The following is a 55,227-nucleotide window of genomic DNA, read 5'->3' as shown; positions in this document are numbered from 1 at the left end:
CCATCATCACGTCGGTGGCGCGCTTGATGCCGTCGACCAGGCTCTCGCGGCAGCCATACAGGTTGTCGAACTTCGACTTGGTGACGCTGTCGTTGACGTTGATGGCGGGGACCTTGAGGGTGCCCTTCTTCATCATCTCATACAGGCGGTGCACGCCCGTGGTCGTCTCCTCGGACAGGCCGCGGACCTCGGCCAGCATCTCCGGATACTTGTCGTGCAGGATCTGGGTGACGTCGCCGCCATCGTCCAGGATCATGTTCGGGGTCCAGCCGCCCGGGCCGCGCAGCGTCTGCTCGATGCACCACCAGAACTCCTCCTCGGTCTCGCCCTTCCAGGCGAAGACCGGGACGCCGGCCGCGGCGATCGCGGCGGCGGCCTGGTCCTGGGTCGAGAAGATGTTGCAGGACGACCAGCGCACCGTGGCGCCCAGCGCCGTCAGCGTCTCGATCAGCACCGCGGTCTGGATGGTCATGTGCAGGCAGCCGACGATGCGGGCGCCCTTCAGCGGCTGCGAGGCGCCGAACTCCGCCCGCAGCGCCATCAGGCCGGGCATCTCGGTCTCGGCGATCGCGATCTCCTTGCGGCCCCAATTGGCGAGGCTGAGATCCTTGACCTTGTAGTCGGTGAAGGTGGCGGCGTCGGGCATCGAAGGCTCCTCGAGACAAAGCGGAATTGCCGCTGGGTGTAGCAGCCGGACCCGTCCGCCACAAGCATAAAGACATCTTTATATGTTTGATTTTGGGCGTGCGGCGGAGGTCGCGGGAGCCCTTGCCCCGATCTGCTGTTGTGCAGAGGAGGGCGGGCGCAGGCAGGAATGTTCTTTGCCGGTTCTTGCGTGTTCATGCCTGTTCGTGCATGATCCGGCGCAACCAAGTGACGCCCATGACCGACATCCTGCTGCCAGACGAACGCCGCAAGCGACTGCTCGACCTGCTCGCCGTCGACGGCAAGATCCTGGCCACCGCGGCCAGCGCCGTGCTCGGCGTGTCCGAGGACACGATCCGGCGCGACCTCAACGACCTTGCCCGTGCCGGGGCGGTGCGCCGCGTCCATGGCGGGGCGCTGCCGCTGACCCCCGCCACCGGCAGCTTCGCCGCCCGGGCGACCGAGCGGCCGGAGGCCAAGGCCGCGCTCGGCCGGGTGGCGGCCGGGCTGATCCGGCCGGGCGAGGTGGTGCTGCTCGACGGCGGCACCACCATGCTGGCGGTGGCGGAGGCGCTGCCGCCCGACCTGCGCTGCACCATCGTCACCCCGAACCTGCCGGCGGCGCTGGCCCTGACCCGGCACCCGTCGGTCGAGGTGGTGCTGCTCGGCGGCCGGGTCGACAAGGCCGACCAGGCCACCGTCGGCACCTCGGTGCTGGCCGCGCTGGACGGGTTGCGTGCCGATCTCTGCCTGCTCGGGGTGTGCAGCCTCGACGTCGAGGCCGGGCTCGGCGGCATGGACCATGAGGAGGCGCTGGTGAAGCGCCGCATGGTCGCCTGCGCCGGCCGGGTCGCCGCCGCCGTCACCGCCGACAAGCTGGGCACCGCCGCCCCGTTCCCGATCCTGCCGGTCGGGCGGCTGAACGCGCTGATCACCGAACGGTCGGCCGACGCCGCCCTCCTCGCCGCCTGTCGCCAGGCCGGCCTCACCCTGATCCTCGCCTGACCGGAGCCACCATGACCAGTTTCGCCGAGGGCACGACCGCGACCGCCGATCTCCGCGCCCCGCGCCTCGCCACCCGCGCCATGTTCCTGATCTGCGGCACCGTCACCGCCAGCTGGGCGCCGCAGGTGCCGCTGGCCAAGGCCCGGCTCGGCATCGACGACGGCGTGCTCGGCCTCGCCTTGCTCGGCATGGGCGCCGGGGCGATGGTGGCGATGCCGCTGGCCGGCTTCCTCGCCGCCCGCTTCAGCAGCCGGCTGATCACGGCGCTCGGCGGGCTGGTGATCTGCCTGTCGCTGCCGCTGATCATCCTGGCGCCGGACGCGTTGGCGCTTGGCCTCGCCCTGTTCCTGTTCGGCGCCGCCACCGGGTCGATGGACGTGGCCATGAACGTCCAGGCCGCGGCGGTCGAGGCCCGCGGCGGCCGCCCGTTGATGTCCTCGTTCCACGGCATGTTCAGCGTCGGCGGTCTGATCGGCGCCGGCGGCGCCAGCCTGATGCTCGGCCTCGGCCTGTCGCCCCTGGCCGTGGCCCTGGCGGTCAGCGGCCTGATGCTGGCGCTGCTGGCCGCCCAGGCCGGGTCGATGCTGCCGCCGGAACGCGGCGCCGCCCAGGCCGGGATGCGCTTCACCCTGCCGCGCGGCATCGTGCTGGTGCTCGGCCTTCTGACCTTCGTGCTGTTCCAGGCCGAGGGCGCCATCCTGGACTGGAGCGCCGTGTTCCTGCACGAGGCCCGCGGCCAGGACCCGGCCGTGGCCGGGCTCGGCTACGCCATGTTCGCGGTGGCGATGGCGGTGATGCGGCTGGCGGGCGACGGCATCACCAGCCGCTTCGGCGGCGAGGCCGTGGTCCGGCTCGGCTCCGCCCTGGCGGCGGCCGGCTTCCTGCTGGCGATCCTGACGCCCTGGCCGGTGGCCGGGCTGATCGGCTTCGCCCTGGTCGGAGTCGGCGCCGCCAATGTCGTGCCGGTGCTGTTCAGCGCCGCCGGCCGGGTGCCGGGCATGGCACCCGGGATGGCGATCTCGACCATCGCCACCCTCGGCTATTGCGGCATCCTGGTCGGCCCGGCGGCGATCGGCTTCATCGCCGATCATATCGGCCTGCCGGCCGCGCTCGGGATCGTGGCGGCGCTGCTGGTCGCGACCGCGGCCTCGGCCCGGGCAGTGCGGGTCTAGCCGGGGCTACGACCCGCGTCGCCCGGCCGCAGTGACTCCGTGCAGTCGCAGCTGCGGGCGGCCGTGCTGCCGCGTCGCGTCGGTCCTGCCCGTCGCGGGCGGGGAAGAGGACACCAGGGCGGATCCGTCGTCGTCGGGCACGGCGGTGGTGACCCGGTTCAGCCGGGCGACGGTGGCCACGATGTCCCGGCGAAGCTCGGCCGGCAGATACGGATCGCCGGCGTCGATCACCGCCTCGACCCGGGCCAGCACCTCTTCCAGCTCCAGGATCTGGCCGTTCCCGACGGCCGAGGTCCGCATCAGCAAAGCGCAGGTTCGCCCCAGCCAGTCGGCGAGATCGTCGGCATCGCCCAGGCAAACCGGCGACCGCTCTCCATTCCGGAGCCAGATTGCCGGCGTGATATGAACGATCCCTTGCATGCCTCTCTTCCCACGACGAGTCGGCATCGACGAGTTTTGTATAAAATATTATCTATTGCAATACAGAGAATGCGTGTTGTTTGCGGCTGGGACTCGGCCCCCGGTCAGCCCACCGGATAGGGCTCTTCGGCGAAGCGCTCGGCGTGATAGCCCTTCGACCCGACCAGCCGGACCAGCGGGCTCCACAGCCCGCCGCCCGCCTGCAGCCGGTCGATCACGGCCCGGAAGTCGTGGCGGGGCTGCCAGCCCAGCCCAGCTCGGCGCGGGCCCGGTCGTTGACATAGACCCGGTCGATGCCCGGCAGCATCCGCCAGCCGCGGCGGGCATATTCGGCCTCGTGGCCGGGGACGCGCCGCCGCACCACGGCCGGTGCGTCGCGCCGCAGCTCCGCCAGGTCCTCCGGCCGGAACGGTGTGGTGGCGCTGACGATGTAGCGGCCGAAGCCGATCGCCGGCGTCTTCTCCAGCGCCAGCAGATGGGCCTCGACCACGTCTTCGATGTCGACCCGCCGGAACAGGTATTCGTTGGCCTTCAGGTTGTCGTCGGCATAGGCCGCGCGCCTGGCGCCGTCGTCATCGGCCTCGGGGAAGAAGCGCGAGGTGCGCAGGACCAGGCAGGGCAGGCCCTGGCTGCGGTGGGCCAGCTGGCACAGATCCTCGGCCGCGGCCTTGGTGACGCCGTAGATGCTCTTCGGCACCGGCACGATCGCCTCGGTCACCCAGGCGGCCGGGGCGCCGGCGGGCGGCACCAGGGCGTCGCCGAACACGCTGGTGGTGCTGGTGAAGACGAAGGCGCCGATGCCGGCGGCCGTCGCCTCCTCCAGCAGGTTCAGCGTGCCGGTGATGTTGGTGTCGACGAAGTCCTGCCGGCCATGGGTGGCGACATGCGGCTTGTGCAGCGTGGCGGCGTGCAGCACTGCCCAGGCCCCGGCCATGGCCTGGCGCACGACGGCGCGATCGGCGACCGAGCCGACCCGGTCGGTGAACAGCCCGGGCAGCACGTCGAGGCCGATAGCCTCGTGCCCCCGGTCCCGCAGGCTGCGGATCAGCGCCTCGCCGAGATGGCCCGAACTGCCGGTGACCAGGACCTTCATCGGCCGCCCTCTACCCGCCCTCGTTGAAGTCGTCGAGCAGTGCGGCGATCCGGCCGGAATCGGTCTGGTCCAGCATCATCCGGGCGCGGCGGGCGGCGGCGACGCTGTCCAGAGTCAGGATCCGGCGCTTGACCTCCAGCAGCCGCAGCGGCGCCATCGACAGGTCGCGGATGCCGAGGCCGATCAGCAGGGCGGTGAAGCGCGGGTCGCCGGCGATCTCGCCGCAGGCGCTGACCGGAATGCGGGCCCGCAGCGCCGCCTCGACCGTGAACTGCACCAGCCGCAGCACCGCGGTGTGCAGCGGGTCGTAGAGATGGGACACGGCCTCGTCGCCGCGGTCGGCGGCCAGCGTGTACATCACCAGGTCGTTGGTGCCGATGGCGAAGAAGTCGACCTCGCGCGCCAGGGCGTCGGCGATCAGCGCCGCCCCCGGCACCTCGATCATCACCCCGAAGGGCGGCATCGCCGCCGGCACCGGCACCCGGCGCCGCTTCAGCCGCCGCATCGTCCGGTCCAGCGCCGCCTTGACCGCTCGGATCTCACCGATGGTGGTGATCATCGGCAGCAGAATCCGGATCGGCCCGTGCGCGCCGGCCCGCAGGATCGCCGCCAGCTGCGCCTCCAGCAGCTTCGGCTCCTTCAGCGACAGCCGGATGGCGCGCAGGCCCAGCGACGGGTTGGCGCTCTCGGCGAAGCGGCCGCCGAGGGCCGAGGCGATCTTGTCGCCGCCGAGGTCGAGGGTGCGGATCGTCACCGGCTTGCCGGCCATGCCTTCGACCATGCCGCGCAGGACCGAATACTGCTCCTCCTCGCCGGGCAGATCGTCCCGGTTCATGAACATGAACTCGGTGCGCAGCAGGCCGACGCCGGCGGCGTTCATCTCGGTCGACATCTGCACGTCGCGCGGCAGCTCGACATTGGTCGACAGGGTGATGTCGACGCCGTCCCGGCTGCGCGACGGCAGGCCGATCAGGGCCTCCAGCTGCTTGCGGTCGGCCCGGGCCAGGTCGCGCCGGATGCGGTAGGCGGACAGGGTCTCCTGCGTCGGGTCGATGATCACCTGGCCGGTGGTGCCGTCGACGATCACGGTCTGGCCGGCGCGGACCCCGGCCAGCAGGCCCGGCACGCCCAGCACCGCCGGCAGGCCGAGCGACCGCGCCATCACCGCGGTGTGGCCCTGGGCGCCGCCGAGGGCGGCGGCGAAGCCCATCACCCGGCGCGGATCCATCAGCGCGGTGTCGGCCGGGGTGATCTCCTCGGCCAGGATGATGCTGCCCTCGGGCAGGCCGGCCAAGGCCTGGAACTGGCGCTTGGTCAGATTGCGGATCAGCCGGGACCCGACCTCGCGGATGTCGTCGATGCGGCCGGCCAGGTAGCTGTCGTCCATCGCCGCGAACTGGGCGGCGATCGACCCGATCTCCGACTGCACCGCATATTCGGCGTTGACCCGCTCCTCGGCGATCCGGGTCTCGACCCCGCGCAGCAGACGCGAGCCGGACAGGATAGCGGCATGGGCGTCCAGCAGGTAGCCGATATCCTCGGCCGCCTGCTCCGGCAGCGCCTGGGCCTTGGCCTTCAGCTTCTTGATCTGGCGCCGCGACTTGGCCAGCGCCTCGGCGAAGCGCTCGCGCTCGCCGGCCAGGTCGGACTCCTCCAGCCGGTATTCCGGCACCTGCTCGACGCCGCTCTCGATCAGATGGGCCGGGCCGATTGCGACGCCGCCGGAGACGGCGAGGCCGCTCAGCACGATCTCCCGGCTGGGCGCCGGTGCGGGAAAGTCGGCGATCCGGGTCGCCATGGGATCAGTCCTCGTCGAAGCCGCGCTCGACCAGGGAGACGAGCGCGGCCAGGGCCTCGGCCCCCTGCCGCCCGGCCGCGGCGATGGCGATGTCGGTGCCGGGGCCGGCCGCCAGCATCATCAGCCCCATGATCGACTGGCCGCCGACCTCGGTGCCGTTGCGCTCGACCCAGACCTCGGCGTCGAACTCGGCGACCAGCTTGACGAACTTCGCCGCCGCCCGGGCGTGCAGCCCGCGCTGGTTGCGGATGGTGACGGTGCGCGTCAGCCGGTCCATGGCAGCGTCCGGCGATACCGGGCCGCTCATTTCCGCTTTTCCGGCTTCAGCAGGGCCGAGGCCACGCTGATGTATTTCTGGCCGGCCTCGCGCGCCGCGGTCACGGCGTCGGTCAGGGTGTCGGTCTTGCGCACGGAGGCCAGCTTGATCAGCATCGGCAGGTTGATACCGGCGATCACCTCGACATTGGCGCGATCGAGGATCGAGATCGCCAGGTTCGACGGCGTGCCGCCGAACATGTCGGTCAGCAGCACCACGCCGCGACCGCCATCGACCGCGGACACCTTGTCCATGATCTCGGCCCGGCGCTGCTCCATGTCGTCCTCGGGCCCGATGCAGACCGTGGCGACCTGGGGCTGGGCGCCCACCACATGCTCCATCGCCGCGACGAACTCGTCGGCGAGGCGACCATGGGTCACGAGGACCATGCCGATCATCGGGTGGGTGGTCATGTCGTTCCGGTTGCCTTCCTGTCAGCCCTTACGTCGGCATGTCGCGATGGACCAGGCCGCGGCGGGTGCCCTGGCCGTCCAGCCAGGCCGCCAGCGTCTCCGCCACGAACACCGATCGATGTTTGCCGCCGGTGCAGCCGACGGCGATGGTGAGATAGCTCTTGCCCTCGCGGTTGTAGCGCGGCAGCAGCGGTTCGAGCAGGCCGAACAGCGAGGTCATGAACGGGTCGAACTGGGCGTCGCGCCGGATCATCGCCTGCACCGCCGGGTCCTGCCCGGTCTGCGGCCGCAGGTCCGGCACCCAGTGCGGGTTGTCGAGGAAGCGGACATCGAACACCAGGTCGGCCTCGCGCGGCAGGCCGCGCTTGAACGAGAACGACATCACCGTGACATACAGGCCGGGCGCGGTGTCGAGGCCGAAATGCCCCTCGATCAGGCGCCGCAGGTCCTGCGGGTTGGTCAGCGAGGTGTCGACCACGACGTCGGCCAGGGGGCGCAGCGGATACAGCTCCAGCCGCTCGCGCCGGATGCCGTCCGCCACCGGCCGGTCGATCGCCAGCGGGTGGCGGCGCCGGGTCTCGATGAAGCGGCGCTGCAGCACCTCGTCGTCGGCGTCGACGAACAGCAGCCGGACATCGACGTCGCCGCGGGCGCGCAGGGCCGCGATCTCGGCCTCCAGCGCCTCGACCGAGAAGCCGCGGGTGCGGGTGTCGATGGTCACCGCCATCGGCCGGCCCTCGGAGTGATCGACCAGCGGGCCGAGCAGCGCGATCGGCAGGTTGTCGATCGCCTCGTGGCCGAGATCCTCGAGGGTCTTCAGCGTAGTGGAATGGCCGGCGCCGGACAGGCCGGACACCAGCACCAGACGATGACGCGCACCGGGCGGCGGTTGAGGAATGTCGGTCATCGGGCGAGACGGTGTTCGGGCAGGGCCAGCGCGGCCAGGGCCAGGCGCAGCTTGACCGGCGCCGAGGCCTCGAAGGGCGCCACCGAGACCAGCGGCAGGCGGATGCCGAGATAGGCGCAGATCGCCGGCTCCGGCAGCCGCTCGATCGCCTCGGTCGGCTTCAGGTCGGCGACCAGCAGCACCGGGGCGGCCGGCTCGAACGGCACCGGGATCGGCCCGAAGCCGCGGGCCTCGATCAGCCCGGCCAGGACGGCAGGCGGGCGCGCCACGACGACGCCGCCCTCGAGCGAGAGCTGCACCTGGTCGTCGGCGACCAAGCGCCCCCCGGCATCGATCAGCCGGAGGGCCAGGTCGGATTTGCCGCTGCCCGACGGCCCGCGCAGCAGCACGCCGCGGCCGTCGACTGCGACGCAGGTCGCATGGATCGTCGCCATCGCGGGTGGGAAGGTGGACGGCACCCCTGGTCCCTGTCAATCGCAACGGCAAATCATCAGACAAGAAGACGCGTTATTTCGCCGGCACCGCCTTGGCCTCCAGCGTGTAGGGCGTGTCGCCCTGGTAGGAGTAGACCCGCAGCAGATAGGTGCCGGGGTCCAGCCGCAGCTGCAGCTCCTCCGGATCGGTGCCGGATTCCGCGCCGCTGATCAGGCTCTCCTGGTCCGAGGCGCGCAGCAGGTCGATGTCGGCGTCGCCCTGGTCCATGGTCAGGCCGATGGTGACGTCGGCGCGGTTGACCAGGGTGAAGCGCCAATAGTCGTCGCGGTCGGTGAAGCCGACCCAGTCCTTGATCGTGACGGCCTGCGGCCCGACGCGCTCGATCGTGCCGGCCTCCTCCGGGGTGTTGCCGGCGTGGTCCGGCGGCGGCGGGGCAGCGGGCGCGCCGGCCACGGTCACCCGGTACTCGGTGGCCTCGCTGCCGGCCGGATAGACGTTCAGATAGTAGGTGCCGGCGTCGAGCGTCGCGGTCAGCGCCTCGGCATCGGTGTCGGTGTTGGTCCCGCTCAGCAGGTTGCTGCCGTCGGCGCCCTCCAGGTTGATGTCGGCATCGGCCGACATCCCGGCCAGGCCGATGGTGACGGCCTGCCGCTCGCTGATCTTGAAGGCGTAGTAGTCGCTGGCATCGGCCGGGCCGACCCAGTCGCTGGCCTCGGCGCTGGTGCCGGTGACGTCGCCCAGGTCGCGGGCGTCGGATTGGCTGGACCCGGCCGAATCCGCCGGCGGCTCCTCGCCCGGCGTGCCGGAGACGGAGAGGCGGTACGGCGTGTCGTCGCCATAGCTGGTGATGACGAGATAGTAGGTGCCGGCCTTGAGCACCGCGGCGATGTGCTCGTCGTCGGAGCCGCCGGCGGCCGAGGAGCCGAGGGTGCCGCCGTCGCCGTCGCGCAGCTCGATATCGGCGTCGCCGGTCATGCCGGTGAGGTCGACGCTCAGATTGGTCCAGCCGTCGGTCGTGATGGCATAGACGTCGGTCTGGTCGCTGTTCGAGACCCGGCCCTCGGCGGCCAGCGGCGAGCCGCCGACGGTGCCGAGCGGCGTCGCGGTGCCGACGGTGTCGTCGGCGGAATCGTCGGCCGGGGCCACGACGCCGGGCGTGCCCTCCGCGGCGGCGCCCGGCATGGCGATGCGCATCGGCGCCAGGGTCTGCGCCCACATGTAGCCGACCGGCGTGTTCGGGGTCTGCACCCGCACCCAGCCGCCGACGGCCAGCCGGCCGGTGACGATGACCTGCGACCCGAAGGGCAGGGTCTCCTTCAGCTCGGCGGTGCCGTTCGGGGCGTCGCGGACCGAGGCGCTGGCCCAGGTGACGAAGGACAGCGCGTCCATCTCCTCCAGCACCGCCGGCGGCGCCGGAGGGGCCGGAACGGCGGCCGGCGTCTGGGCGAAGGCCGGCGCCGCGGCCAGGATGAAGACGCTGCCGAGCAGCAGCCCGCGCAGGCACGATGTCATGAGGTTCCCCCTTCGATACGGAATGCCGTGAATGTGCGCCGTCATTTCGCGGGGATCTTCACCGTGAAGCGGGCGCCGGGGCGCCCGTCGCGGTTCTCGGCGAAGATCTGGCCGCGATGGGCGGTGATGATCTGCTTGGAGATGCTGAGCCCCAGGCCGGAATGGGTGCCGAATTTTTCCCCGGCCGGGCGCTCGGTGTAGAACCGGTCGAAGATCGCTTCAAGCTTGCCGGCCGGGATGCCGGGGCCGTCATCCTCGATGGTGGCGATCACCCAGGCGCCTTCGCGCCGGGCGCGCAGGGTGATGGCGCCGTCGGGCGGCGAGAACGAGATCGCGTTGGTGATCAGGTTGCGGAACACCTGCACCAGCCGGTCCTCGATGCCGGGCACGGTCAGGGCCGAGCCGGGCGGCAGGCTCAGGCTGATCTTGAGGCCGGTGTCCTCCAGCGTGGCCTTGTACAGCTCGGTCAGCATGCCGATCATGCGACCGATGTCGACCGTCCCGGTCTCGGCCCGCGACAGCTCGGCATCGAGACGCGAGGCGTCGGAGATGTCGGTGATCAGCCGGTCCAGGCGCTGCACATCCTCCAGGATGATGGCCATCAGCCGGCGCTGCTGCGCCGGGTCGGTGACCCGGGCGGTGGTCTCGACCGCGCTGCGCAGCGAGGTCAGCGGGTTCTTGATCTCGTGCGAGACGTCGGCGGCGAAGCGCTCGATCGCGTCGATCCGGGTCCACAGCGCCGCGGTCATGGCCCTGAGCGCCGAAGCCAGCTCGCCGATCTCGTCGCGCCGGCCGCTCATGTCCGGGATCTCGATCTTGCGGCCGCGGCCCTGCTGCACCCGCTCCGCCGCCCGGGCCAGCCGGCGGATCGGCCGGGTGATGGTGCCGGCCAGGTACAGCGACAGGATGATGGTGACGCCCAGCGCGATGGCGAAGACCTTCAGGATCTCCTCGCGCACCGTCTGCAGGTTGCCCTCGATGTTGACGCCCTCGCGGGTCATCAGCACGGCGCCCAGCACCAGCCGTACGCGCTGCACCGGCACCGCGACGCCCAGCATCAGCTTGCCGTCCTCGCGGGTCCAGATCTGGCGGCCGACGCCGCCGCTCAGCGCGGCGCGGGCGCTGGCATAGTCGTTGGCCTGCTGGTCCTGGCGCTCGACATAGGTCGGCCAGCGCTTGCGCGGCCCGGCGAATTCGGTCGACCAGTCGTAGATCGCGTCCCAGATGCCGCGGAACCAGCCCTTGGCCTGCGGCGCCAGCAGCGGCCGCACCTCGATGATGCCGCCGGGCTGGCCCAGCATCCGGCTGTCGGCCACCAGCTTGCCGTCGGCGCCGAACAGCCGGGCCCGGGTGTCGTTGGTCTGGTACACCCGGCGCACGATCTGGCGGGCATTGTCCGGGTCCAGCGACTGCTGCGTGTCAACGCCGCCGACCACCGCCGCCTCGGCCAGGTTGGCGGCCAGGATCGTGGCCTCGGCGTCGAGCGAGGACAGCTCGTTCTCGATCAGCCGCTCCTGGTAGGACGACAGGTACAGCATGCCGCCGACCAGCATCATCAGGGCCATCATGTTGACGGCCAGGACGCGGGCGGTGAGCTTGGAGAAGAAGCGGCGGCGCAGGCGCGCGACCGGCGCGTCGACGGCGCGGCCGCCGACCGGGGTCGCGGTGATCGGCTCGGCAGCCGGCTCCGGCGCAGCGGCCTCGGGGGCGGCGCCGATCGCGTCGGGGCTGGCCTCGGCCGGCTCGCCGAGGCGCGGCGCGGGGCCGCGGGAGGCTCTCAACGTGACCGTCATGGGGGGGCCGTCATGGCATCACGCGGCGGTCGGCTCCGGATCACGACCGGAGAAGGGGACGGCCGCCGGTCCGCTCAAGCCTCCTTGTAGCGGTAGCCGACGCCGTACAGCGTCTCGATATGGCCGAACTCGGTGTCGATCGCCTTGAACTTCTTGCGGATGCGCTTGATGTGGCTGTCGATGGTGCGGTCGTCGACATAGATGTGCTCGCCATAGGCCGCGTCCATCAGCTGGTCGCGGCTCTTGACGTGGCCGGGGCGGATCGCCAGCGCCTTGACCAGCAGGAACTCGGTGACGGTCAGGTCGATGGTCTCGCCGCGCCACAGGCAGGCGTGGCGGTTGCCGTCCAGCGTCAGGTCGCCGCGGGCCACCACGGCGGCGGGGTCGGCCGGGGTGGTGTCGGTCGCCAGCTGCTCGCGCCGCAGCAGGGCCCGGATGCGCTCGATCAGCAGGCGCTGCGAGAACGGCTTCTTGATGTAGTCGTCGGCGCCCATGCGCAGGCCGAGCAGCTCGTCGACCTCGTCGTCCTTCGAGGTCAGGAAGATCACCGGCATGTTGGTGGTCTTGCGCAGCCGGCCCAACAGCTCCATCCCGTCCATGCGCGGCATCTTGATGTCGAGCACGGCCAGGTCGACCGGCTTCTGCGCCAGCCCGCGCAGCGCTTCGTCGCCGTCGGAGAAGGTGCGCACCTCGTAACCCTCCGACTCCAGCGACATCGCGACCGATGTCAGGATGTTGCGATCGTCGTCGACCAGCGCGATGGTCTGGGCCATGGCCCCCCTCCACTCTCACCAACCCGCCCCCGGCGGGCACATTTGCATTGCCGGGGACGCTGGACGCCCAATATGGCGTATTCGCGGCCAAATTGTCACTCGGACGAGGTAATCCCCAGGAAAACCAGGGAGGTAGCGGCGCGATGACGATATCAGAGCTCGCCCCGGCCGAACGGGCCAGGATCCTGCTGCGCGGCCTGGACCGCGCCGCCCTGGCGACGCTGGACGCCGAAGGCGGCCCCTACGCCTCGCTGGTGCTGGTCGCGACCGACCCCGCCGGGCAGCCGCTGCTGCTGATCTCACGGCTGGCGGAGCACACCGGCAACCTCGAGCGCGACTCCCGGGCGGCGCTGCTGTTCGACGGCACGGCCGGATTCGACCAGCCGCTGACCGGGCCGCGCCTGACCGTCTCCGGCCGGGCCGAGCCGGCGGACGATCCGGCGCTGCGCGCCCGCTATCTGGCGCGGCATCCGGATGCGGCCGGCTATGCCGGTTTCCCGGATTTCAGCCTGTGGCGGGTGCGGGTCGCGCGCGGCCACATGATCGCCGGCTTCGGCGCCATCCACCGCTTCGACGCAGAGGATCTGCTGATCGACCCGCCGCCGGCGCTGACCGCGGCCGAGCCGGGCATCATCGGCCATATGAACGGCGACCACGCCGATGCCATCGACCTCTACGCCCAGGCGCTGCTCGGCCGCAGCGGCAGCGGCTGGCGGATGACCGGGATCGATGCCGACGGCGCCGATCTGCGCCTCGGTCCCGCCGTCGCCCGGCTGGCCTTCGCGGCGCCGGTGACTGACGCCGACACGGCGCGGAAGGAGCTGGTGCGCCTGGTCCGCCACGCCCGCGGTGGCGGGCTGGCGGATTGACCGAACGGCCGGTCAGCTTAACGCCTTCAGCCGCTCCATGGTCTCGACCAGGGCGGTGCGGATGCCGGGCTCCATTGCCGAATGGCCGGCGTCCGGCACCACCACATAGGTCGCCTCCGGCCAGGCGCGGTGCAGCTCGTCCGCCGTCGTGATCGGGCACACCGTGTCGTAGCGGCCCTGCACGATGGCCGCCGGGATGTGGCGGATGCGGTCGATGTCGCGCAGCAGCCGGTCCGGCGGGGTGAACAGGTTGTTCAGGAAGTAATGCGCCTCGATCCGGGCCAGGCCCAGCGCATGCGCGTCCTCGCCGGCCGAGGCGACGATCTCCGGGTTCGGCAGCAGGGTGGAGCAGGAGCCCTCATAGATGCTCCAGGCCCGGGCGGCGGGCAGGTGCACCGCCGGGTCGGGGTCGGTCAGCCGGCGGTGATAGGCGCGGGTCAGGTCGCCGCGCTCGGCCGGCGGCAGGAACTCGACGAAGCTGCGGTGCGCCTCCGGGAAGAAGGTGCCCATGCCGTGGAAGAACCAGTCGATCTCCTGCGGCCGCATCAGGAAGATGCCGCGCAGGGTCAGCGACCGGCAGCGCTGCGGATGCGCCTGGGCGTAGGACAGCGCCAGGGTCGAGCCCCAGGAGCCGCCGAAGACATGCCAGCGCTCGATGCCCAGCATGCGGCGCAGCTGCTCCATGTCGCCGACCAGGTGCTCCGTGGTGTTCTGCCGGGTCTCGCCCAGGGGGCGGGACCGGCCGGCGCCGCGCTGGTCGAAGATGATGATGCGGTAGAAGCCGGGGTCGAAGAAGCGGCGATGGGTCGGCGAGGCGCCGGCGCCGGGGCCGCCATGCAGAAACACCACCGGCACGCCGTCCGGCTTGCCGCACTGCTCCCAGTAGATGCTGTGCAGGTCGTCGACCGGCAGCAGGCCGGTGGCGAAGGGCTCGATGGTCGGGAAGATCAGGTCGCGCGGCATGGGTCTCGCTGTCGGGCTGAGTCTCGCCCTCCACTCTAAGGGGTCGGCGGCGCTTTGCAAAAAGCCGATCGAAGCGAGGCTCTGCGGTGCGAGAGCGCAGCCGAATCCGCCTATGCTGCACCGATGCGCCGCGTCCTGCTGCTCCTGATCCTGCTCTGCACCGTCGGCCACGCCCGGGCCCAGGCGGCGGACGGGCTCGACTACGGTCCGCCGGTTGCGGTCGAATCCGTGCCCGACGGCCGCACCGTCGCCCTGGCCGACGGCACGGTGGTGCGGCTGAGCGCGCTCGACATCCCGGCCGGCCGCTGGCGCGATTTCGCCCGGGCGGCCATCGTCGAGCTGCTGCAGGGCCGATCGGTCCGCCCGGCCCGGCTGGCGCCGCCCGACCGCCATGGCCGGGTGCCGGCCCAGCTGCAGCGCGAGGACGGTGCCTGGGTCCAGGCGGCGCTGCTGGGCCGCGGCTTGGCCCGGGTCGATGCCGGCGGCGCCGATCCCGCGGCGGTGCTGGCCGCGCTGCTGGCGGTGGAGGCCGAGGCCCGTGCCGCCGGCCGCGGCCTGTGGGGCGATCCCGGCCTCGCCGTGCGATCGGCGGATACGCTCGGCCGCGGCGAGATCGACCGCTTCCAGATCGTCGAGGGCCAGGTGCAGCGGGCGGCGCTGGTGCGCGGCCGCGCCTATCTCAATTTCGGTACCGACCAGCGGCAGGATTTCACCGTGACGGCGGAGCCGGCGCTGGTGAGCGCGCTGGCGGCGTCCGGACAGGACCTGACGGCGCTGCAGGGCCGGCGCATCCGGGTGCGCGGCTGGCTCGACTGGTCGGGCGGGCCGCGCATCGCCCTGGTCCGGATGGAACAGATCGAGAGGCTGGATTGATGATTCGTCGCGACCTGCTGCTGGGCCTGATGGCTGCGCCTTTGCTGCCGCATCTCGCCCGCGCCGACACACCAGAGGCGCGGGAGATCCGGGCGGCCTTCGGCGGTCCCTACCGTGCCCCGGCGCTGCGCGACCATGTCGCCCGCATCGCCCGGAATGTGGCGGATGCCGAGACCGGCGGGCGCCTGAAGGTGACGGTCGAGCTGCTCGATTCCGACCAGGTCAATGCCGCGGCGCTGCCGGATGGCCGCCTGCTGGTCACCCGCGGCCTGCTGGCCCTGGCGCGCAGCGAGGCCGAGCTGGCCTCGGTGCTGGCGCATGAGATCGGGCATGTCGTTGCCGGCCACGCCAGATCGCGCGCGGCGCGTCCGCCGGTCGACCCGGCGATCGCCGGGCTGGCCGAGGTCCAGGCCGAGGCGGAATTCGACCGGGCGCAGGAGCAGGAGGCCGACCGGATCGGCATCGCGGCCCTGGCGCGGGCCGGCTTCGACCCTGCGGCGGCGCCCGCCTTCCTGGCCCGGCTCGGCGCCGCCCAGCGCCTGGCCGCGTCCCTGTCCGGCCGGCCGGAGCTGGCGACGGCGGCGATCAGCGGCGGCGACCATCCGGAGACGGCGGAGCGGATCGCGGCGGCCCGGGCCCAGGCCGAGGCGCTGCCGCCGGGCGAGACCGGGGAGGAGGCTTGGCTCGACGCCGTCGACGGCCTGCCTTGGGGCGAGGGGGCAGGCCAGGTCCCGATCCGCGGCCAGGTGGTGATCGACCCCGCCGCCGGCTTCCGCTGGGACGCGCCGCCGGGCGTGGCCCTGCTGCGCCAGCGCCAGCGGGTGATGGGCATCGGCCCGGATGAGTCGCTGATCCTGTTCGACCACCTGTCGCAGCCGCGGGCGCTGGAAGCGCGGCTGTTCCTGGAGCGGGTCTGGGGCCGCCGGGCGGGCGGGGTGCAAAGCGTCGGGACCGGCGATCTCGGCGGCTTCCCGGCCGCGTGGGGCGTCGCCGGGGTCGCGGTCGGTCCCGACCGGTGGGAGGCGCTGCTGGTGGTGATCGAGACCACGGCGGAGCGGCGCGACCGCTTCAACATCCTGACCCGGGCCGGCAGCCCCGCTGCCGCCCTCATGCGCGGCGCGGTCGAGAGCTTCCGCCGGATCGGCGCGGCCGAGGCGGCCGCAGTGCGGCCCCGCCGCCTCGCCGTCGTCCCGGTGCGGCCGGGCGACACCGTGGCCGGTCTCGTCGGCCGGATGCGGGTCGAGGCGGCGGAGGCGCAGTTCCGGCTGCTGAACGACGTCGCGGGTGACAGCGTTTCGCCCGGAAGTCGGGTCAAGCTGGTCGTCGAGTGATGGTCTGGTGGAACGATTCGAGGGCTTGAGATGCGGCTCGCACGCCGGGACCTGCTGCTGACGGTGATGGCAGCGTCGCTGCTGCCGGCCGCTCCCCGCATCGTTGCCGCCGAAATGGTCGAGGACGAGGCGCTGGACGCATTCGGCGGCCGCTTCCGGGCGCCGGCCCTGCAGGATCGGGTTGCCGACATCGGCCAGCGCATCGTCGACGCCGAGGCCGGCGACGCGATGCGGGTCTCGGTCACCCTGCTCGATTCGGACCGGGTCAACGCCGCGGCCCAGCCCGACGGCCGCACCATGGTGACGCGCGGCCTGCTGGCCCTGGCCCGCAGCGAGGCCGAGCTCGCCTCGGTCCTGGCCCATGAGGTCGGACACGTCGTCGCCGGCCATGCCGGGCAGCGGGCGGGGCGGCCGGCCGGCATGGCCGGTGCCCCGGCCCGGGCGGCGTTCGACCGGGCACAGGAGCTGGAGGCCGACCGCATCGGCATCTCGGGCATGGCCCGGGCCGGCTATGATCCCGCTGCGGCCGTGGCCTTCCTGGCCCGGCTCGACGCCTGGCATCGCCTCGACGCCGCGCTGGCGGGCCGGCCGGAGCTCGCCTTGGCCGTCGCGAATGGCGGCGACCATCCGGAGATCCCGGATCGCCTTGCCGCGGCGCGGGCCCTGGTGGCGGCACTGCCGCGCGGCGAGACGGGGGAGGCGGCCTGGCTCGACGCCGTCGAAGGCCTGCCCTGGGGCGAGGGGCCGGGCCAGATCGCGTTCCGCGGCCGGGCGGTGATCGATCCCGCCGCCCGGTTCCGCTGGGAGGCTCCGCCGGGCGTCCTGCTGAGCCATCGGCGGCGCAGCGTCCTGGGGTCGGGGCCGGACGATTCGGTCATCGTCTTCGACCAGTCGGTGCAGCCGGAGATGCTGCCGGCCCGGGCGGCTCTCGATCAGTGGGGCGCGGCGATGGGCGGAGTGCGGGACGTCGAGGCCGGCGATCTCGGGGGTTTCGCGGCGGCCTGGGGCCTGGCCCGGCCGCCCGGCGCCTCGGAGGCCTGGGAAGCGGTCCTGGCGGTGATCGAGACATCGGCCGAACGGCGCGACCGTTTCCTGGTGCTGACCAGGACCGGCAGCCCGGTCGCAGCCGCAATGCGCCGCGCCGTCGGGAGCTTCCGCCGGATCGGCGCGGCCGAGGCTGCGGCGGTGCGGCCCCTCCGGCTGGCGGTCGTGCCCGTGCGGCGCCGGGACACCGTCGCCGGGCTGGTCGCGCGGATGCGGGGCGAGGCGGCGGAAGCCTGATTCAGGCTGCTGAACGACGTGCCCGGGAATGCGCTTCCGCCGCGGGGGACGAGGGTCAAGCTGATCATGGAGTGACGGCGTCGGGCGCTATTCCTCCAGAAACAGCTCCTCCGGCTGGGCAACGCGGCGGGAGATCGAGGCGCGCAGCTTGGTCAGCGCCCGGTGCTCCAGCTGGCGCACCCGCTCCTTGCTGACGCCGAGCTGGCGACCCAGCTCCTCCAGCGTGGCGCCGCTGTCGCGCAGCCGGCGCTGGCGGATGATGGTCTGTTCGCGCGGGCTCAGGGCGCCGATCGCCTCGGCCAGCCAGCGCGAGCGGGTGACGTTGTCGCGCATGCCGATTACCACCTCCTCGGGCGAGGGGCGGGTGTCGGCCAGCAGGCCCTGCCAGTCATCCTCGCCCTCCTCGGAGATTGGGGCGTTGAGCGACTGGTCGGAAGCCGAGAGGCGCATCTCCATCTGCTCGACATCGGCGACGTCGACCCGCAACTCGGTGGCGATCCAGGCGCGGCCGGCCTGGGTCAGCCCGGACTGGCCGCCGGCATTCTCGATCTTGGCGCGCAGCCGCCGCAGGTTGAAGAACAGCGATTTCTGCGCCGCGGTGGTGCCGGTGCGGACGATCGACCAGTTGCGCAGCACATAGTCCTGCATCGCCGAGCGGATCCACCAGGCGGCATAGGTCGAGAACCGGACCTCGCGGTCGTGCTCGAACCGGGCGGCGGCCTGCATCAGCCCGACATTGCCCTCCTGCACCAGGTCGCCGATCGGCAGCCCGTAGTTGCGGAAGCGCGACGCGGTGGCGATGACCAGGCGGGTATAGGCCCGGACCAGGGCGTGCAGCGACGGTTCGTCATGATCCTGGCGCCAGCGCTTCGCGAGCTCGAACTCGGTCTCGCGCGACAGCAGCGGCTCGCTCATCGACGCCTTGATGAACTTCAGGTTGGCGCGCTGGGTCTCGGGATCGTCGAGATGCGGCATGGACGCCCCCTCTTCGGCCGAACGATGCCGCGGATCCGTCCCGCGACCTCGATTAGACGAACACCCTCCCGCATGGCGTCGTTCCCTCGCCGGGCGGGAGCTTGTCCCTTCGTCCAATGGTTCGCCGGACCGGGGCGGTTTGTTACGCGGGAGGGTGGGCTTTCAGGCTTCCACGATCTCGGCCAGGGTCCCGTCCGGCTCGAACAGGCCGCAGGCCAGGCGGCCGCCGCGGCCGCAGCCGGAATCGAGCGTCACCGCCATGTCCTCGAGCTGCAGCCCGCCGCCCACCGGGTCGTGGCCGCGGATCAGGCGGCGGAAGCCGCCATAGGGCTCGGTCAGCCCGGCGAAGCCCGCGGCCGACCACCAGAAGGCGTCGCCCTGGGCGGCGAGCGGCCGGCTCGGGTCGATGCCGGCGCTGACGAACAGGATGCCGTCATCCTCGGTGAGGCGGGGCTCGGTGAAGGCGGCCCGGCGCAGCGCGGCATAGAGCGCGTTGTGGCCGGGGGCGGCGCGGATCGCTTCGCGCAGCCCGTTGGTCCAGCGGGTCAGCCGGACGGCGCCTTCGCGCGCCGCGGCCATGCCCTCCTCGGGCCGGCCGCCATAGGCGCGCAGCGTGCCCTCGACGCCCTGCGCCAGCATCCAGCGCAGCACGTCCTGCGGGTTCGGCGCGAATTGCAGCTGCAGCATCTTCTGCCACATCTCCTCCTGCGCCCCGCGCAGGAAGACGACGTCCTCGGCCAGCACGAAGGGGCGGGCGATCAGGACCCGCCGCATCGACAGCACTTCGTCGATCAGCGCGTACAGCCGGTCGGACCGGCCGATCAGGTTGCCGAGATAGACCAGCCGGTCGCCGGGCTGGAACCGGGCGGCGACATGGTCGTGCAGCACGGTCAGGCGGTCGACCTCGCCATGCACGGCGCCGACGGCCCAGATCCGCCTCGGGCGGCCGAGCCGGGCGAATTTCTCGGTGTCGCGGGTCACGCGGAAAGGATGGGATCTGTCATCTGTATTGCATTTTAGCGGCTCGCCCCGATGAAGCCAGCCCCTTCGGCCGGCGCCGGACGCCGGACATGGAAAAGGCGGCCCGAAGGCCGCCTTTTTCAGTATGCGCAGAGAGCGGGCTCAGGCCGCCTTCTTCAGCACCTGTTCCAGCTTCTGGGTGGCCTTGACCTCGTCGATCTTCTCGACCGCGGCCAATTCGCGCGCCAGCCGCTCCAGCGCCGCCTGGTAGATCTGGCGCTCGCTGTACGACTGCTCCGGCTGGTCGGTGGCGCGGTGCAGGTCGCGCACCACCTCGGCGATCGACACCGGGTCGCCGGAGTTGATCTTGGCCTCGTATTCCTGGGCCCGGCGGCTCCACATCGTGCGGCGCACGCGGCTGCGGCCGGTCAGGGTCTCCAGCGCGGTCTTGATCCGGTCCTTCGACGACAGCTTGCGCAGCCCGGACTTCTTGGCCTTGCCGACAGGAACCTTGAGCGTCATCCGCTCCTTCTCGAAGCTGATGGCATACAGCTGCACGGTCATGCCGCTGATGCTGTGCGTCTCCAGCGCCTCGATGCGGCCGACGCCATGCGCCGGGTACACAACGTAGTCGCCGACGTCGTACTCAAGTTCCTGAGCCATGTCTGCCAATGGAGTCACCCTCTGTGGTCGGACCCAGTGGCGTTGGCCGTAAACGGCCGCCGCCTCGCGCTTCGCCGCGCCGCTGACCGAATGTGACCTCCGCACCGAAACAGGGACGCAGAAATCGATTCCGGCCCGCATTTGGAAGGTCGGAAGTGGTCGTCAGCACCGGGAATGTGACGCGTACTATAATACGTTGCGCTTCCGATATGAAGGCCGAGCCCGCTCCGACATGACGCTTTTTTTGCAATGCAGGCCGGCGGACTCGGCGAATCGTCAATTGCCTTCGCCCGGAGTCGCGCTGAAATGCTCGGCAAATTTGTTCTCGACTTCCTTCCAAGCGTCGGCGTCGGCAGGAGCGTCCTTCTTGCGGGTGATGTTCGGCCAGATCGTGGAGTATTCGCGGTTCAGCTCGCCCCATTTCTCCGCGGCATCAGCCTCGGTATCCGGCTTGATCGCCTCGGCCGGGCATTCCGGCTCACACACGCCGCAGTCGATACACTCGTCCGGGTGGATGACCAGCATGTTTTCGCCCTCGTAGAAGCAATCCACGGGGCAGACTTCGACGCAATCCGTATACTTGCACTTGATGCAAGCTTCACCCACCACATAGGCCATACTTAGTTTACTCCGGGTCTCCATTGGCGGCCGCCGGGGCGCCGTTGCGGGCAAGCACACGGCGGCGGGCAGCGCCGCTATCCGCGTCCGAGACGAATAGAAGCGCCGCGACTCGCCGCATCAGATTGGCTTCGAGGTCGTCGACTTTACCATCGGCAAGGATCACATCCCACAGCATTTCCACAATGCGGATGCGCGCCGGCTCGTCGCAATGCTGGCGGATGGTGTGGGTCAAGGCGTGCCAGGAGACGGCGCCGTCGCTGGCCCGCTCGGCATCGGTGCCCAGCTGCGCCGCCTCGAACGGGCCCAGCCGGAAGCGCCAGGCCAGCAGCGTCTGGATGCGCTCGCGCTCCGGCTCGTCCAGCGAATCATCGACCCGGGCGGCTTCCATCAGCAGCGCGGCGACGGCACGGCGCAGCGTGGGGTCGTCGGGGATCGGCCGGGCGGCGCCGCCGCGGGCCCAGTCGAGAATGTGGTCCAGCATCGCCAAGATCTAGTCGCTGCCGCCCTTCGGCGGAAGGGCCCGGCGGTCGCGGCCGGTCGGGCGCGGGCCGCCGGACGGGGGCAGAGCGGCCTCCGGCGTCGGCGGCTGCAGGTCGCGGTACAGTGTCTGCGCCTCGCTGGCCGGCCCGCGGCGCTCGGCCAGGGACACGATCTCGATCACCCGGATGTGCCGGCCCTGGATGAAGGTCAGCACCTGGCCGGGGCGGATTGCCGCATGCGCCTTCTGGGTCGGCACACCGTCGATGCGGATGCCGCCGCCGGCGCAGACCTTGGCCGCCAGGCTGCGGGTCTTGAAGAAGCGCGCCTGCCACAGCCACTTGTCCAGCCGCGGCCGCTCGGCCTCCTCGCGCTCAGCCATTGCGACGCAGAAGGGCGAGCTTGGCGAAGGGGCTGTCGGCGCTGGCAGCGGCCGGTCGCGGCGCCTGCGGCCGCCGGGTCTTCACCGGAACATAGGTCACGCGTCCCTCGTCATCCTGGGTCGGCCGATACCCGGCCGCCTGCAGGATAGCCGGGATTTCGGCGACGGTGCAGCCGACGATCGGCGCCAGCGCCGGGTCGGCGGTCAGCCCGCCCTGGCGGCGGCGCGATTCGGCGGCGTCGCGCAGCGCGTCGATGCGGTCGAGACGGATCCGCCGCGGGCCGCAGGGCACGAAGCCGGCCAGGTCCAGCGCCGCGGCGTCCTGGCCCTCTTCGACAGGCACCGAGATCCGGGCCGGGGCGGGCAGGGCGGCCGGCAGCGGCCGTCCGGCGGCGACGGCGCCCAGCAGCACGCGCAAGCCGGTCGGCCGCGGCTTCAGCATCGGCGCCAGATAGACATGGCTCGGCCCAAATCGCACACCGAAGCCGGACAGCTGCCTGCGGTCGGCCGCGGTCAAGGCGTGGATCAGCCCGTCCAGCGCCCGCCGGGGCAGCAGCCCCAGCCCCTCGACCAGCTGGAAGGCGATGCCGCGGCCCGCTCCCTGCAGCTCACCGCCGCTCAGCGGCGCCTCGCGCAACCGCAAAAGGGGCTGAAGCTCGCGGGCGACATGGTCGGCCAGGAACCGTGTCAGCCGCGCCGCCACCCGGTCGCGGCCGGCGCCGTCGAGCAGGTCGGTGTCGCGCACCCTCGCGGCAGGGGCCAGCGGCGACGGGCCGGCGGCGATCCGGCCGATGCCGATGCCGCGCCAGGACAGGACGCCGTCGGCGGCCAGGGCCAGATCCTCGTCCGGCGCCGCCTCCAGCTTGCCGACGCGGCCGGCGACCTCGTCCTTCAGCGCCCGCCGCGCGGCGCTGCGGATCGCCTTCAGGTCGTCGTCCTCGATGGTGGCGTCGGGATAGAAGGCGAAGCCCTCGATGCTGCCGACATGCTCGCCCTCGACCAGCACCTCGCCCTTCGCGTTGACCGCGGCCAGGAGCTCGCCGCCGGCCTTCATCGACCGCACCAGCAGCGCGGTGCGGCGGTCGACGAAGCGCTGGGTCAGGCGCTCGTGCAGCGCGTCCGACAGCCGGTCCTCGACCGCGCGGGTGCGCTCCTGCCAATGGCCCGGATCGGCCATCCAGGCGCCGCGATGGGCGATGTAGGTCCAGGTCCGGATATGGGAGATGCGGGCGACCAGCGCGTCGATGTCGCCCTCGGTCCGGTCCAGCCGGTCCACCTGCTCGGCCACCCAGTCGGTGTCCAGCCGCCCGGCCAGGCCGGTGGTAAGCTGGCGGAAGATCTGGCCCTGCATGCGGATATGGGCGTCGGACAGCATCTTGCGGAAGTCCGGGATCTGGCAGACCTCCCACAGCAGGCGCACCGCCGCCGGGTTGCGGGCGCGTTCGGTCAGCTCGGCATCGCGCATCAAGAGGCCGAGCGACAGCTGGTCGTCGGCCTCGGCCATCCGCCGCAGCTCCGGCCGCGTCGGCCGCCGCTCCAGACTGCGCAGCAGGCCGGCCGCGCTGCGGAAGTCGAGCTCGGCGTTACGCCACATCACCGTCTGCAGCGGGTCGAAGCGGTGGTTCTGGACCCGGTCGACCAGTTCCTCGTCCAGGGTGCCGGCCTCGTCGGTGGTGCCGAAGGTGCCGTTGGTCATGTGCCGCCCGGCACGGCCGGCGATCTGGGCGATCTCGGTGGCGCGCAGCCGGCGGGGGAAGCGGCCGTCGAACTTGGTCAGCCGGGCGAAGGCGACATGGTCGATGTCCAGGTTCAGCCCCATGCCGATGGCGTCGGTCGCCACCAGGTAGTCGACCTCGCCCGACTGGTACAGCCCGACCTGGGCGTTGCGGGTGCGCGGGGACAGTGCCCCCAGCACCACCGCGGTGCCGCCGCGCGTGCGGCGCATCAGCTCGGCGATCTCGTAGACGTCGGTGGCCGAGAACACGACGATGGCGCTGCGCGGCGGCAGGCGCGTCAGCTTGCGCATGCCGGTGTGGGTCAGCTCGGAGAAGCGGGGCCGGGTCACGAACTCCGCCTCCGGCACCAGCTTGCGGATCAGCGGGCGGATCGTCTCCGCCCCCATCACCATGGTCTCGGCATGGCCGCGGGCGTGCAGCAGCCGGTCGGTGAAGACATGGCCGCGTTCCGGATCGGCGCAGAGCTGGATCTCGTCGATGCCGAGGAAGGCGACCGGACGGTCCAGCGGCATGCTCTCGACCGTGCACAGGAACCAGCGCGCGCCGGGCGGGATGATCTTTTCCTCGCCCGTCACCAAAGCGACATGCGCCCGTCCCTTGATCGCCACGATCCGGTCGTAGTTCTCCCGGGCGAGCAGCCGGAGCGGGAAGCCGATCATGCCGCTCGCATGGCCGAGCATGCGTTCGATGGCGAGATGGGTCTTTCCGGTGTTGGTCGGGCCGAGCACGGCCGTGAGGCGCGGGCGATCACCTGCGAGGTCCATAAGCGACAATTGAACGCTGACGGGTGCTAATGCAAGACTGCCGCCCCGCCTGCGGTGCGGGCGGCCATTGGTCGCAACGTTATTGCCAGAGGCTCCGGCCGGTTCGGCGGAGAACATATGATGCGCACGCTTCACCTGCTCGCCGCCGGCATCGCCGCCTGGGTCCTCCTGCCGGCTGCCGCCCAGGCGCAGGCGACGGCGGAAGGGGCCGACAGGATCCGCCTCGGCCTCAAGGACTGGATCGCCACCCACCTGGTCACCGCCGACAAGACGGTGGTGTTCAACTTCCAGGGGCCGATCACGGTCGAGCCCCAGGGCAAGTTCTACAAGGCGGTGATTCCGAAATCGGAGGTGCTGTTCGCCGCCGAGGGCGACACCGCCCGCCTGGCCCTCGACCCGGTCGAGCTGGTGCTGACGCCGCTGGAGAATGGCTGGCTGGACACGGTCGCGACCATCCCCACGACCTACCGGGTGATCCCGGACAAGGATGACCAGGGGGTCGAGGTGACGATCGGCACCCAGGCGCTGCGCGGCGTCTTCGCCCCGCAATACCACGCCTTCATGTCGCTGGACGGCAAGCTGGGCCAGATCTCCGCCCGTTCGCTGAACCCGGCCGAGGCGAAGGGCGCATTCAAGATCGACGGGCTCACGCTGACCGGCGACAGCAAGGCGGTCGGCCCGGACACCTATGACAGCACCGGCAGCGTCACCCTGTCCGGCGTCGCCTTCGTCGACGAGAAAGGGGCGCAGCTCCTCCGCCTCGACGGCGCTACGCTCGAAGGCACTGCGGCCGCCGCCAATATGGCGGCGCTGCGCGCCTTCAGCGACAAGCTGACGGATCTGCAGAAGCGCTACCCGCCGCAGGCCGACGGCGAGATGCCGAAGGAGTTCCTGACCGATCTCGGCCGCGTGTTCCAGGGCACTCCGAAGCTGTTCGATGGTCTGGACTTCAGCTACGGGCTGACCGGGGTGGAGGTCACGCCGGGTGAGGCCGATGTCGAGAAGGTGACGCTGGCTTCCGCCGGCTTCGGCGTCGGCCTCGCCGACCTGGCCAAGGACGCCTCGACCTTCCGCATCACCTTCGACCTGGCCCAGTTCGGCATCCGGCCGCTGCCGGAATTCGGTCAGTTCATCCCGCACAGCGCGACCGTCGACCTGGCGCTGACCAACCTGCCGAATCAGGCGCTGCTGCAGGCGCTGACCGGCATGCTCGACAGCTCGGCCACGCTCGGCCCCGACCAGGCGGCGGAGATCGCGGTGGCGCAGCTGCAGCAGGCGGTCATGAACGGCAACGGCGCGCTCGAGATCCGGTCGTTCAAGGCCGTGTCGCCGCTGACCAGCATCGACCTGACCGGCACGCTGCGGCCGAACGCCAAGGCGCCGCTGATGATGACCGGCGACGCCATGCTGGTGGTCACCGGGCTGGACGCCGCGCTGGAGGTCGCCAAGGCTACGCCAGATGGGGAGGAGATGGTGCAGGGGTTGACCGTGCTGCAGACCATGGGCGCGCAGGACACGGTCGACGGCAAGCCGGCCCGCACCTACAAGCTGGTGGTCGGCGAGAACGGGGACATCCTGCTGAACGGGACCGATCTGAAGCCGCTGCTCGGCATGCGCTGAGACAGCTTCGCCGGGGCCAGGAATTCGCATTGGGGGAGCGAAGCATGACACGGTCGATCTCAATCCTGCTGGGCGCTGTCCCGCTCTGGCTTGCCGGCGGGGCCCTGGCCCAGACGTCGCCGGATGCCGCGGCGCTGCGCGACGGGCTGAACGAGATGCTGAAGCCGATCCTGGCCATCCAGGTGCAGCAGCAGCCGCTGTTCACCGGCCCGGTCAAGGTCGAATCGGGCTGGGACGGCGCCACCGTGGTGTTCCCCGGCATCGACCTGACGCTGAAGGGCTCGGAGAAGGACGCGAAATCGGTGGCGCTGCGCTGCGACGCCCAGACCTATCGCGCGGCCTCGACCGGCGCCGCCACCTGGCGGCTGGAGAGCAGCCAGCCGCTGAACTGCGTCGCCGAGCCGGAGGGCGAGGCCAAGGTCACCCTGACCAGCCGGGCCCTGCAGGCGCATTTCGTGGTCGACCTCGGCCAGAAGCTGTTCACCGAGGGCGAATGGCGGGCCGATGCCACCACGATCGCCCAGGACGGTCGGCCCGGCAAGGTGACGATCAACACCCTGTCCGGCACCAGCCAGCTCCGGCCGGCCGCCGATCCGACCCGGCACGACGCCATCTTCAAGATGGTGCTCAGCGGTCTCAGCGCCTTCGACGAGAAGGGGGTCGAGCGCTTCAGTCTCGGCCACTCCGACTATGACATGACCGCGGACGGCATGGATGTGCGGGAGATCATCGCCGCCTATGGCGACTATTTCGACGCCTATGCCGTGATGATGGAGGGGATGGTTGCGGGCCTCGCAGACCCGAAGGCCGATCCGAAGGCGGCCGGGCAGATCCCCGCCGATGTCATGAAGAAGATGATGGACGTCACCAAGCGCATCGCGATGGCGTCCGGTGACGGCGGCAAGTTCGCCGGGACAATAACCGATCTGCGGATCAAGGCACCCGACGTCCAGGTAACGATCGACCGGGTGCGCTTCGCCGAGGGCTATGACGGCGCGTTCACCCCGAATGGCTCCGGGATGATGGAGGTGGAGATGGGCGGGCTGGCGCTGGCGCCGAAGCCGCCCTTCGCCGAGTGGATCCCGACCGACGCGACCATCCGGATGAATGCCAGTGGCATCCCCTGGGCCGAGGTCGGCACCGCCTATCTGGCGGTGATGGAGGCCTCGGCCGACCAGGCGGCGGATCCGGCCAAGGCCCAGCAGCAGATGGCGCAGGCGATGATGGAGATCGGCGGCATCCTGCGCCGGGCTGGCAGCCGGCTCGACGTCACCAGCTTCCATTTCGGCGCTCCCGAGGCGGCGATCGATCTCGGAGGCTCGGTGCAGGGCAAGGATGCGGCGGCGCATGGCGTGACCGCCGACCTCGATCTGCGGATCACCAATCTCGACGGGCTGATCAAGTTCCTGCAGGGCATGCCGGACGGCGCCGAGGCGGCGGCCGGCCTGTCGATGGCGCAGGTGATGGGCCGCCAGGCCACCACCGCCGACGGCCGTCCGGCGCGCGACTACGACATCGTCGTCGACGATGCCGGCAAGATCCTGGTCAACGGCACCGACCTGGCCGCGATGATGCCGAAGCAGTAGCCGCCGCTCCGGAGGGGGAACCACCATGCGCCGTCTCGGGCCGATCCTGCTCGGCACCATCCCCCTCTGGCTGGCCGGCGCGGCTCTTGCACAAGCGACGCCGGAGGGGGCGGCCGAGCTGCAGCAGAGCCTGACCACGATCACCACTCCGCTGGAGGTCGGCCGAGATGGCGACGCACATTGGGAGGGGGCCTGGGTGGTCGAGCCGGACGGCGCCGGCTACCGGGTGACATGGCCGGCCCTGTCGGGCAGCCTGAAGGAAGGCGGCGCGGCAGGCCCGCGGTCGGCACGGTTCCGGTGCGCGCCCGACCACAGCGTGGCAACCCGATTGTCCGAGGGCGTCTACCGGCTGCACAGCGCAGCTCCATCCGATTGCGTGCTGAAGACGGGCCATGGCGGCCAATCCTTCCGCTTCTCCAGCCGGACCCGCCGCGAGGACAATGTCGTCGATCTGACGCAGGCGGCCTTCACCGAATGGTCGGCTCTGCTGGAGGACGTCACGATCCAGGCCGGCGGCGCTCCCGCCACGCCGTTGATGTCCGCAGCCCGGCTGGAGTCATCCGGTCGTGGCATGCCCAGCGGCCATCCCGGCCGCCGCGACTTGGTCGTTCGGTCCGTCACCGAGGCCTTGCGCCTCACCGGCCCTGATGGGACCGAGCGCTTCACTGCCTCGCGGGTGGAGAGTGAGAGGCACCTGTTCGACTACGCTTTCGACGGCGTGGTGAAGCGCACCATGGAAACGATGCGTATGGTCGACCTGGTCGAAGACCAGCAGCGCGATCCCGCATCACCGCAGATTCCGATTCAGGCGCTTCTGTCGTTTGCCCGGGCGGCCGGCAGCTATGGCGATAGGTTCCGCTCCAGCACCACCTATTCCGACTACCGCGCAACAGTCCCGGGCGGGTCGTTCGGCCTTAAGACGCTGAGCTGGGATACCGATGCCGAGGGGATCGGCAGCGAATCCGGTAGCGGTCGGGCAACCCTGAGATTCTCGGGGCTGTGGCTCGGCTCGACGTCAACCGTCGCCGACTGGACCCCGCAGGACGTCACCCTCGCGTTGGCGGCGACAGGCGTGCCCTTCAAGTCATTGCTCAAGGCGATCGAGTCGGATCCCACGCCGGCGGTCATGCCGCGGCTCGCGGCCCTGCTCGGCCAAGCCGGAAGCCGCCTGGAGATCGAGACCGCGCAGCTGCGAACGGCGGCGGGGGGCGCGCTCGACCTCCGCGGCTCGATCCGCGCCGATGCGACGGCCGCCCGTGGCGTGTCCGGCTCGGCGACAGCACGCCTGACCGGGTTGGCGCCGCTGGCGGCCTTCCTGCGCTCGCGGCCCCAGACGACGCGGACGGCGGATCGGGTCACCGCGGTCGAGGCCCTGGGCCGCGCCGTCGACCTCGGCGGGGACACCGCGCGGGACTACGACATCGTGCTCGGCGGCGAGCCGGCGCTGCTGGTCAACGGCATCGACCCCGCCGTGATCCTGCAGGACGCAAAGCCTTAGGCCAATTTCTCGAGACGGCAGCCGCGGCATCGCCGCGCGCCGGAAAGGATGGATGGTGCGTCGCCTCGTTTCGATCCTGCTGGGGGCTGCCCCGCTCTGGCTGGCCGGCGCGGCCTTTGCCCAGGCGACGCCTGAGGGCGCCGCCGCCCTGCAGAAGGGCTTGACCACAATCCTGACTCCGACCCTGGCGACCCCTGGGCTGGGCGGGCCGATCTTCGAGGGCGGCTGGACGGTCGAGCCGGCCGGCGCGCAGTACCGCGTCACCGGCCCCGCTCTGTCGCTGGCGCTGCGCGACGATGATTACGACGGCCGCAAGCGGGTGGTGCGGATCCGCTGCGACGGCGACCGCTACATCGCCACGGCGGGGGAGGGGGCCGTCACCCGCCTCAGCGGCGAGACCCCGGTCCGCTGCGAGATCCGGCCGGGCGGGGGCGAGCCGCCGGTGCTGTTCACCAGCCGCAGCCGCCGCGCCGAGCTGACTGTCGACCTCGCCGCGTCGCTGCTGACCGCCTCGATCGACGAATCCGAGGGCGTGACGGTGACCGAGGACGGCGAGACCCGGCTCGCCGTGCATCGGCTCAGCCTGACCAGCGCCACCACGCCGCATCCCGAGCGGCCCGGTGCGGCGCGGCAGGACATCGCCCTGCAGCTCGAGGCGGAAGGCCTGTCCGCCGGCGATCCCGCGGCCGGTGAAGGCCTGACCCTCGGCCGCCTGCGCTATGGCGGGCGGCTCGAGGATGTCGACGCCGCGGCGCTGCGCGACCGGGTGTGGCGGCTGATTGCCTTCACCCTCGACGCCGCCCGGCGTGACCCCCAGGCGCCGCAGCCGCCGAATGCCGGGCGCAAGCTGGACGCGCTGCTGCGGCAGGTGCAGGGCCTGATCGGCAGCGCCTCGCAGGCCGAGCTGGTGCTGACCGATCTGCGCGGCGCCGGCGACGATAGCACCACCGGCTTCGAGTCGCTGACCGTCGCCGGCGGCTATCGCGGGCTCGACCGCGCCGTCCCTGGCCGTGGCCTGGGCGGCGGCGTGACCCTCGACCTGCGGGGGTTCACCGTCTCGGATGGGCCGGGCAAGACCGATCCGGGGACCCTCTCGATCGACCGGGTGCGGCTGTCGGGCACGCTCGATCCCGTCGCCGGCAAGCCGGTTGCCGGATCGACGCTCGGCCTCGACGTCGACGGGCTGTCCTTCGCCCTGACCGAGACCACCGGCGACGGCCCGTCGGAGTTCCGCTTCGACCTGGCCAAGGCCCGCTACGGCGTGTCGGCCGAGGGTCTCGACGTTGCCGGCCTGATCGCCGTGATCGGCGGGTTCCAGTCGATGGTGGCGGAGCATGGCGACGACGAGCCGCCGCCGGCAGAGCTGTCGCCCTGGTTCGCCCGGGTCCGGACGACGATCGCCGCGCTGTCGCAGTACAAGGCCGAGATCGCCGTGAGCGACCTGCGGATGCGAGCGCCCTATATGAATGTCGCGATCGGCGACATCGCCTACAGCGAGACCTATGCCGGGCTGGACGGCGACCGGGCCGGCTACGGCCTGCATCTGGGCATGGACGAGCTGACGCTCGATCCAGGGCTGCCCTTCGGCGACTGGGTGCCGCGCCAGGCCCGGATCGACATCGCGCTGAAGGACGTCCCCAGCCGCTCGGTCCAGGCGCTGTTCTGGGACGGCGTCGAGGCCGCCATGCAGGCCGAGATCCGGCACGATGGCGACTCGTCGCTGCCGGACGGCGACCAGGCCTTCGCCCAGGCGATGCAGCGGCTCGCCGACCGTCTGCTCGCCTCCGACGCCCGCCTGTCGGTCGATAGCTTCCGCATCACCGCCCCGAAGGGCGCGATCGATCTCGGTGGCGGCGGCACGGTGAACCCGCGGGCCGTCTTCGGGGTGACCGCACAGGCGACGCTGCGGATCGCGGGGCTCGACGACTTCGTCAAATTCCTGCGAACCCAGCCCGATGGCGCGGACGCCGCCGCCGGCATCACCGTCTTCCAGCTGCTGGGGCGCCAGGCGAAGACCGCGGACGGCAAGCCGGCGCGCGACTACGACTTCGTGGTCGACCCCGGCGGCCGCATGCTGGTCAACGGCACCGACCTCGCCGCGCTGATGCCGAAGTAGTCGCGGTCGCAGGCGATAGCAGCCGCGTCAGGGGTTGCGGCCCGCATCCGCTTTGCCCATATCGGGCGGCGACAACCAGACCCACCGGATCACCCGAGATGGACCAGCAGAAGACCGACGAAACCCTGACCTTCCAGGCCGAAGTCAGCCGCCTTCTCGATATCGTGGCGCATTCGCTGTACAGCCAGAAGGAGGTGTTCCTCCGCGAGCTGATCTCGAATGCCTCCGACGCCTGCGACCGGCTGCGCTACGCCGCGATCACGGCGCCCGAGCTTTCGGCCGGCGATGCCGACTACCGCATCACCCTGGCGGTCGATCCGGCCGCCCGCACCCTGACCATCGCCGACAACGGCATCGGCATGGGGCGCGAGGAGCTGGTCGGCAATCTCGGCACCATCGCCCGCTCCGGCACCCGTGCTTTCGTCGAGACGCTGTCGGGCGATGCCAAGAAGGATGTCGGGCTGATCGGCCAGTTCGGCGTCGGCTTCTACTCCGCCTTCATGGTCTCGCGCGAGGTCGAGGTGTTCTCGCGCAAGGCCGGCGAGGCGCAGGGCTGGCGCTGGGTCTCCGACGGCAAGGGCGCCTTCACCGTCGGCGCGGCCGAGGATGTCGGCCGCGGCACCCGCATCGTCATGCATCTGTCGGAGGGCGAGGACGAGTTCCTGTCGCCGCTGCGGCTGCGCCAGATCGTCAAGACCCATTCCGACCACATCGCCATCCCGATCGTGCTGCTGGGCGATGAGGGCAAGTCCGAGACGCTGAACCGCGCCTCGGCGCTGTGGACCCGGCCCAAGGCCGAGATCACGGCCGAGGAGTACAAGGAGTTCTACCACCACGTCGCCCACGCCTTCGACGAGCCGTGGCTGACGGCGCATTGGAAGGCGGAAGGGGCGATCGAGTACAGCTCGCTGCTGTTCGTGCCGTCGACCCAGCCCTTCGACCTGTGGGAGCCGGAGCGCAAGCACCGGGTCAAGCTGTATGTCCGCCGGGTGTTCGTGACCGAGGCGGCGGAAGGGCTGATCCCGCCCTATCTGCGCTTCCTGCGCGGCGTGATCGACAGCGAGGATCTGCCGCTCAACGTCAGCCGCGAGATGCTGCAGTCGAACCCGACCGTGACCAAGATCCGGCAGGGCGTGACCAAGAAGGTGCTGGCCGAGCTCGGCCGCAAGGCCAAGGACGATGCCGAGGCCTACGGCACGTTCTGGACCGCCTTCGGCGCGGTGCTGAAGGAAGGGATCTACGAGGATCGCGAGCAGCGCGACGCCCTGCTGCCGCTGCTGCGCTTCCGCTCGACCAAAGGCGACGGGCTGGTCAGCCTGGAGGAGTATGTCGGCCGGATGCGGCCGGGCCAGGACGAGATCTGGTACATCACCGGCGACGACGCGGCGGCGCTGGCCCGCTCGCCCCAGCTCGAGGGTTTTCGCGCCCGCGATATCGAGGTGCTGCTGCTGACCGACCCGGTCGATGAATTCGCCGTGCCCTCGCTCGGCGAGTTCCAGGGCAAGGCGTTCAAATCGGCCACCCGCGGCGGCGCCGACCTGTCGAAGATCGAGGCCCCGGCCGAGGCGCCGAAGCCCGAGGCCGGCGAAGGCATGGACGCGCTGGTCGCGGCGCTGAAGCTGGCGCTGACCGACCAGGTCAAGGATGTCCGCGCCTCGCAGCGCCTGACCGACAGCGCGGTCTGCCTGGTCGCCGACGAGGGCGACACCGATCTGCATCTGGAGCGCCTGCTGAAGCAGCATCGGCGGGTCGACAGCAGCTCGAAGCGCATCCTCGAGGTCAATCCCGGCCACCCGCTGATCCGCCGCCTGGCCGAGCGCGCCGCGGCCCAGGACCCGGCGCTGGAGGATTGCGCCTTCCTGCTGCTGGACCAGGCCCGGATCATCGAGGGCGAGCCGCTGCCCGACCCCGCCGCCTTTTCCCGCCGTCTGGCCGACGCTTTGGTCCGCGGCCTGGCGGCTTAGGGCGCGCGTCTCTAGCCCCTCCCGCGTGCGGGAGGGGCAAGCCATTGTTCTGTCGGCAGAAACACGATCGCAGTAGTATTACTGGCCTCGCATGTTCATGCTATGTTCCATGAACAAGGCGCAGACCGATTCGGCCACCGAGGCCCCGGCCGCTCCCGTAGATGAGCGGGCGTCGGATCTGTGCGTGGTGGCGGAGCTGGTCGAGATCCAGATGTCGATCGCCCGGGCGACGCAGCGGGAGGCGCTGCAGGCGCCGCAGCCCGGTGCCGACTACTGCCAGCGGATCGCCACCGTGTCGCGCGCCGTGCGGATGACCCTGCTGCTCAAGGACAAGCTATCCCAGGAGCACAAGGAGAAGCGCAAGGCCGCGGCGAAGCGGGAGGCGGCGCAGGAGGACTTCCACGATCTGCGGGTGAAGCTGGCGATGCTGGCGGCGGCCTACGAGGTGTCGAAGGACAATGAGGAGATCCAGCGCCGCGTCACCGAGATGCGCGAGCAGTTGGAGCGGCCGGAGGTGGTGGAGCTGATCGAAGCCAGCCGGGCCCCGGTCGCAGTGGCGGCGCTGTGCCGGCGCTGGGGCTTGCCGGTGCGGGTGGAGCGCTGGCTGCAGATGGCCGACGAGGCCATGGAGCAGCTGGGCTTCATACCGCCGCGGGACGGCGAGGATGACGAGGATCCGCCCGAGCCCCGCGCCGCGGCTCCCCGCCGCCGCAAGCCGCCGGACACGGGGTAACCGCAATCTCCTCCTGCCTGTCATTGCCGGGCTTGACCCGGCAATCCATATGTGGACGGCCCCCTGCCTGCAAGGCATTTGGGCATGGTCAGGGAGCGGATCGCTAGCATCCATATGTCCGGCCTGTTGAGTGCGGTCGCGATGACCGCTGGCCAAGATGATATCCACGGCGGGAGTTCCAGACAGGGGCGAGACGTTGAGGCGCCACTGGATTGCACGGAGTGTCTCCCGGCTTGGATCGATCGATCCCAATCATCTGCTCGTCAGCTTGCAGGTCCGGCCTCAGCGGGAGCGGGCGAGCCCGTGAGGGCTCCCGCTCGCCGCGGAGCTCTCAGGCGCCGAGGGTTGCGGCGGCGGGTTGGGGGCGATAGCGCTCGCCGGAGACCATCAGCTTCCAGGCGATGCGGGCGATCTTGTTGGCCAGCGCCACGGCGGCGAGCTTGGCCGGCTTGCGGGCGACGAGATCGAGCAGCCAGGGCGGGGCCGAGCGGCTGGTGCCGCGGCTGACCTGCCGGATCACGGAGGTGGCGCCGACCACGAGCTGGCTGCGCAAGGCCTCGTCGCCGGCGCGGGTGATGCCGCCGAGCCGCTGCTTGCCGGCGGTGTTGTGGTTCTTGGGCGTGAGGCCGATCCAGGCGGCGAAGTCGCGGCCGGAGCCGAAGCGCTGGGGCTCGGGCGCCCTCAGCACCAGGATGGTCGCGCCGACCGGCCCGATGCCGGGGATCTCGGCCAGGCGACGGCTCGCCTCGTCCTGCCGGTGCCAGGCCATCAGCCGGGCGTCGGCGGCCTCGACCTGCACCTCGAGCCGGGCATGCTCGCAGGCCAGCTCGGCGAACAGGGCCCGCGCCGTCTCCGGCACCGTCGGATCTTCCTCGATCCGCCGCAACAGCGCCGTGATCTTGGCCGGGCCCTTGGCGGCGACCAGCCCGAACTCGGAGGCATAGCCGCGGATCGTGTTGATCAGCTGGGTCCGCTGCCGCACCAGCCGTTCGCGCAGCCCGGCCAGCATCAAAGCCGCCTGGATCTCGGCGCTCTTCACCGGCACCAGGCGCTGCCGCACCTTCGGCCGGCTCATCGCCTCGCAGATCCCCTCGGCATCCGCCGCGTCGGTCTTGCCGCGCGGCACGTACGGCTTGACGTATTGCGGCGGGATCAACTCCACCTGATGGCCCAGCGCCTGCAGCTCCCGAGCCCAGTAGTGCGATCCACCACAGGCCTCCATCCCCACCCGGCACGGCGGCAGCTTGGCGAAGAACTTCAGCACGTCCTGACGCCGCAGCTTCTTCCGCAGCACCACCTGCTCCGCTGCATCCACCCCGTGCAGCTGGAAAACACTCTTCGACGTGTCCATCCCAATGCGCGTAATCTCGGTCACGGACGGCCTCCTTCGATGAGATCTTTGACAGCCTCATCCTGGCACACTGATGCCGTTCGGGGGCCGTCCACCTCATCAGGGGACACCCAGAGCGGCTTCGGCATTTCCTGGATGCCCGGGTCAAGCCCGGGCATGACAGAAAAGGGAGTTGGGTCTGCTCAGTCTGTAAGATCCGGATTGCTTCGCCTCTCCCGCCCCGCGGGAGGGGCCGGAGGCGCTTACGCCACCGGATGGGGATCAATGCCGGGACGGCCCTCATTCGGGCTCGCGTCCGCCACCCCATCACGCCGCGATCGCGAACACCGGCTGCGGGTCGACCAGGCCGCGGATCGGGTGGGCGCCGAGCGGCTCGGCGGTCTCGGCCCAGGCCTGCCGGAACGGCTCGGAACACACGGTCGGCCGGTCGAGCTGCTTGGCCAGGCCCTCCAGCCGGCTGGTCAGGTTGACCGCCGGCCCCAGCACGGTGAAGTCCAGCCGGTCGGGGCTGCCGATATTGCCGTACAGCACCGGCCCGAGATGCAGCGCCGCAGCGACGGCCACGGGCTCCGGCACGGCGGCCAGGCCCTGGCGGATCGCCCGCACCGCGTCGACCGCGGCGCCGCAGGCCGCCGCGGCACCGCCGGCCTGCTCGACCGGGAAGATCGCCAGCACGCCGTCGCCGAGGAACTTCAGCACGTCGCCGCCGCGGTCGACGATGGCCTGGGCCACGGTCTCGAAATAGCGGTCCAGCACCGCCACCACCGCGGCCGAGGTCAGGCGTTCGGAGAGGGCGGTGAAGCCGCGCATGTCGACGAACAGGATCGCCGCGTCGACCGCGACGACGTCGCCGCGGCGGATCGCGCCTTCCGCCACCCGGCCGGCCGGACCGATGCCGAGATAGGTGCGCAGCAGGCTGGCGGCGGAGCGGCGCATGGCGGTCGGCTCCATCGCCGCCGCCAGCGGGTGGCGCAGCCGCTCCAGCAGCGCCGCCTCCTCGGCGGTGAAGCCACTCGGCCGGTCGGTGACGAAGCTCGCCATCTGCACCGTGTCGTTGCCGTAGATGATCGGGACGGCGACATAGTCGGTGCCGCCGGCCTCGGCCAGCTCGTGGAAGATGGCATGGTCGTCCGGGCCAAGCCCGGCCAGCGAACGGCGCAATGGCCGGCGGCTGCGCATCACCGCCTCGTACGGGCTGCCGAGAAAGGTGCTCGTGACCAGCACCTTGCGATCGACGATAAACTCCTCGCCGCCTCTGGCCGTGGTCCACACCACGCCCCAGGCGGTCAGCAGCGGATGGGTGATGCTCTGGCCGATCCGCACCCGCTGCAGCGGCATTCCGGCGGCGATCAGGCGGCGGCAGAACGAATCGACCAGCGCCACCGGGTCGGCCAGCAGCCGGCCTTCGGCCACGAGCCAGTCCGCGACGTCCCTGCCGCCGTCCGCCACCGCCATCGTATCGATCCCCGGTCGGGAGTTCCGGGAAATCAGCCGCCGGCCCGCTGGCGCATCGCCTGCAGCAGCCCGTCGACATTGCCGCCGTTCTGGGCGATCACCGAGGCGAACTCGTCGCGCTGGGTCACGCTCATGCTGACCCGGGCGACGATGACGTCGACCACCTTGTAGCCGCCGCCGGCCTGGCGCACCCGCCAGTCGACCTGGATCGGGGGGCCATCCTTCTGCCGGATCTCTGTCGCGACCAGCGTGTCACTGCTGCCGACGGCCCGGGTGCCCTTCACCACCAGGGTCTCGCCCTGGTAGTTCTGGAACCGCCGCGAGTAGGTCTCGACGATCATCCGCTCGAACAGGTCCATGTATTCCGCCTGCTGTTGCGGCGTGGCGCTGTTCCAATAGCGGCCCAGCACGAAGCGGCCGATGGTCGGCAGATCGAAGCCCTGGTTCAGGATCCGGCTGAACTCGGCCTTGCCCTGTGCCGTCGCGGCACCGCCGGCCTGGAGGATGCTGATCGCCCGCTTGGCCATGTCGTCGATGAAGGCCGCGGCCCCGTCGGCCTGGGCCGAAGCCGGTCGCGTCAGCCCCGCCAGCAGCAGCGAAGCCGTCGTCATGGCGCCCGCGGTCAGCACCGTCCGTCTGTTGATCATGTCTGGACCTTTGTTGTTCTGGGATACCGTCTGCCGCCTGCCCGGCCCGAGGGCCGAGGCCCCCCACAGAGGCAGGGGGCGGATTATAGACGAAACGCAGCGGCGGTCATGAGGCAAGACGCTGCAGCCGCATCAATCCCGCTTGCGGCGGCCCCCCAGCAGCGGCAGGGCTCCGACCGCGATGCCGGCCACCAGCGCCGCCAGGGCCACTTTCGGCGCGACCTTCGCGGCGGACAGGCCAAGGCCGGCGACCATGCCCTCCAGACCTGCTCCGGTGGCCGAGGCGGGAGCAGCCACGGGCCGGCGGCGCGGCTTGCGGCCGGCCAGCACGCCGATCAGGGCGACGACCGCGGCAAGGCCCAGCACGACCAGCCCGACCACCAGCGCAGCGCCGGCCGGACCCAGCTTCGGCAGCAGCAGGTAGAAGCCGGACCAGGCCAGCAGCACCAGGGCGATCACCGCCAGAATCAGGGCGACTGCGAACATCGCGGCAGCAATGCATGCCCGTCGCAACGCCTGGCCGAGCCGGAGGCGCTGGCGGGCGGCGAGCGCGCCCAGCAGGGCGACGCCGAGGTCGGACTTCACGCCGGCCTCAGCGGTCCAGCAGCTTGCCGATGACGAGGCCGACGCCGAAGGCGACGAGGACGCTGGTGAAGGGGTTCTGCTCGATCCGCTGCTCCAGCGCGGCGATCCCTTCCTCGCCCTGGGCGCGGGCGCTGTCGGCGAACTGCTGTGCCCGTTCCTTGGCGGCGTGGGCGGCTTCGTTCAGCCTGGCCCCGCCGGCCTTGGCCTCGGCGGCGGCGGTGTTGCCTAGGGTACGTGTCAGCGCCGCGATATCGTCGCGGATCTTGCCGAGATCGGCGCGCAGCGTGTCGAGCTCCTGGTCCAGGTTCCGCGTGGCCATGTCTGTTCCTCGCTCCATTGGTTGCGCGTGCCGGTGTTGGCGCGGATGAGGGGCGCCACAAAAGCAAACGGGGACAGAGGCGACTCTGTCCCCGATCAAAATAGCTTCAAACGAGGCGCCGGTAACTGCGGCGCCTCGTGTCGTCCGTCAGCCCGGAGCTCAGCAGCGGCCGCCGAGATTGATCGTCCGGCAGCTCGTCGCCGCGCCGCCGACCGCGCCCACGGCGCCACCGATCAGCGCGCCCGTGGCGGCGTTGCCGCCGGTGAGGGCCGAGATGCCGGCGCCGGCGCCGGCGCCGATCAGGCCGCCCGACAGGGCCCGGCCGCCCGTATCGCGACCGCACGCCGCAAGCGCCAGCGTGGCCGCGAGCACGATCATGGTGGGTTTCAACATCGTCTTCGTCTCCATCTCAAGCGCCGGTTACAGCCGGGCACTTCGCCGCAGAAAAACGGGCCGTGCGACACTTTGTTCCCGTGTCCGCCGGTGACCAATTTGCGGCCCGGTGATGGCTTTTCCAAGGCCTGTGTCGTAGAACGCGCCGGCGGCCCTGCCATGCCGGTGAGACGCGCAGGTCGGGGGTTGGAATCGCGCGGGGCTCGCTTCAGGATGGGGCCGATGACGTCGGGGCAGGAAGCATGACGCCGAGGATCCACGCCCCCCGCCGGCTGCCGTCGCGATGAACCTGCTGTCGCGCCTGTTCCTGCTGGTCGCCCTGGCCGTCGTGCCGGGCATCGCGCTGCAGGGCTACAACGAATACGCGCTGCGCATCGCCCGCACCAACGAGATCCAGGACGATGCGATCCGGCTGGCGAATGTCGCCGCCGGGGCGCAGTTCCGCATCGTCGACGGCGTCCGCCAGTTGCTGGCCGCGATGGCGCGGGTGCCCGCGATCCGCGAAGGCCAGGGCGGCCGCTGCACCGAGGTGGTCGACGAGCTGCGGACGGAGGTGAAGAGCCTGAACGCCATCGCCGTGGTCGATGCCGACGGCAACCTCCTGTGCGGCGCCAACATCACCGCGGCGATCTCGGTCTCGGTCGGCCATCAGGGCTTCTTCCAGCGGGCGCGCGAGATCCGCGGCTTCGCCGTCGGCGGCTTCGCCACCACCGACGCGGTCGGCGTCAAGGTGCTGCATGTCGCCTATCCGATCTTCGACGGCGACAGCTTCCAGGGCGCCGTGGTGGCGGCGCTGAATGTCGACGAGATGGTCAAGGCGATCACCATCGACACCGAATCGCGCAACGCGGTGATCATGATCACCGACCGCGCCGGGGTGGTGATGTCGCGCCTGCCCGGGCCGGACGGGCCCTGGGTCGGCAAGCAGCTGCCGAACAAGTTTCTCGACCTCCTGGCCTCGCAGCAGGCCGGCTCGATCACCAGCGGCGCGATCGACGACACCATGCGGATCTACGGCTATGTGCCGATGCGGTCGGAGGAGCTGGACCTGTTCGTGCTGGTCGGCATCGACCGGGCGGCCGCCTTCGCCACCATCGACGCCGCGACCCAGCGCGGCATCGCCCTGATCGTCGCCGGCCTGCTGGTCTCGCTCGCCGCCGCCGGCATCGGCGGCCGGCTGTTCCTGCTGCGGCCGATCGACCGCTTGCTGGCCGCCGCCCGCGACTGGCAGCGCGGCCGGCTCGACGCCCGCGTCCGGCTGCGCCACGGTCGCGACGAGTTCGGCCGCCTGGCCGTGGCCTTCGACGCCATGGCCGACCGGATCGAGCAGAACCTGAAGCAGAAGGATCTGCTGCTGCGCGAGATCAACCACCGGGTGATGAACAGCTTCCAGCTGCTGTCCAGCCTGTTCGGGCTGCAGGCGCGCCGGGCGCAGAACCCGGAGGCGAAGCACGCTCTGGCCGAGGCGAACGACCGGATCCAGGCGCTGGCCATCGTCCACCGCCGGCTCTACGCCAATGCCGCGGTCGACCGAGTCGAGGTGAAGGAGTACCTGACCGGCCTGTGCGATGACCTGTCGCGGGCGCTCCTGCCCGACAATGGCGGCATCTCGATCGCGATCGAGGCGGCGCCGGCCGAACTGCCGCCATCGCGGATCGTGCCGCTCGGCCTGATCGTCAACGAGCTGGCCACCAATGCCGTGAAATACGCCTTCCCGGACCGCCGCGAGGGCAGGGTCGAGATCCGGTTCCAGCCCCGCGAAGACGGTTGGCGCCTGGAGGTCGCCGACAACGGCGTCGGACTGCCGGAAGGCAAGATGCCGGCGAATGGCAGCGGCCTCGGCATGGTGGTGCTGCAGGCCCAGGTGCGCCAGCTCGACGCCGCCATCGAGATCGACAGCGGGCCCGCCGGCACCCGCTTCACCATCGACATCCCGGCCCAGCGCGACCCGGAGGCGTGACGCTCAGCCCGCCTCCAGCGCCTGCAGCAGGTTCGAGACGTTGACGCCCAGCGCGTCGACGGCGTAGCCACCCTCCATCACCGTCAGGGTCGGTACGCCGAGTCCGCGGCCCAGGATCTCGCCCATGCGGGTGAAATCATCGCTGTTCAGCTTGAACTGCGAGATCGGGTCTTCCTGGAAGGTGTCGGCGCCGAAGGACAGCACCACCGAATCCGCGCCGTAGTCGCGGATCCGCGCCAGGGCGGCGTCCAGCGCTTCGCGGTAGCGGTCCCAGGTGGTGCCGAACGGCATCGGCAGGTTCAGGTTGAAGCCCTCGCCGGCGCCCGCGCCGCGCTCCTCGGCATAGCCGAGATAGTAGGGGTATTCGACATTCGGGTCGGCGTGCAGCGACACGAACAGCACGTCGTCGCGGCCGTAGAAGATCTCCTGCGTGCCGTTGCCGTGATGGTAGTCGATGTCCAGCACCGCCACCCGGGCGGCGCCGTTGTCGCGGAACCACTGCGCCGCCACCGCGGCGTTGTTGAAGAAGCAGTAGCCGCAATAGACGTCGGTCGAGGCGTGGTGCCCCGGCGGCCGGCACAGCGAGAACACTGGCCTGCCGTCGGCCGCCACCAGCTTCGCCCCGGTCAAGGCGACATCGACCGAGCTCAGCGCCGCGCGCCAGGTGCCGGCGGTGATCGGGGTGCCGCAGTCGCTGGCGTAGTAGCCGAGCTTGCCGTCGATCGAGCTGGGGACGATCTGGCGCATGTTGCGCACCGCCCAGTTGGTCGGCAGCGCGTCGATCTCGCCATGCTGGGCCTTCCACTCGTCCCACGCGGTCTCCAGGAAACGGATGAAGCCGCGATCGTGCACCCGGGCGATCGGGTCGGTGCCGAAGCGCTCCGGCGCCCGCACCTCGCCCAGGCCGACGGCCTTGATCCGGGCCAGGATGGTCTCCGCCCGCTCCGGCTTCTCCACCACCGGGATGAAATGGCCGCCGGTCAGCTCGACCTTGCCGTGCTGCAGCCGGTGGTCCTCGGAATAGATCGTCAGCATCGCGTCCCCGCTGTACCTGTCGCCGCCGACGATAGCGGATCGATGGCGAGGCCGGAACGGGTGAACGCGCTACTCCGGCCGGGCGGCCGGCGCCGTTTCGTCCGGCGGGGACGGCGCCGGGGTCGGCGGCGGCGACCGCCGGGCGCGACGTTCGCGCAGCCAGCCGCGAATCCAGGCGGCGATCTCGGACAGGTTCTGGAACACCGGCAGCTTCGGCTGGGCGCCGCGGCTCGGCTCCAGCGCCAGCCCCACCTCGGTCACCTCGTTCTCGTCGTCGACAGCGCGGACGATCAGCTCGACCGTGCCGACCGGCAGCCGGTCGCCGACCTCGACCCGGCCGCCGAAGCCGTCCTGCAAGAAGGCGCCGACCGTCCGGGTCTCGCCTGGCTCGGGCAGGGCGAAGCCGTAGCTCTCGGCCACCTCGGCCAGCGGCGCCTCGGCATGCAGGGTGAAGTCGCCGAAGAAGTCGCGGTCGTCCTCGGCCAGGCGCGTCGGGGTGGCGAACAGCCGGTCCAGCAGCCGCACCTGCTGCGGCGGGGTGAAGATGTAGACCTGATCGCCGCTCTGCAGCCGCCCGGCATGATGGATGTCGACCGACTGGCCGTCGCGCACGATCAGCGCCGGCCGGGCCCAGCGCGGGATGCGCTCGCCGCGCGCCACCGGGCTCTGCGCCGCGATGCGATAGACCACCAGCTCGTGGTTGGCGCGGCCGGGCAGCTCCAGCTCGACGCGGTCGACCGGGCCGATCCGCGGCGGCACGATCAGGCCCAGCCACTTGGCCAGCGGCCGGACCGTCCAGCCCTGCAGCAGCAGCGAGACGATGACCACCAGGAACACGCCGTTGAAGATCAGCCGCCCGTCCGGCAGATGCGCGATCAGCGGCAGGATGGCCAGCAGGATCGACACCGCGCCGCGCAGCCCGACCCAGGCGACGAAGGTGGTCTCGTTGCGCGAGAAGCCGTAGGGAAGCAGGCACAGCCAGACCGCGATCGGCCGGGCCACGAAGGTCAGAGTCAAGGCCACGGCCAGGGCCGGCAGCGCCACGGCGGGGAATTGCGACGGCGTGGCCAACAGGCCGAGGGTCAGGAACATGCAGATCTGGGCCAGCCAGGTCATGCCGCTCTGGAACCGGCGGATCAGGGCGGCGGCGCGCAGCGTGGCATTGCCGGCGACCAGGCCGGCGACATAGACGGCGATGAAGCCGGACCCGTGCAGCATGCCGGTGGCGGCGAAGATGATGAGGGCCATGCTCAGCACGATCACCGGGTACAGGCCGGGATCCAGGCTGACCCGGTTGATCACCCGCACGACCAGGAAGCCGCCGGCCAGGCCGAGGGCGACGCCGATGCCGGCCTCCAGCGTGAAGCTGGTCAGCAGCGACCAGGTCAGCGCCTCCGCCCCGGTGCCCAGGCGCGCCGCCTCGACCAGAGCCAGGGTCAGGAAGATCGCGATCGGGTCGTTGCTGCCGGATTCGATCTCGAGGGTGGACCGCATGCGGTCGCGCAGGGTGATGCCGCCGACCCGCAGCAGGATGAACACGGCGGCGGCGTCGGTCGAGCTGACGATAGCGCCGGTCAGCAGCGATTCGTACCAGCCGAAGCCGAAGGCGTAGCGGGCGGCCACGGCGACGATGCCGGTGGTCAGCAGCACCCCGACCGTGGCCAGGGTCAGGGCCGGGGCGGCGGCGGCGCGGAAGCTGTGCAGCCGGGTCTCGAAACCGCTGTCGAACAGGATCAGCGCCAGGGCGACGCTGCCGATGAAATAGGCCGCGGGCGCATCGTCGAAATGGATCTGGCCGATGCCGTCCTCGCCGGCGCCGAGGCCGACCGCGAGGAACACCAGCAGCAGGGGGGCGCCGACCCGGAACGAGATCAGGCTGGTGAAGACGCTGAGCGCAATGAGGCCCGCCGCGACGAGAATGGCGAGGTTCATCGCCTCGATCATCGGAGTCTGTTCCTCACGTCCCGGGGTCGCGGCCGCAGCCGCGCGACTCGCCTCCTGCAATCCACCTGAGAAAGGTGACGGAAATCGGGCCCGATGGCGAGGTTTCTGCTCAGCCCAGAACCTTCATTGCGGCGATGGCGGCGGCCAGCAGCTCCTCGCGGGACGCGCCGTCGCGGGCCTGCAGCGACAGCCCCTGCATCACCGTGCCGAAGAAGATGGCGAGGCCGTTGATGTCGGTGCCCGCCGGCAGGTCGCCGTCCTCGATGCCGCGCCGCAGCCGCCGGCGGATCCGGTCGATGGTCTCGCGCCGGAGGTCGGCCAGATGGCGGCGCAGCCCGTTATTCTCCGGCAGGCCGTTGACCAGGCCGAGGATCAGCATGCAGCCGCCGCCCCCGGGCGAGGCGAGGGCGATCTCGGCGCTCGCCGTCAGCATGCCGAGGATCGACCTGCGGGCGGTCGCGTGGGTTTCCAGCGCCTGCATGCTGCTGGCGCCGTCGGTGGCCAGGTAGAGGTCGAGCGCCTCGCGGAACAACGCCTCCTTGGAGCCGAAGGCGGCATAGAAGCTGGGCGGGTTGATGCCCATCGCCGCGGTCAGATCGACCAGCTGCGCGCCCTCATAGCCCTTGGCCCAGAACACCTCGATCGCGCGCCGCAGCGCCGTGTCGCGGTCGAAGCTGCGCGGCCGGCCCCGCGTCGCCATCCAGATCCCTTTCTGTAGTTATGTTTACATAATTCTCTTGACGGCCGTGGCGCAAGGCGACATTCTTTCTGTAGTCGGAATTATGGAATTGTGGAGATCCGAGATGACGGCCGATCCCGTGCCAGATCTCGACCTGGCGGAAGCCCGGCTGAAGGTGATCGATGCGTATTTCCGCGGCGCCGACAGCCGCGACCCGGCCTGGCTCGACCTGTTCACCGAGGATGTAGAGCTGTTCTTCCCGAAATTCGGCCTGACCCGGGGCAAGGCGGCGGTGGCCGAGTTCGGCGCCCGGCTGGCGGCCGAGCTGGAGAGCCTGGAGCACGACATCCCCAGGCTGCGCACCATCGTCGCCGGCGACACCATCGTGGTCGAGGGCTCCGAGGCCGGCGTCACCCGCAGCGGGCTGCGCTGGCCGGACGGGGTGGTGTCGCAGGGCCGGTTCTGCGACGTATTCGAGTTCGCGGGCAGGCTGATCCGCAGCATCCACATCTACGTCGACCCCGATTTCACCAGCGCCGACCGCGACCGTATCCGCATCCTGCGCGGCGAGGCGGCGGGCGGCGGCGGGGCCCGGGCGGCGCTCGAACGCTACATCGCGGCGATGCGGTCGGAGGCGACGCCGGAGGCGGTGGCCTCGCTGTTCACCGAGGACCCCGACTGGGACATTCCGGGCGCGGTCGACCGTGTGCCCTGGATCGGCCGCCGCAGCGGCCGTGCCGGCGTCGCCGACTTCGTCCGCGCCCTGTGGGACGGGATCGAGCCGATCCGCTTCGACATCTCGTCCATCGTTTCGGAAGGCGACCGCGCTTTCGCCGCCGGCGAGCTGGAATCGCGGGCCAGGCGCACCGGCCGGATCATGCGCAGCGAATTCATCATCGACGTCACGGTGCGGGACGGTCTGATCTCCCGCCACCGGCTGCTCGAGGACAGCTTCGCGGTGGCCGAGGCCGTCGCCTGACGATCGGTTTCACGCTGAGGGCAATCAGAGACCGCTTGGAAATGCGCTGGTGCGAGTCGGCTGGCGGTGGTGTTGAGGACCGGCGCGCAGCGGACGTTGTAGTCCGTGAGCACTGGAAGCGCGGAAGCCGCCGTCAGACGGCCGCGCCAGTAGCATTTACAGGCGGTCTCTCAGGACAGGAGCTCGACCGCGCTGCGTACCAGGGCGGCGGCGCCCAGGCCGATGCAGCGCTCGTCCGGCTGGTAGTCGGAGTTGTGCAGGTGGTCGTTGCGGCCGGGCTGGCCGGCGCCGACCCGCAGGTGAAACGACGGCACCCGTTCGGAGAAGAAGGCGAAGTCCTCGGCGCCGAAACCGGGCGCAGTCTCGTGCACCACGTCGCCGAACTGCGCCCGCACCGCGGCGACCGACGCCTCCAGCACGCGGCCGTCATTCATCAGCGGCGGCACGCCCAGCTGGTAGTCCAGCGCGCAGGTCACACCCTGGGTCAGGGCGATGCCCTGCACGATCCGCCGGATGGCCGCTTCCGCTGCCGCCCGCGCCTCGGGCGACCGGGCCCGCACCGTGCCGCGCAGGGTGCAGGTGTCGGGGATGATGTTGTGGGTGGCGCCGCCGGCGATGCTGCCGACCGTTACCACCGCGCCCTGGGCGGGATCGATGGTCCGCGACACCACGGTCTGCAACTGGGTCACCAGATAGGCCGCGGCGACGATCGGGTCGGCCGCGTCCTGCGGCCGCGCCGCATGGCCGGACCGGCCGCGCACAACGATGTCGAAGGTATCGGCCGAGGCGGTGCTGGCGCCACGCAGGTAGCCGAACTGCCCGGTCGGCATGGTCGGGCTGTTGTGGAAGGCCAGCGCCATGTCGACGCCGTCCGCCGCGCCGTCCTCGATCATCGCCGCGGCGCCGCTCTCCGGCGTCTCCTCGGCCGGCTGGAACACCAGCCGCACCGAACCGCGCAGCCGCGGCGCCAGGTCCTTCAGCACGGCGCCGACGCCGATCAGCGTCGCGGTGTGGATGTCATGGCCGCAGGCATGCATCTTGCCCGGCACGGTGCTGGCGAAGGCCAGACCGGTCATCTCCTGAATCGGCAGCGCGTCCATGTCGGCGCGGATCAACAGGCAGGGGCCGGGGGCGCCGCCCTCGATCTCGGCGACGATGCCGGTGCGGCCGATGCCGGTGCGGTAGGGGATGCCCAGCTTGTCCAGCTCCGCCGCCACCACGCGGGCGGTGCGCTGCACCTCGAAGCCGATCTCCGGATGGGCATGGATGTCGCGCCGAACCTCGACCAGGCCGGGCGCGATGGCCTCGACCGCGGTGTCGATCGAAGCGCCGATATCGTTGATGCCGCGCGTATCCATGGACCGGTGAGCTCCCCTTGGGCCGACAAGGGTTCGAGTCATTGCATCCGGACAGGACGCCGTCCACCCCCGCGATTCGCAGCCCAGGCAATGCCTTTACATCCGGCGGGGCGGATCCCAGCTTGGCCGGGAGGGGCACGACCGCCCGGGCTCGGCCGGGGCAGAACGGAGCAAGCGATGCGTGTGTTGGTTGTCGGCGCCGGCGCCACCGGCGGGTATTTCGGCGGCCGGCTGGCCCAGGCCGGCCGCGACGTCACCTTCCTGGTGCGGCCCGGCCGCGCCGTCGCGCTGCGGGCGGACGGCCTGCGCATCGTCAGCCCGCATGGCGACGCCACCCTGGCGCCGCGGCTGGTCACCGCCGACGCGATCGACGGCCCCTATGACGCGGTGCTGCTGGCGGTGAAGGCCTATGGCCTGGCCGGGGCGATGGCCGACCTCGCGCCTGCCGTCGGGCCGGAGACCATGATCCTGCCGCTCTTGAACGGCATGCGGCACATGGACCTGCTGTCGGCGCGCTTCGGGTCCGCGGCGGTGCTCGGCGGGGTCTGCAAGATCGCCGGCACGGTCGATGCCGAAGGCCGGATCGTGCAGCTCGCCGGCTTCCACGAGCTGGCCTATGGCGAGCGCGATGGCACGCCCTCGGCCCGCACCGACCGGCTCGATCCGGTGCTGCGCGGCGCCGGCTTCGATGCCCGGCTGACGTCCGGGATCGAGCGCGAGATGTGGGAGAAATGGGTGATGCTGGCGGCGCTGGGCGGCATCACCTGCCTGATGCGCGGCAGCACCGGCGAGGTCGTGGCCGCGCCCGGCGGCGCCGATTTCGCCGGCCACTTCCTCGACGAGGTGGTGGCGGTGGTCAACGCGGTCGGGACGCCGCCCGGCAGCGCCTTCCTGGCCACCACCCGGGCGTTCCTGACCGAGCCGGGGGCTGCTCGCACCTCGTCGATGTATCGCGACCTGCAGCAGGGTGCGCCGATCGAGGCCGACCAGATCATCGGCGACCTGCTGGTCCGCGGCCGGGCCGCCGGGATCGACACCCCGCTGCTGGCCCTGGCCGCGACCCATCTTGCCGTCTATCAGCGCCGCCTTGCCGGCGGGTAAGCGCTCAGCGGCCAACCGCCAGGCCGGCGACGTCCTGCCACTGCTCCCAGCCGACGAGGCGCCTTTCGTATTCGGCTCGCGTCACCTCCAGATTGTGCGGCCCGAAGAACACCCGCAGCGGTGGCTCGGCGGCATCGACGATACGCAGGATCGCCGGGCCGCTGGCGCCCGGATCGGCGAATTCGGCGTCGCGCCAGCGCTGCAGCCGTCCGGCGCGGATCTCGTCATAGGCAGGGATCGGCTCGGCCTGCTCCATCGACGAGCCTTTCCATTCGGTGGCGTAGCCGCCGGGCTCGACCAGCGTGACCTTGACGCCGGTGCCGGCCAGCTCGCCCTGCAGCGCCTGGCTCATCCCCTCCAGCGCCCATTTCGAGGCATGGTACAGGCCGAGCATCGGGAAGGCGTTGACGCCGCCGACCGAGGAGACCTGGATGACGTGGCCGGCCCCCTGGGCCCGCAGGATCGGCAGCGCCGCCTGGGTCACCCACAGCGCGCCGAACAGGTTGGTCTCGATCTGCGCCCGGGCCTGCGCCTCGCTGACCTCTTCGACCGCGCCGAGCAGGCCGTAGCCGGCGTTGTTGACCACGACGTCCAGCCGGCCGAACCGCTCCTGCGCCGTTGCCACCGCCGCGAAGACGGCGGTGCGATCGGTCACGTCCAGCCGGATCGGCGCGACCTGGGCGCCGTACTCATGCACCAGGCTGCAGAGGCTGGAGATGTCGCGGGCCGTCGCCGCGACCTGGTCGCCGCGGGCCAGCGCCGCCTCCGCCCAGGCCCGGCCGAGCCCCTTCGATGTGCCGGTGATGAACCAGACCTTGCCTGCCATGCTGTCCTCGTCGGGATTGAAGCGGAGGATCCTCCGTTTCGCTCATTTAATCGGAGGGCTCTCCGTTTTCAACCGGCGCCCCATATGATGCAGACTGCGGGGCGACCGGATGGAGGCTAGCGGCGTGACGGCAGCGGGCGGGGCGGACGGGCAACAGGAGACGATCGGGCGCGCCGACGCCCGGCGCAACCGCGAGCGGCTGCTGGCGGCGGCGGCGGAGCTGTTCGCCGCGGTCGAGGGCGAGGTCACGCTGTCGGCCGTGGCGGCCAAGGCCGGGGTCGGCATCGGCACGCTCTACCGCCACTTCCCGACGCGCGAGGCGCTGGTCGAGGCCGTGTATCGCAATGAGATCGACCGGCTCTGCGAGGCCGCCGAGACGCTGCTGCGCGAGCTGCCGCCGGAGGCCGCGCTGACCGACTGGATGGACCGCTACGCCGCGATGGTCGCGGCCAAGCGCGGCATGGCCGAGGCCTTGACCCGGGTGCGGGACTCCGACACCGGCGACCTGGCCCGTGCCAAGGCACGGATCGCGCAGGCGTTGACCCTGCTGCTGGACGCCGGCGCCAAGGCCGGAGTGATCCGGGCCGACGCCGATGCCGACGACGTGCTGCTGGCGGCGGCCGCCAGCATCTGGGCGATCGCCGGCCAGCCGGATTGGCGGCAGCGTGCCGGCCGGCTGCTGCGGCTGGTGCTCGACGGGCTGCGCTACCGGCCGGGCGGCTAGCGCAGGTCGGTGCCGACCGCTTCGGCGACCGAGCGGAAGCCGTCGGCGCGCAGCCGGCCGGCGAGGTCGCGCTTGATCTCGCCGACCAGGCCGGGGCCGCGATACGCCAGGGCGGTGTACAGCTGCACCAGGCTGGCGCCGGCTCGGATCTTGGTATAGGCGTCGGCGCCGCTGGCCACGCCGCCGACCCCGACCAGCGGCAGCCGGCCGGCCACCAGCTTCGCCATCCGCCGCAGCACCGCGGTCGAAGGCTGCATCAGCGGCTTGCCGCTCAGCCCCCCGGGCTCGCCGGCCAGGTCCGGCGGCAGCCCGGCCGGGCGGGCGATGGTGGTGTTGGACACGATCAGCCCGTCGATGCCGGCGGCCAGCGCCACCTCGGCGACGTCCTCCAGGTCCTCGGGCGTGAGGTCGGGGGCGATCTTGACCAGGATCGGCGGCCGGGCCGTGCAGTCGGCCCGCGCCGCGGTGGCGGCGGCCAGCAGGCGTTGCAGCGGCGCGCGGCTCTGCATCGCCCGCAGCCCCGGCGTGTTCGGGGAGGAGATGTTGACCACCAGATAATCGGCCAGCCGGGCGAAGGCGCGGATGCCGGCGGCGTAATCCGCCTCCGGATCGCGGCTGTCCTTGTTGCGGCCGACATTGATGCCGAGCAGCCCGGGCGCGGCGGCGCCATTCAACCGCCGCGCCTCCAGCCTGGCGACGGCGGCGGCGTGGCCGCGGTTGTTGAAGCCGTAGCGGTTGATCAGCGCCTGCTGGTCCGGCAGCCGGAAGGCCCGTGGCCGCGGATTGCCGGGCTGGGCCCGCGGCGTGACGCTGCCGACCTCGACGAAGCCGAAGCCGAGCCGCAGCATCGGGTCCACCACCTCGGCATCCTTGTCGAAGCCGGCGGCGAGTCCGATCGGGTTGGCGAAATCGCGGCCCCACAGCGTCACCGCCAGGACCGGGTCGTCGGGCCCGCTGGCGCCAGGCCCGAGGCCCAGCTTCAGCGCGGTAATGGTGGCCCGGTGCGCCGTCTCGGGCGGCATCGCCTTCAGCACCGGCGCGGCCAGGGCGAACAGGCGGCTCACGGGGCGGTGACGGTCGGGAACAGCTGCGGCGGGAAGACGTGGCGGCCTTCGACCAGCGGCAGCGGCGCCACGCCCTGCACCGAGGCCAGCGGCAGCTCGGCATAGAGATGCGGGAACAGGGCCCCGCCGCGCGACGCCTCCCAGCGCAGGGCATCGCCCAGCGTGTCCGGGTCGATCGCGACCAGAACCAGCCCGTCCTGGCCGGCGAAGTGGCGGGACGCGGTCTCCTCGGCCTGCTCGGCGGTCGAGAAGTGGATGAAGCCGTCCTGGTGGTCGACGGCGGAGCCGCGATAGGTGCCGGCGGCCTCGGCCGCCGCCCATTCCGCGGCGCTGCAGATCTTGTAGATGGTCATGGCGGGCGACCCTAGGGAAGCGGTCCCCGGCCGTCAATCGCGAGGTCCGATCGGTGGATCGTGAGCGTTGCAGAATGCGAATCGTATGTGGTCGCGCGTTGCAAATTGCGAGTCTCGCAACAGGTTCGCAATCTGAAGCGGATCGAAAATTCCCATTCGGTGGGGCAATTCGGAAGATAAATCCGATACAGCCCATATGACCCGAGTCTCATCCGTCGCCCGATGCCAACACGGCCGGTTTGGCCACTTGGCACGGCCCTTGCAACGTTGGTTGACATTAAAACACAGGGGAGTGGCCCAAAATGGGCGACATTGCGATGACGAATAATCTGACGGTGGTCGAGCTGAAGACCCCGATGACCTATGCCCTCGACATGGTGACGGCGATGGGCGACCCCGGCATCACCACCGTTCCGACCAAGCCGACCGCCGGCATGCTGGCAGCCGGCGCGCGCGCGGGCGGGGTCACGGTCGAGGTCGCCTGGCGGGTGTTCCAGGCGATGGTCAACGTCGCCGACTGACCGGGCGGCCGATGCTGAGCGGCGGGGGCTCGATCACAGCCCCGCCGCCGGCGTCCTCACCCACGGCTTCCGCGCCTGTCGGCAGCAGGATGGTGATGCGGGTGCCGACCTCGGGCTTGCTGTCGATCATCAGCATGCCGCCATGGCTCTGGACCAGGGCCTTGGCCAGAGGCAAGCCGAGCCCTGACCCTTCGCGCGGCCGGCGCGACAGCTTGCGCGCCTGACGGAACGGCTCCAGTGCCAGGGTGATCTCCTGCTCGGTCATGCCGATGCCGGTGTCGGCCACGGTGATGCGGACCGACCGGGCCACGGCGACGGCGTCGATGGTGACGCGGCCACCATCGGGCGTGAACTTCACGGCGTTGGTCAGCAGGTTGATCAGGATCTGGCGCAGCCGCAGCGGGTCGGCGCTCAGCAGCGGCAGGTCGCGCGCCACGTGCTGCTCGATGGTGATGCCGTGCGCCTCGGCGCGCTGCGCCACTAGGCTGACCGCATCCTGGATGTCGCTGCCCAGATCGACGGGCTCCGGCTGCAGCTCGATCCGGCCGGATTCGACCCGCGACAGGTCGAGCACGTCGTTGACCAGGGCCAGCAGGTGCTGGCCCGAGCGGTGGATGTCCTCGGCATAGCCGCGGTAGCGCTCCGGCAGCGGTCCGAGATGCGCGTCCCGGATCAACTCCGAGAAGCCGAGGATGGCGTTCAGCGGCGTGCGCAGCTCATGGCTCATATGAGCCAGGAACGTGGTTTTGGCGTTGTCCGCTGCCTCGACCGTCTGCATCGCGTCGCGCATGCGCTGCTCGGCCACCCGCTCGGCGGTGATGTCGAGATGCGCCACCACTGCGCCTGCGGCGCGGCCCTCGGCGATCGGCGCGGCCAGCAGGCGGATGGTCCGGCCGGTCGCCCCGGCGCCGATCATGTATTCCACCGGGGCCGTCGGCCGAATGCCCTGGACCACGCCGGCGAGATGCACCCGCACCTCGGCGCCCGCCAGGCCGGCGCCGCCGCACAGCGCGAAATAATCCTCGCCGGGGCGTGAACCGCCACCGACGAAGCGCTCGCGCTCGCCCGGCCATTGCCAGGGTGGATTCGCGGTCAGGAGGGTGCCGCGCTCGTCGATCAGCGCCAGCGGCATCGGCAGCGCGTTCAGGGTGGCGGCGTGGCGCTCGTCCAGCACGTCGAGCTGGCGCCGGGCCTGCAGCTCCGAGATCCGGCGGTCCAGCCGGGTGGCGATCGCGGCCAGGGCGAAGACGATGATGGCGGCCGCGGCGATCAGCCCGGCCAGGATCGTCGGCGGCACCGGGATGCCGGCGACGTCGGCCCGGGCGGCGGGATCAGGGACGAACCGCGCCGCCGCCATGCCGATAAAGTGCATGCCGCTGATCGCGGCCCCCATCACCAGGGCGGCCAGGATCCGCCGGATACGCCCGATATCGGACAGGGCCAGATGCAGCGCCGCGGTGGCGGCGATCAGGGCGACCAGCACCGACAGGATCAGGGCGCCCGGGTCATAGACGACGCGGCCCGGCGCCAGGATCGCGGCCATGCCGACATAGTGCATGCCGGCGATGCCCAGCCCCAGGCACAGGCCGCCGGCCAGCAGCGGCAATGGGGACGCCGGGCGTGCGGTCGTGCCCGGTGCCGCCTGGCCGAGCGTGGCCACGGTGAAGCCGGCGCCGGTCGCCACCGCGGCGATCAGCAGCGACAGCAGGGTCAGCGGCAGGTCGTAGGCGACGCCGACCGGCAGGTGCAGGGCCAGCATGGCGATGAAATGCATCGACCAGATGCCGCCGCCCATGGCCACGGCGCCGCCGGCCAGCCACAGCAGCCGCGCCGCGCCGCGGACGACGCGGATGCGCTGGCCGAGATCGAAGGCCACGAAGGAGGCGAGCACCGCGACCAGGATGGCGAGGCCCACCAGCCAGGGGTCATGGCCGGGCAGCAGGGAATGGGACAGGGTATCGCCGGTGAAATGCATCGCCGTTCCGGTCGGGCGGCCGGAAAGCCCGGCCATCCAGCGCGTTAGGAGCATATAGCCGGTGCGGTGGCGTGGCTACGGGCGACGCAGCGGCGCCGGGGCGGAGCCGATCGCGGATGGCTGGCCGGTCGCTGGGCAGGAACGCCGTCCGTCCGTCCCGGGCTTCATTGTCGGCACCACCTTGGCCGCCTCGGCGAAGTCGAGCGTCACCGCCAGGCCGGGCCGGTTGTCCGACAGGGCCAGCCGGATCTCGTGCAACTGCGCCACCGCCGCCACCAGGCTGAGGCCGAGGCCGCTGCCGGGGGTCATCCGGCTGGCGTCGAGCCGGAAGAAGCGCTGGAACACCTTCTGCTGCGCCGCCTCCGGGATGCCGGGGCCGGTGTCGCGCACCTGCCCGACCGGACCGTCGGGCCCCGGCGCCAGCGACACCGTGATCCCGGTCCCGGGCGGGGTGTGGCGGATCGTGTTCTCCACCAGATTGGCCAGCATCTGGGTCAGGAGCTGGCGGTCGCCGCGGATCCGCAGGCCGGTCGCAACCGTGCCGGTCAGGCGGTGCCCGGAATCGTCCGCGACCGGGCCGTAGGTGTCGATGATGGTCTCGAACACCCCCGACAGGTCGATCGGGGCGAAGCCCTCGCGCCGCGCGCCGGCCTCGATCTGGGCGATCCGCAGCAGCGCCGCGAAGACGCCGAGGATGCCGTCGATGTCGGCCACGGCCCGCTCCACCGCGGCATCGTAATCGGCGGCCGAGGTGGCCTTGAGCCGGGCCAGCTCCAGCCGCTGGCGCATATGCGACAGCGGCGTGCGCAGGTCGTGCGCGATATCGCTGGAAACCTGGTGCAGCCCCTGCATCAGCTGCTGGATGCGGTCCAGCATGGCGTTGAGGTTGGCGGCCAGGCGGTCGAACTCGTCGGCCTTGCCGCGGCTCGGCACCCGCTCGTCGAGATGGCCGTCCATGATGTGGCGGGCGGCGGTGTTTACCGCCTCGACCCGGCGCAGGAAGCGGGCGCTCAGCACCAAGCCGCCGGCCAGCGCCAGCAGCACCGTCGCGGCTGCACCGGCCAGGAAGAAGCTGGTGATGCCCTCCTGCAGCTCGTCCAGGTCGTGGGTATCGCGGCCGATGAACAGGCGCAGCTCCGGCGTCAGGTCGACGCCGAGGCCGCGGATGATGTGGCGCTCGCGGTTGCCGTCGCCGTCGATCGTCTTCAGCGGGATGTCGGCCCAGCCGGTCGTCGCCGGCAGCGGCCGCAGGTTGCCGGCCAGCACGCCGCCGTCGGAATCCTGCAGCGCGTAGTAGAAATAGTCCGGGTCGATGTCGGTGAGGCGGTCGTTGATCGCCTTGACGATCTCGGGGGCGGAGGCACCGGCCAGCGAATCCCGGATGGTCTTCACCTCCGCGCTGATCGACAGGTCGATCTGCTGGTCGGAATACCGCGTCATCGCCACATAGACGATGCTGGACACCGCGATGATCGAGACGCTGAACAGCGCGGCGAAGCCGGCCGCCAGCCGGAACGTCGCGGTTCTGACGAGCCTAGCCAGGATCACGGAGGCAGTATCCAACGCCGCGGACGGTGTCGAGCAGGGGCGCGTCGAAGCCGCGGTCGATCTTGCCGCGCAGCCGGCTGATATGGGTCTCCACCACGGTCGTCTGCGGCTCGAAATGGAACTCCCACACATGCTCCAGCAGCATGGTCCGGGTGACGATCTGGCCGGAGTGCCGCATCAGGTACTCCAGCAGCTTAAATTCACGGGGCTGCAGGTCGATCGTGTGGCCGGCGCGGGTGGCGGTACGCTTCAGCAGGTCGATCTCGAGATCGGCGACGCGCAGCGCGGTCTCGACCGCGGCGGTGCCGGCGCGGCGGGTCAGGGCCTCGATCCGGGCCAGCAGCTCCGCCAGGGCGAAGGGCTTGACCAGGTAGTCGTCGCCGCCGGCGTTCAGCCCTTCGACCCGGTCGCTGACGCCGCTCAGCGTGGTCAGGAACAGGATCGGCACCGAGCTGCCTTCACCGCGCAGCCGGCGGGCCAGGGTGATCCCGTCGATGTCCGGCAGCATGCGGTCGATGATCAGCAGCCGGGGACCGCAGCCCTGACGGGCGGCTGCGGCGCGGGCCAGCCCATCGGCTCCGGTCAGGCTGTGCTCGACCGTGTGGTCGGCCTCGCGCAGCGAGCCGATGATGTGCTGGGCGGTCTCGGGGTCGTCTTCGATCAGAAGGATCTGCATGGGCAGGCTCTCGGACAGCGGATCGCTGGCGTGACGAACG

52 protein-coding genes (1 of these 52 only partly in view) are annotated in these 55,227 nt (G+C 71.2%); 17 read left to right on the top strand and 35 right to left on the bottom strand.

The window, feature by feature from the left end:
- Positions 1-646, bottom strand: partial view of an adenosylhomocysteinase gene (gene ahcY, locus QFZ27_RS00570; protein WP_429224134.1) — the start only. Its footprint begins 659 nt before the window's first position; 646 of the gene's 1,305 nt are visible here — the first part of the coding sequence; the start codon lies at positions 644-646; the stop codon falls past the left edge of the window.
- Positions 647-882: 236 nt separating this feature from the next.
- On the opposite strand from ahcY, the gene QFZ27_RS00565 reads away from it, so the two are divergent.
- Both QFZ27_RS00565 and QFZ27_RS00560 read left to right on the top strand, forming a co-directional pair.
- Positions 883-1,650 carry a DeoR/GlpR family DNA-binding transcription regulator gene (locus QFZ27_RS00565; protein ID WP_429224133.1) on the top strand — a complete coding sequence of 256 codons (768 nt, stop codon included), beginning with the start codon at positions 883-885 and terminating at the stop codon, positions 1,648-1,650.
- Positions 1,651-1,661: 11 nt separating this feature from the next.
- Positions 1,662-2,822: an MFS transporter gene (locus tag QFZ27_RS00560; protein WP_429224132.1), complete on the top strand. Its 1,161-nt coding sequence runs from the start codon at positions 1,662-1,664 to the stop codon at positions 2,820-2,822.
- Positions 2,823-2,828: 6 nt separating this feature from the next.
- Here QFZ27_RS00560 and QFZ27_RS00555 read toward each other — a convergent pair whose 3' ends face one another.
- The 10 genes from QFZ27_RS00555 to QFZ27_RS00510 all read right to left on the bottom strand — a co-directional run bounded on the left by QFZ27_RS00555 (position 2,829) and on the right by QFZ27_RS00510 (position 12,282).
- Positions 2,829-3,242: a hypothetical protein gene (locus QFZ27_RS00555; RefSeq protein ID WP_429224131.1), complete on the bottom strand. Its 414-nt coding sequence runs from the start codon at positions 3,240-3,242 to the stop codon at positions 2,829-2,831.
- Positions 3,243-3,456: 214 nt separating this feature from the next.
- Entirely contained in the window at positions 3,457-4,335 is an 879-nt protein-coding gene (locus QFZ27_RS00550; protein ID WP_429224130.1) for an NAD-dependent epimerase/dehydratase family protein, read from the bottom strand.
- Between the two features lie 10 nt (positions 4,336-4,345).
- On the bottom strand, positions 4,346-6,133 hold the full coding sequence (gene ptsP, locus QFZ27_RS00545) for a phosphoenolpyruvate--protein phosphotransferase (RefSeq protein ID WP_429224129.1): 1,788 nt from the start codon (positions 6,131-6,133) through the stop codon (positions 4,346-4,348).
- Between the two features lie 4 nt (positions 6,134-6,137).
- A complete protein-coding gene (locus tag QFZ27_RS00540; RefSeq protein ID WP_429224128.1) occupies positions 6,138-6,410 on the bottom strand; it encodes an HPr family phosphocarrier protein in 273 nt (90 codons plus the stop codon).
- A gap of 26 nt (positions 6,411-6,436) precedes the next feature.
- Positions 6,437-6,847 carry a PTS sugar transporter subunit IIA gene (locus tag QFZ27_RS00535; protein ID WP_026869137.1) on the bottom strand — a complete coding sequence of 137 codons (411 nt, stop codon included), beginning with the start codon at positions 6,845-6,847 and terminating at the stop codon, positions 6,437-6,439.
- Between the two features lie 43 nt (positions 6,848-6,890).
- Positions 6,891-7,769: an RNase adapter RapZ gene (gene rapZ / locus QFZ27_RS00530; RefSeq protein ID WP_429224127.1), complete on the bottom strand. Its 879-nt coding sequence runs from the start codon at positions 7,767-7,769 to the stop codon at positions 6,891-6,893.
- Entirely contained in the window at positions 7,766-8,227 is a 462-nt protein-coding gene (locus tag QFZ27_RS00525; RefSeq protein WP_429224126.1) for an HPr kinase/phosphorylase, read from the bottom strand. The genes rapZ and QFZ27_RS00525 overlap by 4 nt, the downstream gene beginning before the upstream one ends.
- A 49-nt stretch (positions 8,228-8,276) precedes the next feature.
- The gene (locus QFZ27_RS00520) at positions 8,277-9,716 is read right to left on the bottom strand and encodes a pre-peptidase C-terminal domain-containing protein (protein ID WP_429224125.1); all 1,440 of its coding nucleotides are present in this window, start codon (positions 9,714-9,716) and stop codon (positions 8,277-8,279) included.
- 41 nt (positions 9,717-9,757) lie between these two features.
- Positions 9,758-11,509 (bottom strand): stimulus-sensing domain-containing protein, encoded by a 1,752-nt coding sequence (locus tag QFZ27_RS00515; protein ID WP_429224124.1) that lies wholly within the window; start codon positions 11,507-11,509, stop codon positions 9,758-9,760.
- Positions 11,510-11,583: 74 nt separating this feature from the next.
- A complete protein-coding gene (locus QFZ27_RS00510) occupies positions 11,584-12,282 on the bottom strand; it encodes a response regulator transcription factor (protein WP_138887943.1) in 699 nt (232 codons plus the stop codon).
- A 143-nt stretch (positions 12,283-12,425) separates the two neighbouring features.
- Here QFZ27_RS00510 and QFZ27_RS00505 point away from each other — a divergent pair, with 143 nt between their 5' ends.
- Positions 12,426-13,151, top strand: a complete 726-nt coding sequence (locus tag QFZ27_RS00505; RefSeq protein WP_429224123.1) for a HugZ family pyridoxamine 5'-phosphate oxidase — start codon at positions 12,426-12,428, stop codon at positions 13,149-13,151.
- A gap of 12 nt (positions 13,152-13,163) precedes the next feature.
- Here the strand turns inward: QFZ27_RS00505 and pip are convergent, their stop codons facing one another.
- Positions 13,164-14,114 (bottom strand): prolyl aminopeptidase, encoded by a 951-nt coding sequence (gene pip / locus QFZ27_RS00500; protein WP_429224122.1) that lies wholly within the window; start codon positions 14,112-14,114, stop codon positions 13,164-13,166.
- Positions 14,115-14,237: 123 nt separating this feature from the next.
- On the opposite strand from pip, the gene QFZ27_RS00495 reads away from it, so the two are divergent.
- From QFZ27_RS00495 to QFZ27_RS00485, 3 genes are read left to right on the top strand one after another with little or no spacing between them, the layout of a single operon-like run.
- Positions 14,238-14,987, top strand: a complete 750-nt coding sequence (locus tag QFZ27_RS00495) for a thermonuclease family protein (RefSeq protein WP_429224121.1) — start codon at positions 14,238-14,240, stop codon at positions 14,985-14,987.
- The gene (locus QFZ27_RS00490; protein ID WP_429224120.1) at positions 14,987-16,318 is read left to right on the top strand and encodes a M48 family metalloprotease; all 1,332 of its coding nucleotides are present in this window, start codon (positions 14,987-14,989) and stop codon (positions 16,316-16,318) included. Before QFZ27_RS00495 ends, QFZ27_RS00490 begins: the two co-directional genes overlap by 1 nt.
- A 30-nt stretch (positions 16,319-16,348) precedes the next feature.
- Positions 16,349-17,599, top strand: coding sequence for a M48 family metalloprotease (locus QFZ27_RS00485; RefSeq protein ID WP_429224119.1), 1,251 nt, complete (start codon positions 16,349-16,351; stop codon positions 17,597-17,599).
- Positions 17,600-17,686: 87 nt separating this feature from the next.
- Here the strand turns inward: QFZ27_RS00485 and QFZ27_RS00480 are convergent, their stop codons facing one another.
- The 7 genes from QFZ27_RS00480 to QFZ27_RS00450 all read right to left on the bottom strand — a co-directional run bounded on the left by QFZ27_RS00480 (position 17,687) and on the right by QFZ27_RS00450 (position 24,177).
- Complete coding sequence (locus tag QFZ27_RS00480; protein ID WP_429224118.1) at positions 17,687-18,574, bottom strand: RNA polymerase factor sigma-32; 888 nt, start codon at positions 18,572-18,574, stop codon at positions 17,687-17,689.
- Between the two features lie 162 nt (positions 18,575-18,736).
- Entirely contained in the window at positions 18,737-19,555 is an 819-nt protein-coding gene (locus tag QFZ27_RS00475) for a hypothetical protein (protein WP_429224117.1), read from the bottom strand.
- Positions 19,556-19,696: 141 nt separating this feature from the next.
- A complete protein-coding gene (locus tag QFZ27_RS00470; RefSeq protein WP_138887935.1) occupies positions 19,697-20,197 on the bottom strand; it encodes a CarD family transcriptional regulator in 501 nt (166 codons plus the stop codon).
- A 276-nt stretch (positions 20,198-20,473) separates the two neighbouring features.
- Positions 20,474-20,815, bottom strand: a complete 342-nt coding sequence (gene fdxA / locus QFZ27_RS00465) for a ferredoxin FdxA (protein WP_429224116.1) — start codon at positions 20,813-20,815, stop codon at positions 20,474-20,476.
- Positions 20,816-20,822: 7 nt separating this feature from the next.
- Complete coding sequence (locus QFZ27_RS00460) at positions 20,823-21,299, bottom strand: tellurite resistance TerB family protein (protein ID WP_429224115.1); 477 nt, start codon at positions 21,297-21,299, stop codon at positions 20,823-20,825.
- A 9-nt stretch (positions 21,300-21,308) separates the two neighbouring features.
- On the bottom strand, positions 21,309-21,677 hold the full coding sequence (locus tag QFZ27_RS00455; protein WP_429224114.1) for an RNA-binding S4 domain-containing protein: 369 nt from the start codon (positions 21,675-21,677) through the stop codon (positions 21,309-21,311).
- Entirely contained in the window at positions 21,670-24,177 is a 2,508-nt protein-coding gene (locus QFZ27_RS00450) for a helicase-related protein (protein ID WP_429224113.1), read from the bottom strand. The genes QFZ27_RS00455 and QFZ27_RS00450 overlap by 8 nt, the downstream gene beginning before the upstream one ends.
- Before the next feature lie 117 nt (positions 24,178-24,294).
- On the opposite strand from QFZ27_RS00450, the gene QFZ27_RS00445 reads away from it, so the two are divergent.
- The 6 genes from QFZ27_RS00445 (at position 24,295) to QFZ27_RS00420 (ending at position 33,694) form a co-directional block, all read left to right on the top strand.
- Complete coding sequence (locus QFZ27_RS00445) at positions 24,295-25,797, top strand: hypothetical protein (protein WP_429224112.1); 1,503 nt, start codon at positions 24,295-24,297, stop codon at positions 25,795-25,797.
- 44 nt (positions 25,798-25,841) lie between these two features.
- Complete coding sequence (locus QFZ27_RS00440) at positions 25,842-27,383, top strand: hypothetical protein (RefSeq protein ID WP_429224111.1); 1,542 nt, start codon at positions 25,842-25,844, stop codon at positions 27,381-27,383.
- Between the two features lie 25 nt (positions 27,384-27,408).
- The gene (locus tag QFZ27_RS00435) at positions 27,409-28,881 is read left to right on the top strand and encodes a hypothetical protein (protein WP_429224110.1); all 1,473 of its coding nucleotides are present in this window, start codon (positions 27,409-27,411) and stop codon (positions 28,879-28,881) included.
- Between the two features lie 52 nt (positions 28,882-28,933).
- Complete coding sequence (locus tag QFZ27_RS00430; protein ID WP_429224109.1) at positions 28,934-30,997, top strand: YdgA family protein; 2,064 nt, start codon at positions 28,934-28,936, stop codon at positions 30,995-30,997.
- Between the two features lie 98 nt (positions 30,998-31,095).
- A complete protein-coding gene (gene htpG, locus QFZ27_RS00425) occupies positions 31,096-32,961 on the top strand; it encodes a molecular chaperone HtpG (RefSeq protein WP_429224108.1) in 1,866 nt (621 codons plus the stop codon).
- A gap of 109 nt (positions 32,962-33,070) precedes the next feature.
- Positions 33,071-33,694, top strand: coding sequence for a hypothetical protein (locus tag QFZ27_RS00420; protein ID WP_429224107.1), 624 nt, complete (start codon positions 33,071-33,073; stop codon positions 33,692-33,694).
- A 331-nt stretch (positions 33,695-34,025) separates the two neighbouring features.
- On the opposite strand, the gene QFZ27_RS00415 is transcribed toward QFZ27_RS00420, so the two are convergent.
- The 6 genes from QFZ27_RS00415 to QFZ27_RS00390 all read right to left on the bottom strand — a co-directional run bounded on the left by QFZ27_RS00415 (position 34,026) and on the right by QFZ27_RS00390 (position 38,459).
- On the bottom strand, positions 34,026-35,069 hold the full coding sequence (locus QFZ27_RS00415; protein WP_429224106.1) for an IS110 family RNA-guided transposase: 1,044 nt from the start codon (positions 35,067-35,069) through the stop codon (positions 34,026-34,028).
- A 282-nt stretch (positions 35,070-35,351) separates the two neighbouring features.
- Positions 35,352-36,500 (bottom strand): adenylate/guanylate cyclase domain-containing protein, encoded by a 1,149-nt coding sequence (locus tag QFZ27_RS00410; RefSeq protein WP_429224105.1) that lies wholly within the window; start codon positions 36,498-36,500, stop codon positions 35,352-35,354.
- Between the two features lie 32 nt (positions 36,501-36,532).
- Positions 36,533-37,147, bottom strand: coding sequence for an MlaC/ttg2D family ABC transporter substrate-binding protein (locus tag QFZ27_RS00405; RefSeq protein WP_429224104.1), 615 nt, complete (start codon positions 37,145-37,147; stop codon positions 36,533-36,535).
- A gap of 132 nt (positions 37,148-37,279) precedes the next feature.
- Positions 37,280-37,732, bottom strand: a complete 453-nt coding sequence (locus QFZ27_RS00400) for a hypothetical protein (protein ID WP_429224103.1) — start codon at positions 37,730-37,732, stop codon at positions 37,280-37,282.
- A gap of 7 nt (positions 37,733-37,739) precedes the next feature.
- Complete coding sequence (locus QFZ27_RS00395) at positions 37,740-38,051, bottom strand: ElaB/YgaM/YqjD family protein (RefSeq protein WP_429224102.1); 312 nt, start codon at positions 38,049-38,051, stop codon at positions 37,740-37,742.
- A gap of 159 nt (positions 38,052-38,210) precedes the next feature.
- Complete coding sequence (locus QFZ27_RS00390) at positions 38,211-38,459, bottom strand: YMGG-like glycine zipper-containing protein (protein ID WP_429224101.1); 249 nt, start codon at positions 38,457-38,459, stop codon at positions 38,211-38,213.
- A gap of 268 nt (positions 38,460-38,727) precedes the next feature.
- Between QFZ27_RS00390 and QFZ27_RS00385 the strand changes: the two genes are divergently transcribed.
- Complete coding sequence (locus tag QFZ27_RS00385; RefSeq protein WP_429224100.1) at positions 38,728-40,404, top strand: sensor histidine kinase; 1,677 nt, start codon at positions 38,728-38,730, stop codon at positions 40,402-40,404.
- 3 nt (positions 40,405-40,407) lie between these two features.
- Here QFZ27_RS00385 and QFZ27_RS00380 read toward each other — a convergent pair whose 3' ends face one another.
- The 3 genes from QFZ27_RS00380 to QFZ27_RS00370 form a co-directional block, all read right to left on the bottom strand.
- The gene (locus QFZ27_RS00380) at positions 40,408-41,439 is read right to left on the bottom strand and encodes a histone deacetylase family protein (protein WP_429224099.1); all 1,032 of its coding nucleotides are present in this window, start codon (positions 41,437-41,439) and stop codon (positions 40,408-40,410) included.
- Between the two features lie 69 nt (positions 41,440-41,508).
- Positions 41,509-43,383 (bottom strand): potassium/proton antiporter, encoded by a 1,875-nt coding sequence (locus QFZ27_RS00375; protein WP_429224098.1) that lies wholly within the window; start codon positions 43,381-43,383, stop codon positions 41,509-41,511.
- A 109-nt stretch (positions 43,384-43,492) separates the two neighbouring features.
- Positions 43,493-44,083, bottom strand: a complete 591-nt coding sequence (locus QFZ27_RS00370; protein ID WP_429224097.1) for a TetR/AcrR family transcriptional regulator — start codon at positions 44,081-44,083, stop codon at positions 43,493-43,495.
- Between the two features lie 103 nt (positions 44,084-44,186).
- On the opposite strand from QFZ27_RS00370, the gene QFZ27_RS00365 reads away from it, so the two are divergent.
- The gene (locus tag QFZ27_RS00365; protein WP_429224096.1) at positions 44,187-45,041 is read left to right on the top strand and encodes a nuclear transport factor 2 family protein; all 855 of its coding nucleotides are present in this window, start codon (positions 44,187-44,189) and stop codon (positions 45,039-45,041) included.
- 170 nt (positions 45,042-45,211) lie between these two features.
- Here the strand turns inward: QFZ27_RS00365 and QFZ27_RS00360 are convergent, their stop codons facing one another.
- The gene (locus QFZ27_RS00360; RefSeq protein WP_429224095.1) at positions 45,212-46,399 is read right to left on the bottom strand and encodes a M20 metallopeptidase family protein; all 1,188 of its coding nucleotides are present in this window, start codon (positions 46,397-46,399) and stop codon (positions 45,212-45,214) included.
- Positions 46,400-46,576: 177 nt separating this feature from the next.
- Here QFZ27_RS00360 and panE point away from each other — a divergent pair, with 177 nt between their 5' ends.
- Positions 46,577-47,500, top strand: a complete 924-nt coding sequence (panE, locus tag QFZ27_RS00355) for a 2-dehydropantoate 2-reductase (RefSeq protein WP_429224094.1) — start codon at positions 46,577-46,579, stop codon at positions 47,498-47,500.
- A 4-nt stretch (positions 47,501-47,504) separates the two neighbouring features.
- Here panE and QFZ27_RS00350 read toward each other — a convergent pair whose 3' ends face one another.
- Positions 47,505-48,326, bottom strand: a complete 822-nt coding sequence (locus QFZ27_RS00350; protein ID WP_429224093.1) for an SDR family NAD(P)-dependent oxidoreductase — start codon at positions 48,324-48,326, stop codon at positions 47,505-47,507.
- Between the two features lie 124 nt (positions 48,327-48,450).
- Here QFZ27_RS00350 and QFZ27_RS00345 point away from each other — a divergent pair, with 124 nt between their 5' ends.
- On the top strand, positions 48,451-49,050 hold the full coding sequence (locus QFZ27_RS00345; RefSeq protein ID WP_429224092.1) for a TetR/AcrR family transcriptional regulator: 600 nt from the start codon (positions 48,451-48,453) through the stop codon (positions 49,048-49,050).
- On the opposite strand, the gene QFZ27_RS00340 is transcribed toward QFZ27_RS00345, so the two are convergent.
- Complete coding sequence (locus QFZ27_RS00340) at positions 49,047-50,114, bottom strand: quinone-dependent dihydroorotate dehydrogenase (protein ID WP_429224091.1); 1,068 nt, start codon at positions 50,112-50,114, stop codon at positions 49,047-49,049. The genes QFZ27_RS00345 and QFZ27_RS00340 overlap by 4 nt on opposite strands.
- The gene (locus tag QFZ27_RS00335) at positions 50,111-50,467 is read right to left on the bottom strand and encodes a DUF952 domain-containing protein (protein WP_429224090.1); all 357 of its coding nucleotides are present in this window, start codon (positions 50,465-50,467) and stop codon (positions 50,111-50,113) included. The genes QFZ27_RS00340 and QFZ27_RS00335 overlap by 4 nt, the downstream gene beginning before the upstream one ends.
- Positions 50,468-50,784: 317 nt before the next feature.
- Between QFZ27_RS00335 and QFZ27_RS00330 the strand changes: the two genes are divergently transcribed.
- On the top strand, positions 50,785-50,988 hold the full coding sequence (locus QFZ27_RS00330) for a hypothetical protein (protein WP_429224089.1): 204 nt from the start codon (positions 50,785-50,787) through the stop codon (positions 50,986-50,988).
- Here the strand turns inward: QFZ27_RS00330 and QFZ27_RS00325 are convergent.
- From QFZ27_RS00325 to QFZ27_RS00315, 3 genes are read right to left on the bottom strand one after another with little or no spacing between them, the layout of a single operon-like run.
- Positions 50,972-52,999: an MHYT domain-containing protein gene (locus QFZ27_RS00325; RefSeq protein ID WP_429224088.1), complete on the bottom strand. Its 2,028-nt coding sequence runs from the start codon at positions 52,997-52,999 to the stop codon at positions 50,972-50,974. The genes QFZ27_RS00330 and QFZ27_RS00325 overlap by 17 nt on opposite strands.
- A gap of 39 nt (positions 53,000-53,038) precedes the next feature.
- Positions 53,039-54,511, bottom strand: coding sequence for a sensor histidine kinase (locus QFZ27_RS00320; protein ID WP_429224087.1), 1,473 nt, complete (start codon positions 54,509-54,511; stop codon positions 53,039-53,041).
- On the bottom strand, positions 54,498-55,187 hold the full coding sequence (locus QFZ27_RS00315; protein ID WP_429224086.1) for a response regulator transcription factor: 690 nt from the start codon (positions 55,185-55,187) through the stop codon (positions 54,498-54,500). The genes QFZ27_RS00320 and QFZ27_RS00315 overlap by 14 nt, the downstream gene beginning before the upstream one ends.
- Positions 55,188-55,227 lie beyond the last annotated feature (40 nt).

Source organism: Inquilinus ginsengisoli, assembly GCF_050434925.1.
GTDB lineage: Bacteria > Pseudomonadota > Alphaproteobacteria > DSM-16000 > Inquilinaceae > Inquilinus > Inquilinus ginsengisoli_B.
This window is presented reverse-complemented; position numbering and strand designations above follow the sequence as displayed.

What these genes read in the sequence shown, in the direction of transcription:
- QFZ27_RS00365 (WP_429224096.1), top strand. Translation starts at nt 44,187, where the DNA reads ATGACGGCCGATCCCGTGCCAGATCTCGACCTGGCGGAAGCCCGGCTG.
- QFZ27_RS00325 (WP_429224088.1), bottom strand. Translation starts at nt 52,999, where the DNA reads ATGGCCGGGCTTTCCGGCCGCCCGACCGGAACGGCGATGCATTTCACC.
- QFZ27_RS00565 (WP_429224133.1), top strand. Translation starts at nt 883, where the DNA reads ATGACCGACATCCTGCTGCCAGACGAACGCCGCAAGCGACTGCTCGAC.
- QFZ27_RS00350 (WP_429224093.1), bottom strand. Translation starts at nt 48,326, where the DNA reads ATGGCAGGCAAGGTCTGGTTCATCACCGGCACATCGAAGGGGCTCGGC.
- QFZ27_RS00380 (WP_429224099.1), bottom strand. Translation starts at nt 41,439, where the DNA reads ATGCTGACGATCTATTCCGAGGACCACCGGCTGCAGCACGGCAAGGTC.
- QFZ27_RS00495 (WP_429224121.1), top strand. Translation starts at nt 14,238, where the DNA reads ATGCGCCGCGTCCTGCTGCTCCTGATCCTGCTCTGCACCGTCGGCCAC.
- QFZ27_RS00540 (WP_429224128.1), bottom strand. Translation starts at nt 6,410, where the DNA reads ATGGACCGGCTGACGCGCACCGTCACCATCCGCAACCAGCGCGGGCTG.
- QFZ27_RS00410 (WP_429224105.1), bottom strand. Translation starts at nt 36,500, where the DNA reads ATGGCGGTGGCGGACGGCGGCAGGGACGTCGCGGACTGGCTCGTGGCC.
- QFZ27_RS00405 (WP_429224104.1), bottom strand. Translation starts at nt 37,147, where the DNA reads ATGATCAACAGACGGACGGTGCTGACCGCGGGCGCCATGACGACGGCT.
- QFZ27_RS00440 (WP_429224111.1), top strand. Translation starts at nt 25,842, where the DNA reads ATGACACGGTCGATCTCAATCCTGCTGGGCGCTGTCCCGCTCTGGCTT.
- QFZ27_RS00395 (WP_429224102.1), bottom strand. Translation starts at nt 38,051, where the DNA reads ATGGCCACGCGGAACCTGGACCAGGAGCTCGACACGCTGCGCGCCGAT.
- QFZ27_RS00555 (WP_429224131.1), bottom strand. Translation starts at nt 3,242, where the DNA reads ATGCAAGGGATCGTTCATATCACGCCGGCAATCTGGCTCCGGAATGGA.
- QFZ27_RS00330 (WP_429224089.1), top strand. Translation starts at nt 50,785, where the DNA reads ATGACGAATAATCTGACGGTGGTCGAGCTGAAGACCCCGATGACCTAT.
- QFZ27_RS00335 (WP_429224090.1), bottom strand. Translation starts at nt 50,467, where the DNA reads ATGACCATCTACAAGATCTGCAGCGCCGCGGAATGGGCGGCGGCCGAG.
- QFZ27_RS00390 (WP_429224101.1), bottom strand. Translation starts at nt 38,459, where the DNA reads ATGGAGACGAAGACGATGTTGAAACCCACCATGATCGTGCTCGCGGCC.
- QFZ27_RS00510 (WP_138887943.1), bottom strand. Translation starts at nt 12,282, where the DNA reads ATGGCCCAGACCATCGCGCTGGTCGACGACGATCGCAACATCCTGACA.
- QFZ27_RS00450 (WP_429224113.1), bottom strand. Translation starts at nt 24,177, where the DNA reads ATGGACCTCGCAGGTGATCGCCCGCGCCTCACGGCCGTGCTCGGCCCG.
- QFZ27_RS00505 (WP_429224123.1), top strand. Translation starts at nt 12,426, where the DNA reads ATGACGATATCAGAGCTCGCCCCGGCCGAACGGGCCAGGATCCTGCTG.
- QFZ27_RS00485 (WP_429224119.1), top strand. Translation starts at nt 16,349, where the DNA reads ATGCGGCTCGCACGCCGGGACCTGCTGCTGACGGTGATGGCAGCGTCG.
- panE (WP_429224094.1), top strand. Translation starts at nt 46,577, where the DNA reads ATGCGTGTGTTGGTTGTCGGCGCCGGCGCCACCGGCGGGTATTTCGGC.
- QFZ27_RS00375 (WP_429224098.1), bottom strand. Translation starts at nt 43,383, where the DNA reads ATGATCGAGGCGATGAACCTCGCCATTCTCGTCGCGGCGGGCCTCATT.
- ptsP (WP_429224129.1), bottom strand. Translation starts at nt 6,133, where the DNA reads ATGGCGACCCGGATCGCCGACTTTCCCGCACCGGCGCCCAGCCGGGAG.
- QFZ27_RS00460 (WP_429224115.1), bottom strand. Translation starts at nt 21,299, where the DNA reads ATGCTGGACCACATTCTCGACTGGGCCCGCGGCGGCGCCGCCCGGCCG.
- QFZ27_RS00315 (WP_429224086.1), bottom strand. Translation starts at nt 55,187, where the DNA reads ATGCAGATCCTTCTGATCGAAGACGACCCCGAGACCGCCCAGCACATC.
- QFZ27_RS00490 (WP_429224120.1), top strand. Translation starts at nt 14,987, where the DNA reads ATGATTCGTCGCGACCTGCTGCTGGGCCTGATGGCTGCGCCTTTGCTG.
- QFZ27_RS00470 (WP_138887935.1), bottom strand. Translation starts at nt 20,197, where the DNA reads ATGGCTCAGGAACTTGAGTACGACGTCGGCGACTACGTTGTGTACCCG.
- QFZ27_RS00360 (WP_429224095.1), bottom strand. Translation starts at nt 46,399, where the DNA reads ATGGATACGCGCGGCATCAACGATATCGGCGCTTCGATCGACACCGCG.
- QFZ27_RS00430 (WP_429224109.1), top strand. Translation starts at nt 28,934, where the DNA reads ATGGTGCGTCGCCTCGTTTCGATCCTGCTGGGGGCTGCCCCGCTCTGG.
- fdxA (WP_429224116.1), bottom strand. Translation starts at nt 20,815, where the DNA reads ATGGCCTATGTGGTGGGTGAAGCTTGCATCAAGTGCAAGTATACGGAT.
- QFZ27_RS00455 (WP_429224114.1), bottom strand. Translation starts at nt 21,677, where the DNA reads ATGGCTGAGCGCGAGGAGGCCGAGCGGCCGCGGCTGGACAAGTGGCTG.
- QFZ27_RS00385 (WP_429224100.1), top strand. Translation starts at nt 38,728, where the DNA reads ATGAACCTGCTGTCGCGCCTGTTCCTGCTGGTCGCCCTGGCCGTCGTG.
- QFZ27_RS00560 (WP_429224132.1), top strand. Translation starts at nt 1,662, where the DNA reads ATGACCAGTTTCGCCGAGGGCACGACCGCGACCGCCGATCTCCGCGCC.
- QFZ27_RS00520 (WP_429224125.1), bottom strand. Translation starts at nt 9,716, where the DNA reads ATGACATCGTGCCTGCGCGGGCTGCTGCTCGGCAGCGTCTTCATCCTG.
- QFZ27_RS00550 (WP_429224130.1), bottom strand. Translation starts at nt 4,335, where the DNA reads ATGAAGGTCCTGGTCACCGGCAGTTCGGGCCATCTCGGCGAGGCGCTG.
- pip (WP_429224122.1), bottom strand. Translation starts at nt 14,114, where the DNA reads ATGCCGCGCGACCTGATCTTCCCGACCATCGAGCCCTTCGCCACCGGC.
- rapZ (WP_429224127.1), bottom strand. Translation starts at nt 7,769, where the DNA reads ATGACCGACATTCCTCAACCGCCGCCCGGTGCGCGTCATCGTCTGGTG.
- QFZ27_RS00480 (WP_429224118.1), bottom strand. Translation starts at nt 18,574, where the DNA reads ATGCCGCATCTCGACGATCCCGAGACCCAGCGCGCCAACCTGAAGTTC.
- QFZ27_RS00420 (WP_429224107.1), top strand. Translation starts at nt 33,071, where the DNA reads ATGAACAAGGCGCAGACCGATTCGGCCACCGAGGCCCCGGCCGCTCCC.
- QFZ27_RS00515 (WP_429224124.1), bottom strand. Translation starts at nt 11,509, where the DNA reads ATGACGGTCACGTTGAGAGCCTCCCGCGGCCCCGCGCCGCGCCTCGGC.
- QFZ27_RS00445 (WP_429224112.1), top strand. Translation starts at nt 24,295, where the DNA reads ATGATGCGCACGCTTCACCTGCTCGCCGCCGGCATCGCCGCCTGGGTC.
- QFZ27_RS00435 (WP_429224110.1), top strand. Translation starts at nt 27,409, where the DNA reads ATGCGCCGTCTCGGGCCGATCCTGCTCGGCACCATCCCCCTCTGGCTG.
- QFZ27_RS00535 (WP_026869137.1), bottom strand. Translation starts at nt 6,847, where the DNA reads ATGATCGGCATGGTCCTCGTGACCCATGGTCGCCTCGCCGACGAGTTC.
- QFZ27_RS00370 (WP_429224097.1), bottom strand. Translation starts at nt 44,083, where the DNA reads ATGGCGACGCGGGGCCGGCCGCGCAGCTTCGACCGCGACACGGCGCTG.
- htpG (WP_429224108.1), top strand. Translation starts at nt 31,096, where the DNA reads ATGGACCAGCAGAAGACCGACGAAACCCTGACCTTCCAGGCCGAAGTC.